At 31.5% G+C, this 57,671-nt stretch carries 54 protein-coding genes (1 of these 54 running past the window's edge); 9 read left to right on the top strand and 45 right to left on the bottom strand.

The features are described 5' to 3' along the window. Positions 1-130 precede the first annotated feature (130 nt). Genes HNR33_RS08485 through ftsE form a run of 3 tightly spaced genes read right to left on the bottom strand, consistent with a single transcriptional unit; the run spans position 131 to position 2,852 of the window. Positions 131-1,261, bottom strand: a complete 1,131-nt coding sequence (locus tag HNR33_RS08485) for a murein hydrolase activator EnvC family protein (RefSeq protein ID WP_429082309.1) — start codon at positions 1,259-1,261, stop codon at positions 131-133. An 18-nt stretch (positions 1,262-1,279) separates the two neighbouring features. Continuing rightward, positions 1,280-2,176, bottom strand: coding sequence for a permease-like cell division protein FtsX (ftsX, locus tag HNR33_RS08490; protein ID WP_429082311.1), 897 nt, complete (start codon positions 2,174-2,176; stop codon positions 1,280-1,282). After that, positions 2,166-2,852 carry a cell division ATP-binding protein FtsE gene (gene ftsE, locus HNR33_RS08495; RefSeq protein ID WP_429082314.1) on the bottom strand — a complete coding sequence of 229 codons (687 nt, stop codon included), beginning with the start codon at positions 2,850-2,852 and terminating at the stop codon, positions 2,166-2,168. Before ftsE ends, ftsX begins: the two co-directional genes overlap by 11 nt. Before the next feature lie 404 nt (positions 2,853-3,256). Here ftsE and HNR33_RS08500 point away from each other — a divergent pair, with 404 nt between their 5' ends. Then, entirely contained in the window at positions 3,257-3,832 is a 576-nt protein-coding gene (locus tag HNR33_RS08500) for a 5-formyltetrahydrofolate cyclo-ligase (RefSeq protein WP_429082317.1), read from the top strand. 103 nt (positions 3,833-3,935) lie between these two features. On the opposite strand, the gene HNR33_RS08505 is transcribed toward HNR33_RS08500, so the two are convergent. The 20 genes from HNR33_RS08505 to HNR33_RS08600 all read right to left on the bottom strand — a co-directional run bounded on the left by HNR33_RS08505 (position 3,936) and on the right by HNR33_RS08600 (position 22,860). Next, positions 3,936-6,320: a Lon protease family protein gene (locus tag HNR33_RS08505; protein WP_429082319.1), complete on the bottom strand. Its 2,385-nt coding sequence runs from the start codon at positions 6,318-6,320 to the stop codon at positions 3,936-3,938. A gap of 203 nt (positions 6,321-6,523) precedes the next feature. Then, a complete protein-coding gene (locus HNR33_RS08510) occupies positions 6,524-7,588 on the bottom strand; it encodes a LysM peptidoglycan-binding domain-containing protein (protein WP_429082321.1) in 1,065 nt (354 codons plus the stop codon). A gap of 138 nt (positions 7,589-7,726) precedes the next feature. Further along, a complete protein-coding gene (locus tag HNR33_RS08515) occupies positions 7,727-8,164 on the bottom strand; it encodes a protease complex subunit PrcB family protein (protein ID WP_429082323.1) in 438 nt (145 codons plus the stop codon). Between the two features lie 206 nt (positions 8,165-8,370). Beyond that, the gene (locus tag HNR33_RS08520; RefSeq protein WP_429082326.1) at positions 8,371-9,312 is read right to left on the bottom strand and encodes a transketolase family protein; all 942 of its coding nucleotides are present in this window, start codon (positions 9,310-9,312) and stop codon (positions 8,371-8,373) included. Beyond that, positions 9,312-10,133, bottom strand: a complete 822-nt coding sequence (locus HNR33_RS08525) for a transketolase (RefSeq protein WP_429082328.1) — start codon at positions 10,131-10,133, stop codon at positions 9,312-9,314. The genes HNR33_RS08520 and HNR33_RS08525 overlap by 1 nt, the downstream gene beginning before the upstream one ends. A gap of 15 nt (positions 10,134-10,148) precedes the next feature. Then, on the bottom strand, positions 10,149-11,018 hold the full coding sequence (locus HNR33_RS08530) for a YitT family protein (RefSeq protein ID WP_429082330.1): 870 nt from the start codon (positions 11,016-11,018) through the stop codon (positions 10,149-10,151). Between the two features lie 40 nt (positions 11,019-11,058). After that, positions 11,059-11,820, bottom strand: coding sequence for a WecB/TagA/CpsF family glycosyltransferase (locus tag HNR33_RS08535; RefSeq protein WP_429082333.1), 762 nt, complete (start codon positions 11,818-11,820; stop codon positions 11,059-11,061). Between the two features lie 4 nt (positions 11,821-11,824). Next, positions 11,825-12,928: a polysaccharide pyruvyl transferase CsaB gene (gene csaB, locus HNR33_RS08540; protein ID WP_429082335.1), complete on the bottom strand. Its 1,104-nt coding sequence runs from the start codon at positions 12,926-12,928 to the stop codon at positions 11,825-11,827. A gap of 13 nt (positions 12,929-12,941) precedes the next feature. Next, the gene (locus tag HNR33_RS08545) at positions 12,942-14,294 is read right to left on the bottom strand and encodes an O-antigen ligase family protein (protein ID WP_429082338.1); all 1,353 of its coding nucleotides are present in this window, start codon (positions 14,292-14,294) and stop codon (positions 12,942-12,944) included. Next, positions 14,285-14,839: a hypothetical protein gene (locus HNR33_RS08550; protein ID WP_429082339.1), complete on the bottom strand. Its 555-nt coding sequence runs from the start codon at positions 14,837-14,839 to the stop codon at positions 14,285-14,287. The genes HNR33_RS08545 and HNR33_RS08550 overlap by 10 nt, the downstream gene beginning before the upstream one ends. An 18-nt stretch (positions 14,840-14,857) precedes the next feature. Next, positions 14,858-15,349 (bottom strand): DUF4330 domain-containing protein, encoded by a 492-nt coding sequence (locus HNR33_RS08555; RefSeq protein WP_429082341.1) that lies wholly within the window; start codon positions 15,347-15,349, stop codon positions 14,858-14,860. Between the two features lie 5 nt (positions 15,350-15,354). Then, positions 15,355-16,476, bottom strand: a complete 1,122-nt coding sequence (locus HNR33_RS08560; RefSeq protein ID WP_429082342.1) for a glycosyltransferase family 4 protein — start codon at positions 16,474-16,476, stop codon at positions 15,355-15,357. Positions 16,477-16,867: 391 nt separating this feature from the next. Next, a complete protein-coding gene (locus HNR33_RS08565; RefSeq protein ID WP_429082345.1) occupies positions 16,868-17,440 on the bottom strand; it encodes a cell division protein ZapB in 573 nt (190 codons plus the stop codon). Between the two features lie 151 nt (positions 17,441-17,591). After that, a complete protein-coding gene (locus tag HNR33_RS08570; protein WP_429082348.1) occupies positions 17,592-17,942 on the bottom strand; it encodes a type II toxin-antitoxin system PemK/MazF family toxin in 351 nt (116 codons plus the stop codon). Beyond that, on the bottom strand, positions 17,939-18,220 hold the full coding sequence (locus tag HNR33_RS08575) for a CopG family ribbon-helix-helix protein (protein ID WP_429082350.1): 282 nt from the start codon (positions 18,218-18,220) through the stop codon (positions 17,939-17,941). The genes HNR33_RS08570 and HNR33_RS08575 overlap by 4 nt, the downstream gene beginning before the upstream one ends. Positions 18,221-18,466: 246 nt before the next feature. Next, positions 18,467-19,642 (bottom strand): alanine racemase, encoded by a 1,176-nt coding sequence (gene alr / locus HNR33_RS08580; protein WP_429082351.1) that lies wholly within the window; start codon positions 19,640-19,642, stop codon positions 18,467-18,469. Positions 19,643-19,781: 139 nt separating this feature from the next. After that, positions 19,782-20,432, bottom strand: coding sequence for a LolA family protein (locus HNR33_RS08585; protein WP_429082354.1), 651 nt, complete (start codon positions 20,430-20,432; stop codon positions 19,782-19,784). 75 nt (positions 20,433-20,507) lie between these two features. Next, positions 20,508-21,806: an NAD(P)H-hydrate dehydratase gene (locus HNR33_RS08590; protein ID WP_429082356.1), complete on the bottom strand. Its 1,299-nt coding sequence runs from the start codon at positions 21,804-21,806 to the stop codon at positions 20,508-20,510. Between the two features lie 51 nt (positions 21,807-21,857). Next, positions 21,858-22,124, bottom strand: a complete 267-nt coding sequence (locus HNR33_RS08595) for a hypothetical protein (protein WP_429082359.1) — start codon at positions 22,122-22,124, stop codon at positions 21,858-21,860. A 121-nt stretch (positions 22,125-22,245) separates the two neighbouring features. Further along, positions 22,246-22,860 carry a hypothetical protein gene (locus HNR33_RS08600; protein ID WP_429082361.1) on the bottom strand — a complete coding sequence of 205 codons (615 nt, stop codon included), beginning with the start codon at positions 22,858-22,860 and terminating at the stop codon, positions 22,246-22,248. 338 nt (positions 22,861-23,198) lie between these two features. On the opposite strand from HNR33_RS08600, the gene HNR33_RS08605 reads away from it, so the two are divergent. After that, complete coding sequence (locus HNR33_RS08605; RefSeq protein WP_429082364.1) at positions 23,199-26,639, top strand: 5'-nucleotidase C-terminal domain-containing protein; 3,441 nt, start codon at positions 23,199-23,201, stop codon at positions 26,637-26,639. Positions 26,640-26,787: 148 nt separating this feature from the next. Further along, positions 26,788-28,065 carry an MFS transporter gene (locus HNR33_RS08610; RefSeq protein ID WP_429082366.1) on the top strand — a complete coding sequence of 426 codons (1,278 nt, stop codon included), beginning with the start codon at positions 26,788-26,790 and terminating at the stop codon, positions 28,063-28,065. 17 nt (positions 28,066-28,082) lie between these two features. On the opposite strand, the gene glnA is transcribed toward HNR33_RS08610, so the two are convergent. Next, complete coding sequence (gene glnA / locus HNR33_RS08615) at positions 28,083-29,423, bottom strand: type I glutamate--ammonia ligase (RefSeq protein WP_429082369.1); 1,341 nt, start codon at positions 29,421-29,423, stop codon at positions 28,083-28,085. A gap of 296 nt (positions 29,424-29,719) precedes the next feature. On the opposite strand from glnA, the gene HNR33_RS08620 reads away from it, so the two are divergent. Then, on the top strand, positions 29,720-30,049 hold the full coding sequence (locus tag HNR33_RS08620; RefSeq protein ID WP_429082372.1) for a hypothetical protein: 330 nt from the start codon (positions 29,720-29,722) through the stop codon (positions 30,047-30,049). Positions 30,050-30,127: 78 nt separating this feature from the next. Then, positions 30,128-30,349 (top strand): YuzB family protein, encoded by a 222-nt coding sequence (locus HNR33_RS08625; RefSeq protein WP_429082374.1) that lies wholly within the window; start codon positions 30,128-30,130, stop codon positions 30,347-30,349. Positions 30,350-30,372: 23 nt separating this feature from the next. Here the strand turns inward: HNR33_RS08625 and rsgA are convergent, their stop codons facing one another. From rsgA to HNR33_RS08680, 11 genes are all read right to left on the bottom strand, one after another. Next, entirely contained in the window at positions 30,373-31,452 is a 1,080-nt protein-coding gene (gene rsgA, locus HNR33_RS08630; protein WP_429082375.1) for a ribosome small subunit-dependent GTPase A, read from the bottom strand. A gap of 351 nt (positions 31,453-31,803) precedes the next feature. Then, positions 31,804-33,762 (bottom strand): M28 family metallopeptidase, encoded by a 1,959-nt coding sequence (locus tag HNR33_RS08635; RefSeq protein ID WP_429082377.1) that lies wholly within the window; start codon positions 33,760-33,762, stop codon positions 31,804-31,806. A 96-nt stretch (positions 33,763-33,858) separates the two neighbouring features. Further along, positions 33,859-34,188: a hypothetical protein gene (locus tag HNR33_RS08640; RefSeq protein ID WP_429082379.1), complete on the bottom strand. Its 330-nt coding sequence runs from the start codon at positions 34,186-34,188 to the stop codon at positions 33,859-33,861. Between the two features lie 238 nt (positions 34,189-34,426). Beyond that, positions 34,427-34,672, bottom strand: a complete 246-nt coding sequence (locus HNR33_RS08645) for a FeoA family protein (protein ID WP_429082381.1) — start codon at positions 34,670-34,672, stop codon at positions 34,427-34,429. Beyond that, positions 34,665-34,844 (bottom strand): hypothetical protein, encoded by a 180-nt coding sequence (locus HNR33_RS08650; RefSeq protein WP_429082383.1) that lies wholly within the window; start codon positions 34,842-34,844, stop codon positions 34,665-34,667. The genes HNR33_RS08645 and HNR33_RS08650 overlap by 8 nt, the downstream gene beginning before the upstream one ends. Continuing rightward, positions 34,841-36,292, bottom strand: a complete 1,452-nt coding sequence (locus HNR33_RS08655) for a nucleoside recognition domain-containing protein (RefSeq protein ID WP_429082385.1) — start codon at positions 36,290-36,292, stop codon at positions 34,841-34,843. Before HNR33_RS08655 ends, HNR33_RS08650 begins: the two co-directional genes overlap by 4 nt. Beyond that, positions 36,276-36,872, bottom strand: a complete 597-nt coding sequence (locus tag HNR33_RS08660; protein WP_429082386.1) for a FeoB small GTPase domain-containing protein — start codon at positions 36,870-36,872, stop codon at positions 36,276-36,278. Before HNR33_RS08660 ends, HNR33_RS08655 begins: the two co-directional genes overlap by 17 nt. Before the next feature lie 244 nt (positions 36,873-37,116). Further along, a complete protein-coding gene (locus tag HNR33_RS08665; RefSeq protein ID WP_429082388.1) occupies positions 37,117-38,211 on the bottom strand; it encodes a GerAB/ArcD/ProY family transporter in 1,095 nt (364 codons plus the stop codon). Between the two features lie 160 nt (positions 38,212-38,371). Then, complete coding sequence (locus HNR33_RS08670; protein ID WP_429082390.1) at positions 38,372-38,596, bottom strand: hypothetical protein; 225 nt, start codon at positions 38,594-38,596, stop codon at positions 38,372-38,374. A 2-nt stretch (positions 38,597-38,598) separates the two neighbouring features. Next, positions 38,599-39,756: a Ger(x)C family spore germination protein gene (locus HNR33_RS08675; protein ID WP_429082392.1), complete on the bottom strand. Its 1,158-nt coding sequence runs from the start codon at positions 39,754-39,756 to the stop codon at positions 38,599-38,601. A gap of 15 nt (positions 39,757-39,771) precedes the next feature. After that, positions 39,772-41,319, bottom strand: a complete 1,548-nt coding sequence (locus HNR33_RS08680) for a spore germination protein (RefSeq protein ID WP_429082394.1) — start codon at positions 41,317-41,319, stop codon at positions 39,772-39,774. Between the two features lie 420 nt (positions 41,320-41,739). Between HNR33_RS08680 and HNR33_RS08685 the strand changes: the two genes are divergently transcribed. Beyond that, positions 41,740-42,414: a class I SAM-dependent methyltransferase gene (locus HNR33_RS08685; protein WP_429082397.1), complete on the top strand. Its 675-nt coding sequence runs from the start codon at positions 41,740-41,742 to the stop codon at positions 42,412-42,414. A gap of 111 nt (positions 42,415-42,525) precedes the next feature. Here HNR33_RS08685 and HNR33_RS08690 read toward each other — a convergent pair whose 3' ends face one another. Both HNR33_RS08690 and HNR33_RS08695 read right to left on the bottom strand, forming a co-directional pair. Beyond that, a complete protein-coding gene (locus HNR33_RS08690) occupies positions 42,526-45,609 on the bottom strand; it encodes a M20/M25/M40 family metallo-hydrolase (protein WP_429082400.1) in 3,084 nt (1,027 codons plus the stop codon). Position 45,610: 1 nt separating this feature from the next. Further along, positions 45,611-46,906 carry a hypothetical protein gene (locus HNR33_RS08695; RefSeq protein WP_429082403.1) on the bottom strand — a complete coding sequence of 432 codons (1,296 nt, stop codon included), beginning with the start codon at positions 46,904-46,906 and terminating at the stop codon, positions 45,611-45,613. Positions 46,907-47,231: 325 nt separating this feature from the next. Here HNR33_RS08695 and HNR33_RS08700 point away from each other — a divergent pair, with 325 nt between their 5' ends. Further along, on the top strand, positions 47,232-47,546 hold the full coding sequence (locus tag HNR33_RS08700; protein ID WP_429082405.1) for a hypothetical protein: 315 nt from the start codon (positions 47,232-47,234) through the stop codon (positions 47,544-47,546). Between the two features lie 49 nt (positions 47,547-47,595). Here the strand turns inward: HNR33_RS08700 and HNR33_RS08705 are convergent, their stop codons facing one another. After that, entirely contained in the window at positions 47,596-48,036 is a 441-nt protein-coding gene (locus tag HNR33_RS08705) for a ferritin-like domain-containing protein (protein WP_429082407.1), read from the bottom strand. A 152-nt stretch (positions 48,037-48,188) separates the two neighbouring features. Here HNR33_RS08705 and HNR33_RS08710 point away from each other — a divergent pair, with 152 nt between their 5' ends. Both HNR33_RS08710 and HNR33_RS08715 read left to right on the top strand, forming a co-directional pair. Further along, positions 48,189-49,484 carry an alkaline phosphatase family protein gene (locus tag HNR33_RS08710; protein WP_429082409.1) on the top strand — a complete coding sequence of 432 codons (1,296 nt, stop codon included), beginning with the start codon at positions 48,189-48,191 and terminating at the stop codon, positions 49,482-49,484. A gap of 17 nt (positions 49,485-49,501) precedes the next feature. Then, entirely contained in the window at positions 49,502-50,740 is a 1,239-nt protein-coding gene (locus HNR33_RS08715; RefSeq protein ID WP_429082411.1) for an MFS transporter, read from the top strand. A gap of 47 nt (positions 50,741-50,787) precedes the next feature. Here HNR33_RS08715 and HNR33_RS08720 read toward each other — a convergent pair whose 3' ends face one another. The 7 genes from HNR33_RS08720 to mtnA form a co-directional block, all read right to left on the bottom strand. Further along, positions 50,788-51,978, bottom strand: a complete 1,191-nt coding sequence (locus tag HNR33_RS08720; protein WP_429082414.1) for a trans-sulfuration enzyme family protein — start codon at positions 51,976-51,978, stop codon at positions 50,788-50,790. Between the two features lie 19 nt (positions 51,979-51,997). Next, positions 51,998-52,651 carry a class II aldolase/adducin family protein gene (locus HNR33_RS08725; RefSeq protein ID WP_429082416.1) on the bottom strand — a complete coding sequence of 218 codons (654 nt, stop codon included), beginning with the start codon at positions 52,649-52,651 and terminating at the stop codon, positions 51,998-52,000. A 167-nt stretch (positions 52,652-52,818) separates the two neighbouring features. Then, positions 52,819-53,619, bottom strand: coding sequence for a QueT transporter family protein (locus tag HNR33_RS08730; RefSeq protein ID WP_429082419.1), 801 nt, complete (start codon positions 53,617-53,619; stop codon positions 52,819-52,821). A gap of 27 nt (positions 53,620-53,646) precedes the next feature. Beyond that, positions 53,647-54,417, bottom strand: coding sequence for an MTAP family purine nucleoside phosphorylase (locus HNR33_RS08735; RefSeq protein WP_429082421.1), 771 nt, complete (start codon positions 54,415-54,417; stop codon positions 53,647-53,649). Positions 54,418-54,429: 12 nt separating this feature from the next. Beyond that, the gene (locus tag HNR33_RS08740) at positions 54,430-55,188 is read right to left on the bottom strand and encodes an energy-coupling factor transporter transmembrane component T family protein (RefSeq protein ID WP_429082422.1); all 759 of its coding nucleotides are present in this window, start codon (positions 55,186-55,188) and stop codon (positions 54,430-54,432) included. Positions 55,189-55,190: 2 nt separating this feature from the next. Then, positions 55,191-56,924 (bottom strand): ABC transporter ATP-binding protein, encoded by a 1,734-nt coding sequence (locus tag HNR33_RS08745; protein WP_429082425.1) that lies wholly within the window; start codon positions 56,922-56,924, stop codon positions 55,191-55,193. Positions 56,925-56,938: 14 nt separating this feature from the next. Then, positions 56,939-57,671: the 3' portion of an S-methyl-5-thioribose-1-phosphate isomerase gene (gene mtnA / locus HNR33_RS08750; protein ID WP_429082427.1), read on the bottom strand. 305 nt of this gene lie beyond the right edge of the window; the window shows 733 of its 1,038 coding nt (coding positions 306-1,038); its start codon lies off the right edge, out of view — the gene reads right to left on this strand; it ends in the stop codon at positions 56,939-56,941.

Consider the following 57,671-nt stretch of genomic DNA (forward strand, 5'->3'; position numbering starts at 1 on the left):
AGGTGATTTTTTTGTATAACTTCTGTCGCGCACCCGCATAGCGGGTGGTTTATTGTTTCGCACGCTTCGCGAGCTCAACAGGCTAAAGCCCATAATAAAAAAATAAGGGCTATTAACCCTTATTTAAAATTTATTTTCCTTTCACCCAAGGTATTGGATCTACATACGAACCATTCTTTCTAACTTCAAAATGCAAGTGTGGTCCCGTAGAGTTCCCAGTACTCCCAGCTTTAGCTATAGTTTGTCCTTTTTCTACTTTTTGACCCTCTTTAACTAATAATACAGAATTGTGTCCATACAGAGTAGTGATTCCACCACCATGATCTATCCATATTGCATTTCCATATCCTCCAAGTCTGCCTGCAAAGTGTACAACACCGTCATTTGCAGCAACAATTGGTGTTCCTGTAGGAGCAGGTATGTCTATACCAGTATGCATTTTCTTAGTATGGAATATTGGATGTATCCTCATACCAAAAGGAGAGCTTATCCTAGTACGTCCAGGTACTGGCCATGCCATCTTCCCATTAACATATTCGCCAGTACTTTGACTTTTTCTAATCTTATCTATAAGACTATCAGCCAAAGCATTTAATTCATCTTCACGTTTTTCCAATTCTTTTGTATTTTTTTCTAATTCTTTCATTCTAGTTTCTTTAGCTCTTGAAGCTATTTCAAGTTCATTCTTTTTTGTCTCAATTTTCTTCTTTGTTGCAGTAACTGAGCTTTGTTGCACTTCTAATGATTTCTTTTTACTTTCTATTTCATCTCTTTGATTTCTCATATATTTTAATAGCTCGACATCATGATTAACAATAATTTTAACCATGTCCAGCCTTGTGAAAAAATCCCTAATATCTTCAGCGCCTAAAAGAACTTCCAAATAACCAACTGTACCATTCATGTACATTACTCTAAGTCTTGAGTTAAAGGTGTCATTTTTCTCACTGATGTTTTCTTCTGCTTCTATTAATTCATTTTTTGTTACTGATATCTGATTGTTTAAGCTAACAAGCTGATTTTGAACCTCCTCTAATTCAGTACCCGTCTTTGTTATTTGAGCATCAAGACTTTCAATCTCCTTAGCTATGCCCTTTGCTTGTTTCTTGTTTTGATTGATTTTATTACTTATCTGTTTCTTTTCTTGATTAGCCCTGTTATACTCTTGCTTCAGCTTATCTACATCTCCATCTGCATAAGCCACAACTGCATTAACTACTAAAATCAAAGCTAAAATCAAATAAAAGCTTTTTTTCTTCAAACATAACCTCCCCCTTTTCTAAACTCTAAGAAACTTTCGTAATGATACTATACTTCCAAGCATACCTATACCAACTCCAATAGCTATAAACATTATAGCTATGTCACCAAAAAGTAAGTGTGGAGGGACCATGTAAACTGTAAGAAATACGTACAGTCTTTCATTTACAGCCGTAAACAGGTATCGGTATCCATAATATACAATAACTATTGCTAAAAACGTCCCTACAAGACCTAATACAATCCCCTCTACAATAAAAGGCCCTCTTATAAATCCATTAGTCGCACCTACATATTTCATAATACTTATTTCTCGTTTTCTGGCAGTGACTGTTATTTTTACAGTATTTGAGATAATAAATATCGAAATAAATACAAGAATAGCAATTACTAATAGTCCACCTATTCTAACAAAATGTGTTACTGCTATGAGCTTGTCCACAATGTCCTTATAATATTTTATTCGTTCAATACCATCTAAATCTTTTAGCTGATTTACAACATTATCAGTACTTTCTATGGAGCTAAGCTGAATAATATATGAATTAGGAAGAGGATTTTCCTCTAAACCCTCTAGCAGATATCCCTGTTCTCCTAGGTTATCCTTCATAAGATTCATAGCTTGCTCTTTTGTCTGGAATGTTACAGAGGCTACTCCATCATACCCACTTATTTTTTCACCAAGTTTTTCAATTTCATCTTGCTTCAAGCCCTTTTCTATATAAATCTGAATCTCATCAAACTGTTCTTTAGTTGTATTTGCAATGCTATTTATGTTTAAAATAAGTATGAGTATTATACCTAAAATCGTTAATGTAGCTCCGACAGATCCAACTGAAGCAAAACTCATGGTTCTATTTCTCCATACCCCAACGAAGCCTTGTTTCATCATGGTCTTGAATATTCTAAAATTCATAGCCATACACACCTTTCTCTTCATCTCTTACTACTTTTCCACCTTCAAGTGCTATAACTCTTCTTTTCATAGCATTTACTATTTCTTTGGCGTGTGTAGCCATAACTACAGTTGTTCCTCTTCTATTAATTTCTTTTATTAGTTTCATTATTTCCCATGCCGTATCAGGATCTAGATTTCCAGTAGGCTCGTCTGCTATAAGTACTGATGGATTGTTAACAATTGCCCTGGCAATTGCCACCCTTTGATGCTCTCCACCTGAAAGTTGATTTGGATAGTTGTCTGCTTTATTACTTAACCCAACCATGCTCAAAATCATAGGAATCTGTCTTCTTATCTCTCTAGAAGATGAACCTATAATCTCCATTGCAAATGCAACATTCTCGTACACTGTCTTATTGGGAAGTAATCTAAAATCTTGAAATACAACCCCCATATTTCTTCTTATATATGGAACCTTTCTATTTTTAACTTTAGTTATATCTGTGTTATTCAACATTATTTTTCCTGATGTAGGTTCAATTTCTTTTAGCAGTAACTTCATTAATGTAGATTTACCAGCACCACTTGAGCCTACAATAAACACAAAATCACCTTTATCAATGTTTATATTTATATTTGATAAAGCTTTAGAGCCATTATCGTAAATTTTACTCACATTAACATATTTAATCATTTGCACCACTCCTGTCTAATGAGCCCTAATACAAAATCATTCGACATATTTAATAAAAATCCTTTAATTTTTATAGTATTTTGCATAGGTATTTTTTACTATTTTTCATTTTTTCTTCATAAAATGATTCGTTATAACATATATTTTATCGTTAAACTACCTTCAAACTCCACTGGTAAAATTAACCTATAGTGAAATTGTTAACATAAACTATCATTCTTTTATATTATAATACTTTTCATAACAAAAAAAAGCAGAAAATACTATTTTTATATTGTTTCTTCTACTTTTTTCTGCTAAATCCTTTTGTTTTTTTGATTTTATGTGAAATCTTTGTTTATACTTATTTTATAATGAATTTTTTAGTATAATAAGTAAATAAACTACGAAAAGGAGAGATTGGAATGGATAAAAACTCTACAAGAAAAGAAATATTGCATAATAGAAAATCGATGCAAAGTGACGAAGTAATTGCAAAAAGCGAACAGATTACTCAATACCTTTTTGAATCTGATTTTTATAAAAACTCAAATTGCATAATGGCTTACATAGATTTTAGAAATGAAGTAAAAACAGAAGAAATAATAAAAAGATCACTTAGCAATAATAAAGACATAATTATACCTATTAGTGTTGTTGAAACTAAAGAGTTGATTCTATCAAAGCTACTTGATTATGATAATGAACTCGAATCTGGAACCTATGGAATTCTAGAACCGAAAAAACAATTTGTCAGAAAATCCTCTCCACATTCTATTGATTTAGTTTTAATACCTGGTGTTGCTTTCGATCCAAGAGGGTACCGAATTGGATATGGTGCTGGATATTATGATAGATTTTTAAATAAGATTGATGATTCAGTACCTAAAATTGCTCTAGCTTTTAATCTTCAAATCGTACCCCATGTGGATGAAGGTATATATGATGTGCCTGTTGATTACATTATTACTGAAGATGGAGTTATCAATTGTAAGAGATAACATTTATGAAAAATGAATGACTATAAGGACTTAATATAGAAAATTAATATGAAAAAATTAGAAAACCCGTAGTCTTGACGCGATGTCAAGCCTACAGGCTTTTTTAGTCATGCTGTTTATTTATTCTAGCATAGCTATCTAGCTTTTTCTGGACTAGATAACTTACTGTTCCTACTTCATACTTTCTCCTTTCATCTTTATTACCAAATGGAACTCCAGTTAGAATCTCAATACCTTCTTCAATTGTCTTTATAGCATATATCTTAAAAATACCTTCTTTAACTGCATCGATAACCTCATCACACAACATTAGGTTTTCTATATTCTGATAAGGAATAATTACTGCTTCATCTCCGTTAAATCCTTTCATCTTACATACCTTAAAGTAACCTTCAATCTTCTCATTAACGCCGCCTATAGGCTGAATCTTTCCCTTTTGGTTTACTGATCCTGTAGTTGCAATTGCTTGATTAATAGATAGCTCTGATAAACTTGATAGCAAAGCATATAATTCTGTACTTGATGCACTATCTCCGTCAATGATACTATAAGATTGCTCAAAAGTAATACTTGCAGATAATGACATAGGGTTTTGATTTGCATATTTTTCACCAAGATACCCACCTAGAATTAATACCCCTTTGTCATGACTGCTTCCACTACGGTTCACTTCTCTCTCAATATTAATGATTCCATCCTTTCCAGCAAATGTTGAAACTGTTATTTTATTTGGTCTACCGAAAGAATACTGTCCTGAATCCACAACTGCAAGACCATTTATCTCCCCAATCTTCCAACCTACGGTATCTATTATAATGGTTCCATTATTAATTAATTCCTGTAGCTTTTCTTCATACTTATTATTCCTGTAGTTTTTTTCATATATTGCTTTTTTAACATGTCGTTTTGTAACAATGTTTGAATTATCCTGTTCTGCCCAAGAATCTGCTTCATACATTATTTCAACAATTTCATTAAACCTTGTTGTAAGTTTGTTCTGATCCTCTGCCAATCTTGAACTGTATTCTATTATCTTGGCAACTGCATCTTTACAAAATGACTTTAGTTTCTCTTTTTTGCATTGGTTTGCTATAAATGAAATTAGTTTCTCTACATTATCAATACTTCGAGTCATTTCTATATCAAAATCTGCCATAATTCTAAATAGTTTTTTAAAATCATCATCATAGACATATAAAAGTTGATAAGTGTAGTAATCTCCTATAACTATTATTTTTATATCTATAGGTATAGGTTGTGGCTTTATAGTTTCTGCGATTATACTTTCTTTACTAATGTTTTCTATTGTAGCTTCTTCTGCTATTAGTGCTCTCTTCAGTCCTTCCCAAGAATAGTAACTCGATAAAATATCTTTTGCCTGTAAAATTAGATATCCTCCATTTGCTTCGTGCAATGCTCCTGGTCTTATTCTAGTATGATCAGTTTTAAGTGTCCCCATTTCATTTACATGTTCTATTTTTCCTAATAAATTATAGTATATTGGGTTTGTTTCTCTTATTACAGGAGCACCCTTTTTAGCGCTATTATCAATAAAAAGATTTATTTCATACCTTTTAAAGAAATCCTCACTCTTTCTACCTTTATTTAACAGGGCGCTTATATTATCACTGTCTTCTTCTCCTATAAAATCATCAATATTCTTTATAATGTCGTTTTCAAGCTCATCTAAATACATCTTAATATCATTATTATCTTTAAATTTCTCAACTATAGGACTAAGGTAGAAATCTACTAACTCAAATGCTACTTCCTCATTCAACTGTTCCATTCTATTTCTCAGCTGTTCTTCAATATGCCTAATTTTTTTCACTATATCAAATGTCTTTGAACTTAATTCACTAGAGTTCTGTTTAAGTTTTATTACTTCTTCTTCAGACAATTCTTCTATTTCACTTTCTTTCATTGGTCTATCATCTATAATAGGTATACTAACCAAACCCTTGTCTGTTTGTTTAAATATAAAATTATATTCACTAGCCATAGTATTAAGTTCATCAATAACTTCCTCAATCTTTTTTTGAAAATAATGATATATAACATTCTTTTTATCTTCATATTCTTTTGAATTAAATGTTTTTGGAATTTCAATTTTTAATTTAGAAATTATATTCTCAATATTTTTTTTAAATACTTTTCCCGTTCCAGACTTAAGCCGAATAGCTATAGGATTTTCAGTCTTCTTGAAATTAAATACATAGCACCAATCATCAGGAGTATCCTTCTTATCCGATAATTCCTTTGCTAAAGAATATGCGTAGCTATTTCTTCCAGTGCCTGTTAGTCCAGAAACAAAGACATTATAACCTTTTTTCTTTATTGACAGACCAAATTTTAATGCCTTCATTCCTCGTTCTTGACCTATTATTTCTTTGCACGGCGATATCTCATCTGTAGTATTAAAGCTAAGCATAGATAAATCACATTCTTTTTTCAATTCATTAGGAGATACAATATAATTTGTTTTCACTTCTTCACCTCCAGATAGCTGCATAATAAATAATGATTGTCATTAATTTTATACCCTAATTAGCTTTTGATTACTAACTCATTTTTAATGGTTATAATTATTGTATATTCTTTAGCACAAAAAAAATTTCCTAAGTATTAATAAAAAACTGACTACATTACAATATTAATTTCCAAATTGTAATGTAGTCAGTTTTTTAAAATCTATTTTATCAATCCAGCTGCTATCTTTACACATTTTTGATGCTGTTCATCAACTTCACCATCTTTGTGCCTTGTACTATTCAGAAAGTGTATATCAAAGTGACCATCCATACCATTCCCTTTAATATAATCAAAATTGGTTCCAGCTCCATAACTACCACTTCTCCAAGTAGTATAGCTCCCACCAGCTGCTTTTTCATTTCCAGCATGTGGCATAGCAGTAGCACTTGCTGCTATTCTTCTTCCATTATACTCTATAATTACGGGTCTTCTTACCCAGCTAAAATCTCCTCCCCATATGCTTTTCATAATATTTGTATCATTTGCTGTTAATGTCTCAACATCTGCATGATTTGTTCCAACTGTTCTTTTTGCGTTGAAGGATTTTCCGGTATAAAAGTCTATTACTTTAAACTGAGCCTCACGTGGCAATACATACTGAGCTTCACTCCACCAATCTAGGTATTCACCATACTTTGCACCTGGTGTTTCTTTAACAGGCACATTATGAACTGGAATGAGCAGTTTATCACCAACATACAGCATTTTATTCTCACTAATATTATTTGATTTAGCTATCTCGCTTACTTGAACACCAAATTTTAAACTTATTTTCCACAAGTCATCACCTGATTGAACAATGTACGTCTTATATGAGATACCTGGCTGACTTTGATTATTATTTATTCCTTGTACTGCACTTGGGATTTTTATGGTCTGTCCCACATAAATAACCGAGTACTGATTCATTCCGTTTGTCTGCAATAGCTTGTCTAAGGATACTCCAAACTTTTGACTAATTATCCAAGGTGTATCTCCTGATTTAACAGTATAATAGAAAATATTGTCTGGAATAGTTATCTTATCTCCGATATTTAAACCGCTATTGTAATTAGCATTATTAGCTTTTAACACACTATCTAAGCTAACCCCATACTTTTGACTTAGCTTCCAGTATGTATCACCTGCTTGCACTTGATAAGTCCATGCAAATGCACTTGATGTACTCCCTATTAGTGTTATCGAAAGTGCTCCTATTAGTATTCTTTTCTTAATCTTTTGCATATTAAACCTCCCAAAATAATATATTCAATAATAGTTACAAAACAGTTACAATAATATTAAATTCTTCAATTATTTTTGTAATCCTTTAAGTAAATATTGGGCAAAAAACCAAAATCACCAGATATTGAACTGGTGATTTTATTCTTTATACTCTACTTCTAGTTTAATTTTATCTGGCAAATTATCTAAATCTGCTTTAGCAATTACCATTGGATAAGTAATAACTTGAGCTACCATCTGGTCAGGTTTCGGGTCAGAATATTCTGCATGAGCTATAAGGTCAAAACTATCATCTTTTTTTACTTTTACTAGTTTATCTAATGTAACTGAATATCCAGCAGTTTTTTTCTCTCCTCTTGTAACTATAATATACACCTCATTATCAAGCTTGCAAGCTAAAGCTCTTTCTTCAGCCAAGTATCTAGGAATAAGATCTTGTACTTTTTGTGGTACTTCATTTGCTTCAAGAATTCTAAACTTCACTTCTTTATCACCTTCGCTTTTGAATATTCTAGGAATGAAAATTATTGCTAAGATCACTACCACGACTATCCCAAGTATCCATATCTTTTTCACCTAATACCTCCTTTATACTAAAATATCTTACTGATATACTTCTTTTAATACATAATATTCTAGTATTAACACAATTATGAATAATACCTAAAACTCTAGTATCTCTAATTATTCATATTCAAGTTCTGTATTTCATTTTCAAAAAAATAAAAAGGTGACTATTTAAGCCACCTTTCTAGAAATCTCTATCAATTTTTTTATACTAACTATTTTCTACTAAAAGCTTTCTTAGCTGCTTCAGCTATTTTTTCCGAAGTCAATCCATATTTTCTTAGAAGTTCATCTCCATCCCCTGATTCTCCGAATGTATCTCTAACTCCTACCCTCTCCATAACAGCAGGATAGTTTTCTACTAGCACTTCTGCTACTGCACTTCCTAATCCTCCAATAATGTTATGTTCTTCAGCAGTTATGATTGCACCAGTTTCTTTAGCTGCTTTTATAATAAGCTCTTTATCTATAGGCTTGATTGTATGAATATTGATGACCCTTGCATCTACACCGTCTTTTTGAAGCATTTCAGCTGCTTCAAGTGCCAATGATACCATTATACCTGTTGCTACTATTGTTACATCTTTTCCATCCTTTAATAGTACGCCTTTGCCAATCTCGAATTTATAATTTGCTTCTTCAAATATTGTTGGAACTTTACTTCTTCCTAATCTTATATATACTGGTCCTTTATATTCTGCGGCTTTCATTACAGCCGCTTTTGCTTCAACTCCATCTGCAGGATTTAATACAACCATGTTTGGAATAGTCCTCATAACACTAATATCTTCTAATGCTTGGTGTGAAGCACCGTCTTCACCAACAGTTAATCCTGCGTGTGTTGCTGCTATTTTCACATTAAGTTTTGGATAAGCAACTGAGTTTCTAATTATCTCAAATGCTCTTCCTGTTGCAAACATAGCAAATGAGCTTGCAAAAGGTATTTTACCAGTAGTAGCTAGTCCTGCGGCTGTACCTATTAGGTTTTGCTCTGCTATACCAACATTTATAAATCTCTCAGGATATTCTTTTCCAAACACAGCTGTTTTAGTTGATTTTGATAAGTCCGCGTCAAGAACAACTATATCCTTATTCGTCTTACCTAATTCCTTTAATGCCTCTCCGTATGCATCTCTAGTAGCCATCATTTTAGCCATTATTTGTCACCTCCAAGCTCTGCAAGTGCTTTTTGAGTTTGTTCATCGTTAGGAGCATTACCATGCCAACCTGCCTCATTTTCCATAAAAGAAACTCCCTTGCCTTTTACAGTATTAGCAACAATAAGTGTTGGTTTTTGTTTAATATTTTTACTTTTTTCAAGTGCATCAAATATCTGAGCAAAATCATGTCCATCTATAGTAAGTACATTCCATCCAAATGACTCAAACTTTTTGTCAATTGGTTCAATATTCATAACTTCTCTGTTTTTCCCATCTATTTGAAGTCCATTATGGTCTAAGAAAACTGTTATATTGTCAAGCTCATAGTGAGCAGCAAACATTGCAGCCTCCCATATAATACCCTCCTGAACTTCACCATCTCCAATCAATGCATATACTCTATAGTCCTTGTTATCTAGCTTTGCTGATAAAGCCATACCATTAGCTGCAGCAAGACCTTGACCCAATGAGCCAGTGGACATATCTACGCCTGGAGTGCCCTTCATATCTGGATGACCTTGAAGCATAGCCCCAGTCTTTCTTAATTTAAATAGCTCTTCTTTAGAAAAATATCCTTTTTCAGCTAATGCAGCGTATAATACTGGTGCTCCATGACCTTTTGATAATACAAATCTATCTCTATCATCCCAATTAGGTTGGTCTGCCTTAATTCTCATTTCCTTAAAATACAGCGCAGTTAATATCTCACAAGCTGATAGTGATCCTCCTGGGTGACCTGACTTTGACTCATGTAGCATTTCAATAATATCTTTTCTTAATGTCAATGCTATTTGCTTTAAATCATTATAATTTTCCATTATAACTTTAACCTCCTATTCTTTTCTTATTTCTTTAAAGCCTTCACCTAGCACCTCGTGCATCTCAGTTACCATAACAAAGGCATTATTATCAATAACATGAACTATTTCTTTTAGTTTAGTTATTTGAGATCTATTCACTACGCATAACAAAACATCCTTATCCTTACCAGTATAAAAACCTTTACCTTTTAAAACTGTAACTCCTCTGCTAAGTTCTTCTACTATAGCTCTCCCAATTTCATTTGGCTTGTCAGATATTATAAATAATGCTTTTGCATACCCTAATCCATCTAAGATTAAATCAATCACTTTAACAATAATATATAATGTTATTATAGAGTATAATGGGTTTTCAATTGTACCATTTACTGCTCCTGATGTTGCAACAACAAATAAGTCAATTATCATCATAAAGGTAGCAGTACTTAGTCCTGGAAAAAATCTATTCAATATAGCACCTGCTAGATCTGTTCCACCTGTAGTTCCACCAAATTTGAACACTATACCTAATCCTATACCCATTAAAACTCCACCAAAAACAGCAGATAAAAGTAAATCATGTGTTGCATATGTATGAGGTACTAGCCAAATAAATAATGAAAGTGCCATTGTAGCATATAATGTCTTAGCTCCAAAAGATTTACCTAATATAATAACTCCTGCGATAAACAAAGGGATATTAACAACTAAATTGGTAGCCCAAACTTTTATAAACCCGTTTGTTATTTTTTGAATGACAATTCCTAAACCAGTAACTCCTCCAGGTGCTATTGTGTTTGGCTCTAAAAAAAAGTTGATCGAAACCGCCATAACTAAAGTACCTATTGAAATGCCGATATATTCAATCAGATATCTGTACCAATATTTCTTTATTTTTTCCAAACGCTTTCACCTCTTTTTTTCCTATGTTTAACACAAGCTTTTATTTAACAATATCTTCTTTTGAAAATAAAACTATTAGTGCAAATAGTGGCAATACCATCTGTCTCTTGATTCTTTTTGGGTTCTTAACCAATCTATACAGCCACTCCAGTCCATGCTTTCGATAGAATTCAGGTGCATTTTTGACTCTTCCAGAAAGAATGTCAACAGTTCCACCATTCCCAATTATTACTTTACAATTTAGAAGATCTTTGTTTTGATTTATCCATATCTCTTGTTTAGGAGCACCTAGTCCAACAAAAATCATATCAGAATTAGTTTTATTGATCATCTCAATAACTGCTTTTTCTTCATCGTGTCCTTTATGACCAATATGTGTACCTTTAAAGAAACCGTGATGATAACCTGCTATTTTTATATTAGGATATTTTTCGCTTATATTTTCAGTAGCTTCTTTAGCTACTCCATCTTTACCTCCTAAAATAAATAGGCTGTAGCCATGTTCATCAGCAAGCTCAAGCATTTTGATAGACAAATCAACACCAGTTACTCTTTCAGGAAGTGTTTTTTTCTTGATCTTTGAAGCATATATAAGTCCAATACCATCAGGAATTATTAAATCTGCACGATTTAATAATTCCTTAAAGTCAGAATTTTTTCTTGCTTCCATCACTATCTCTGTATTGGGAGTATATATTACTCGTGTTTTATCATCAGTTAAGAAGCCCCTGACCCTTTCGACTGCTCCATTTAATGTTATTTTATCTATTTTTACCCCTAATATGCTGATAATATCCCTCATATTTTCACCTACTCTTAAGAATATGCAATGCCATTTCAATATTATTAAGTGCTTTTTTCTTTAATTGTTCTCTTACCTTATATAATTCTTCTTTTATATTCTCTTTGTTATTCCAAGTTTTTTCTATAGTAGTACATAACTCAACTAGTTCAAGCTTATCTACATCACACTTAGAATCTACTCCTATCAGTTCTAGAAGACCATTTACCTTTGGATCATATACCAGTCCAATCATAGGAATCGCCTGAGTTGCAGCATATATTAGAGAGTGAAGTCTCATTGCAATAATTAACTCTAGTTTATTTATTATACCCATTATATCCTCAACACTGTAATTATCTTGGAGAACATGACAATCTGCTTGAGAACCTCTACTAGCTATTTCATTGCTTATTTCCAAATCTTCAGGATAGTGCATAGGTATTAATACAACTCTAGCATCATAGTTATTTATAATATAGTCTATTGCCTCTGAAACTACTTTTTTTAGTTTATCAGAGTTTTTCCAGTTTCTCACTGATATGCCTACCAGTGGCTTATCAGTAGGAATACCTTCTTTTACTAAGATATCGCTAACTCTTTCTTTATTAGAAGGTTCAAGAGTAAATACAGGGTCTGCAGTTACATATATATTGTTTTTTACGTCTATTTCATCAAGTGTTTTTTCTGAATTAAAGTCTCTAAGTGTTATTAAGTCCACTTTATTTAATATTTTTCTTGTAAGAACTCGATTCAGCTTCTTATTTATAGGACCTATTCCGTTAGCATATACCATAACGGGCTTTTTAAAAAGCTTAGCGATTTTCATTACAGCTAGATAATAAATTATAGATCTTGTACTCGTAATATCCTGAAGCAAGCTTCCACCGCCACTAATAAGCATATCTGATTTATATATGCCTTTTATTACACTTATAATATTTAGTCGATTGACAGCCTTTATACCATAAATCTCCTCAGTGCTCTGCGGATTGTTTGAAAAAACCGTTATATCAATATCTTTACATCCATTTTTTAAATCTTTAACAATAGCCTTTAGTATTGCATCATCTCCGCTATTATTAAAACCATAATATCCGGATATAATTACTCTTTTTCTCTGTTTCATAAGAATTACTCCTTCAACTCAAGTCTATAGTGGGTTTATCTTTTTTTTCTTCTAATTTTGCCAGCTTCATAGTTACTAATATAAACCCAATCATAGTCCAAAAAGTTATAATTATTCGTGGCAGGTATAATACATGCTCAACTAATCCATGGAATAAAAGAGAAGCTACTCCTGCTAACAATCCAGCAGTAATTATTTTAATATATTTGTCTTTACTTTTTATAGAGTTTATTATTGCGTATTTGTAAATGACAAAAATAAGAATAATAAACAGTAGAATACCTACTATGCCTAGTTCAGCAGCTATTTCAAGATAAGTGTTGTGAGCATGAAAAATCGGCATAGTTCTTATATAAGTTTCGTATGTTTTCTTGAATGGTATATATCCAAATCCTACACCTGCAATCCAGTGATCTCTTATTATATCTGTCGTTATTTGCCAAATCTTAATACGATATGCATTTGATGAGTCTGTTAAGCTTCCTATAGTCAATATTCTATTAATAATTGACTGAGGAAGAACAAATAATGATAATACTCCCACAGGAATACAGAGAAGAAATAATCTTTTCTCAACAAGAAGTATAAAAACAAATATACCAAATGCAAATCCCAGCCATCCTCCTCTTGATAGAGTGAGAACTAATGTGCCTGCTAAAATCATAGAAGTTAAAAGAAATATCAGTTTCTTTATCAATCTTCTTGAACCCCAGAATAAAGCAACAGATACCGGTATAGCCATTATCAAATACTCTGCTAGTATGTTGGGGTTACCGAATACAGAAAATACTCTTGTTGTAATGTCTGGATTGTTAGCTTCATCAACCCATGCAGGGTCAAGCTCTACACCAACAAAGTATTGGTACACTCCATAAAGAGCTACTAAAGTAGCTGTAAAAACAAAAGCTGATAATATCACATTCAATTCATTTTTATTATCAATGCTGTTCACAGTTATAAATAATAATCCTAAAGCAGAAAGATGTATAGCCAAGTCTCTGAAGCTACCCATAGGATCAAGTGAAGTCACAGTAGCTACGACTATAGCTAATATAAATACTACTATAGGCACATCTACAAAGCTATGTCTTATCTTATAGCCTTCTCGAAAAATATGATTGAACAGAAAAATTAAAACTAAAAAAATCATAAACAATAGTGAAAGCATGTCAGGTAAAAAAGGTAAACTAACTATAGCAGCTATTATACCTATTTTAATATCATAGATTGAAAGTAATGTTATAGCTACTCCACCTATTAATCCAACAAACATCACCATAGGCATTTTATTATATAGTAGTGAAAATACTACTCCAAGCAATAAGGGGATAATTATTTGCTTCTTTTCTAATACTCTTACCACCACTGATCCCCTCCATCATCTATAGTAAATATACTCTTCAATAATTTAATAAATAATGAATTTTCTACAGTGTCTTTAGCATTTTCCCTATTTCTAAAGATCAAAACACATATCACGATAATTATAAGCAGTAATGCATTACCATAAGTCTTTATATTGCCATTTATTGCATCTATTACAATGTTAGCTACACTGAAAGTAATAATAAATATGCTAATTGTTCCTATAGCTGCAATATGTGATTCAAAAAGACTTGAGCTTGTTTTGCTTAAAAGACTTCCTTGCTTATATTGTTCTATTAAACTTCTTAATTTATTAGACAAACTTTCTATAAGACATATCAGTTTTTGATATAAAGTATAAAATATACTACTCTCTATTAAGCTTTTGTCATTAGTAATAAACTTAGCAATATATGAACCACTAAGTATGCCCTTAAAAGCTTTTATTATAGTCTCATTTATTTTTTTTATAATGCTATGTTTATAGAAACTATTTATTGTACGCCAAAGCCTGCTCAATCCACTGACTGTATAGCTATTGTACATATATATCCTCCTAACGTACTACTCAGTAAGTTCTATGTCTAGTATTGTCCCAAATACAGCAACCTTCTTGTTTTTTAATCTGTATTGAGTTCCAATTCTTGTTTGCTCTCCGCCTATTATTATAGTGTCTGTAGTATTAGTAGCATTTGCCTCAACATATAAAATTACGTTATATTTCTCTGGAACATCTGACATAACCACTTTCCCATCACTAGTTTCAACAGCTGTTCTGAAGTTTTCAACTTGCTTGTCTATTACCTTACCAAAATACTGTCCTCTATCATAGTGATAAAGTGCATCTCCTACCTCTAGCCCATCTACAGATGGCTTTCTTACTTCACTTACCTCAACTCTAACAATAGCTTTCTGACTTTCTGCTACTACCTGTGGCCTTGATGTTTTCAATCTATAAGCTCCACCGACAACTAATAACCCAAGTATTAGTATTACAGCAAGATCAATAATATTTATTATCCCAAATATCTTTCCTTTTTTATCAATTAATTTCACAACAACTACCTCCTGTCACTAGTTACTTTTTTATATATTTCATAATGATCTAATCCCATTTTTTCTAGCGAAAATTTCTTATTAACTGTTTTGTAGAGATTCTCGCCCATATCTTTAATTTTCTGCTTATCATCTAGCAGAGTATTTAAATAAGCAGCTAACTGTTTAAAATCGCCAACATCAAAAAGGTATCCATTAAAATCATTAGAAACTAAATCACTTAATCCACCAACATTTGTGCTTACAATTACTTTTTTCATTCTCGCACCTTCTAAAATTACATAAGGAAAACTTTCACTTACTGATGTAAGTACATTTATGTCCAGTACATTAAAAAACGAATAAGGTTGTTTAACAAATCCTAAAAAAAACACTTTGTCATTTATATTAAATTCTTTTGTCATGGAATAAAGTCTTTTTTCCTCAGCTCCTGATCCTGCTATCAAAAAGATAACATCATCTCTTTTAGAAAGCACTTCATTTGCAGCTTTAATAAAGACTTCATGATTCTTAACAAGGTCAAGCCTTCCAGCTATCCCTACTATAAGCTTATCATCATGGTCAATTTTATAACCTTCTAAAAATACACTCTTAGGTGTTACATCAATTTCTTGATTTAAATCAATACCATTGTATACAGTAAATATCTTGTTGCTCTTAAATCCTCTGCTTACCAGCATCTCTCTAAAATTGCTGGATACTGCTATATAGTAATCAAAACATTTAAGTGCTATTTCATTAATAGTAGTGTACACAAATCTCTTGTAAACATTATCTTTAAAGTCTAATTTGTAATCACTGTGTATTGTTGTAATAAAAGGCTTTTTCACTCTCATTTTTAAAAGCATAGATATAAAATTAGCTCTTGCACCATGACTATGAATTATATCAAAATCCTCAGAAATTATTATATCTCTCAATCTTTTTATAATAGATAAATCGGCTCTTTTTCTCTGTTTTAAGACCTCAATGTCTATGCCCATTTTCTTTCCATCGTAATAAAATTCGTCTTCTATAAAACAGATTATTTTAGCATCTGCATGCTTTCCAAGCTCTTTTATTAATGAAAGCACATGAGTTTTTGCTCCTCCAGTGTCTCCTCCGCTAATCAAGTGTAATATCTTCATCTATTCCTATAGCTCTCTAAGAGCATACCCTCCCTTCGAAAAAATATTATCTTCAATTAATCCATATAATTATACCATAATAAACAGCTATATGAAATAACAAAGACTTTAATTAAAACAATTAGCTAAGGTTGCCTTTGTTGAAACGCACTTTACGGAAAATATTCATTATGGTACTCTAGATTTTCCTATGCGTTATAACAAAGACTTTAATATAGAACAATTAAACAAAGGTTGTCTTTGTTGAAACACATTTACGGAAAATGTTTATTATGGTAATCTATTTTTTCCTATGCGTTATAACAAAGAAAAGTCCAGTAGAAGTTTATTCAAACTCTATTGGACTTTCATTCATTAAAATTATTTATGTATATGAAATTAGCTAGTAATGCTAATAAATTTCATAATATCCTTTGACAATAAAAATTGCAAAATTCTTGTCAACATATGCACCTCTGCCGTCATTTCTTGGTATAAGTATAAGATGATTTAGTGCTATGCTTTCATCTGCTTGCAAATCCTTTGCTCCAGTTAAATCAGATAAGCCTCCTAGGTCTGAGTCTATGGCTTTAGCACTTCCACTTCTAAGAATAATCTCCGTTCCAGCACCACATATAATTCTTTGACCACTTTTCAACTCAACAATTTCTAAGCCAATACCTGTTGAGCCTGTTGAGTTTGATAACTGCTTAATTTGTTCTTTAAGTTTATTGTTTTCTTCAGATAGCCTCTGTAGTTCTGCTTTATCTAAAGAATTATTATCAGACAACTCTTTGATTTTTTCCTCTATGTAAAACTTTACTTGTTCGATTCTCTTTTCTACATAACTAAAGGTAACTAATGGGTCATCTTCATTTCCTGGCTCACCGAAGCTCACTGTAGAAGACCATGTAAGAAATAGTGTTATTGCTAAAATAGATACCATGAATAGATTAGTTTTCTTACCTTTCAATTTTTGCCACATCAAATATCCCTCCATTATATTTTGCATTTTAATAGTAATTCGACTTATATATCAAATATCCTGTAATAAAATTAAATTTTTTATTATTTCCAGGGAAATGATGTCTAAAAATGAATAAAAATATAGAGCCCGGAACCATCCACGCTCTATGTTAGAAATCTATTAATCCTATGCTGATTTTTAAGCAGTCATCAACCTTCTCCATCATATCTTCGTCAAAGTGCCCTATTTTCTCCCTCAGTCTCTTTTTGTCTATTGTACGTATTTGTTCGAGTAGCACTACTGAGTCCTTCGGCAATCCAAAATCAGGTGCAGTTATTTCTATATGTGTGGGAAGCTTAGCCTTGTTGATTTGAGAAGTAATAGCAGATACAATAATTGTTGGACTATATTTATTTCCAATATCATTTTGAATCACTAGCACCGGCCTTACGCCTCCTTGTTCAGAGCCAATAACAGGGCTTAAATCTGCATAAAATATATCTCCTCTTTTAACAATCACAATTTTTCACACCCTGTCAACTTAACTTCATACGTAAAAAGCTCCCTTACATCTTCATCCAAACCCATCTCTGCCAAAGAAAGGTTGATTTGGCTCATTTCCCTATAACCACTCTTCATCTTTTCTTTTATCTGGATTTTTTTCCGTTCTCTTAAGTACAGTTTCATGGCCTCTCTTATAAATTCACTTCTGTTCTTTTTTTCAATTGAAACAATTCCATCGACTTCCTCTAACAAACTATTTGGTAAACTAATCATTATCCTTTTTGTTTCGGCCATTGTTGCACCTCCAGATTTTTTGCCAATAAAATAGTAATGCTTAAATTTAATCAATTTCACGCTTGTTAGTAAATAGTAAAAGCAAAATAAAAAATCTAAGTTATGCGCAAATTCATCTATTTAATATAGTATATTCTTATATACGTCAGTATATACTTGATTATATATTATCAGTTATAATTGTGTCAATATCAAGGGTTTAATATACTTGTTTTACTTAATTTTCCCATAGATTTAGCAAAAAATTTATTTTAGTAAATAATCGTTAATTTTTACTATTTCTCCACTCTTTATATAAACCCTCGGTACTCTTCTACTAACCATACACACTATTTCATAATTAATAGTTCCAAGTTTTTGTGCAACTTCATCTATATGAGGACTATTATTTCTTCCGTCACCAAAAATTATTACTTCATCATCAATTTTAACATCAGTAATATCAGTAACATCTATCATACATTGATCCATACATATTCTCCCTACAACTTTAGCTCTACTATCTTTTATTCCTACGTCAGCTTTATTAATTAGCATTCTAGTAAATCCATCTGCATATCCGATTGGAATTGTGCCTATTATCGAGTCTTGTTGTGTTATATGTATGTGTCCATAGCTAATACCTGTACCTTTAGGAACTGATTTAACATTAGATATTTTAGTTTTCAATATCATACTAGGCTTAAGATTTACTCTATCTTTCAACACTTCATTAGATGGATAAAGTCCATATAACATAATACCTGCCCGAACCATATCAAGATTGTACTCAGGTAAATCTATGATAGCTGCGCTATTTGAAGCATGTTTAATTGGAATTTTTATTCCTCTTGACTCAATTGCATTTATAATCATATTGAACTGATTAAACTGTTTATTTGTAAATTCTTTATTAATTTCATCAGCCTTTGCAAAATGAGTAAAAATACCCTCTATAAACACATTAGATAATTCACTTATCTTTTGAATATCCTCTAACGATCTATCTTCAGCTCTAAGCCCTATTCGTCCCATACCAGAATCTATTTTAATATGTATTTTAGCAGTTTTATTTATATTTTTTGCAGCTTTTGAGATGGAATATGCATTTTCATAGTTATATACAGTAAGTGTTATATTATTTTCTATAGCTGTTATAGCTTGAAAATCAGGAGTATATCCTAATATTAATATTTCAGCCATAATACCTGCATTTCTAAGTTCAATAGCTTCTGAAAGTGTAGCTACAGCTAATCTATCTGCACCATTTTCAAGAAATATTTTGGCAGCCATAACTGAACCATGTCCGTATGCATCCGCTTTAATTACAGCGGTTATTAATGACTCCTTGTTTACAACTCTTCTAACTTCTTTGATATTATGCGCTAAGTTATCTAAGTTTATCTCAGCCCACACTGGCCTGACGTTCTCCAAACTATCCATCATAATCCCCCTTTTGCAACTCTCAATATGTCACTTTGTGAAATTATTTAACAAACTACTTCAATACCTTATCCATTTTCATAATATTCCTAATTTTCTCCACTGTCAATTACTAATCAATTAATATTTTTCTATAATTTTATAACCCTTTAATTATATCTATTCCCGTTCTAATATTGAACTGATCATCGGGTAGATCTACATCATATTTAAATTCACTATATATTACTTCAACTGAAACATTGTTGTTATTATCAAACACGACAAGTTTGTAAGGAATAAAACCTAACTTATTAATCCACAGTTTTTCATATTTTCTATATTTATGATTACCAGGTATTTCAGTAGTTAATACAATAAATTCTTTGTCTTCTATTTTGTCAAAAGATACTTGCGCTTTTTCAGTTGTTATAAAATTTCTCAAAAAATAACCAATAAAAAGATACTCCTCTTTAGCCTGTTGATAATCCTTTAATAAAAATGATTCTCCTACATGTGAGCTATACATCCAAGCCTGATTTCCATCATACAATGTTATATTCCCCTTGTTTTCTTCAGGTTCCAAAATCTCTATTACATATTTATTTGGATTTGTAAAAATATGTTTTGCCTTATATGAGCTTGGAGCTTTGTTCCCAATAACTTTAACATCTGCGATACATCTATAAGATTCAATATTGCTTATGGTCTTTTGCATTTCATAATATATCTCTTCGTCAGTTGGTTTGCTACATCCCTGTATAAGGAAAACTATGATTATAAAAAATAAACCAACCAAACTTTTTTTCATATAACCCTCCCTCTATAATTTAAGATATTGTCAAAAAACTCTCTTGTTCTAAGAATTTCTATAATTTTTAATATATTAGCTTGTTTGAATATATTTAATTGCATAAGGTATATTGGCAACTATATCAGTAGCTATTAATCCGTACTCTCCCTTGTCTTCTACTGCAATATCTCCAGATAACCCATGTAAATAAGTTCCGCACACTGCAGCATGTAATGGAGAAATCCCTTGACCAATAAAACTGCTAATCATTCCAGTTAAAACATCTCCACTTCCAGCTGTTGCCATGCCTGGATTTCCTGTTTCATTTATAAATACATCACCATTTTCGCTGCAAATAACTGAATCTGCTCCTTTTAGTACTGTTATTACTCCTAGTTTTTCAGAAGCCATTTTACAGTATTTTACTCTATTTGCCTGTATATACTTAATATCAACATTTAACAATCTTGAAAGTTCTCCTGGATGAGGTGTTACTACTGTGCTAGCCTTTCTTTTTTTAATTATATTTATATCTGAGGATATGCAATTTAATCCATCAGCATCTAGCACGATTGGCTTATCTACATATAAGAGTAAACTTCTAACTACTTCTATTCTTTCATCATCAACTCCAATACCAGGCCCTATAGCTATACAGTCACAATTATTTGATTCATTAAGTATCTTTTCAATAGAATCTTCTATAAAATATCCTCGTCCCTTATCTTCTATAGGAACTATTATCGCTTCTGTAAGTTTTATCTCTAATATGTCACTAATAGATGAAGGTACTATTGAATAAACTAACCCGCTACCGCTCTTTAAACATGCTATTGACGATAGATACACTGCTCCTGTCATTCCTTTACTTCCGGCTATAATTCCTATTCGTCCATATGTTCCCTTATGAGTATCTTTTTTTCTTTTAGGTAATTTGTCATGCACAAATTCTTTTTCAACTACAGTAATAGATTTAGGAAAACTACGTACAGGCTTCGTACTTAACTTTTCAAACAACACGTTTCCCTCCGCTATAGCTATTGCAGCTGCTTTATCTTTATCATGAGTTATGGATAGGTAAATAGCATCTATTCCTTTATTCTTAGCTGTTCTTTCTGCATTTCTATTAAGCTTCACAAGTGGTTTCCCTAAGCTGTCATGGTATATTTCAATATCAGTCCATTTAAAATCTCTTATTCCACTGCCGATTGCTTTGCTTATAGCTTCTTTAGCTGCAAATATTCCAGCAATTGTATTTATATTATTCTTTCTAGAATTTATGTATGCTATTTCTGACTCACAAAAAACCCTAGTCATAAACTTACTATTAATTTCAATGACTTCTTTAATTCTTTCTATTTCTATAATATCTATTCCACAACCTTTAATCATTATTACACCCCATTCATATAAAAATAAGCCCTCGGTTTATAGGACTTATTACTACCTAAAAATATCTAATATACTTTTATCAAGTGATATACCTAACCATAATGCTATAGCTTTTACTGATAAAACAATAAAATAAATCACACTTGTCATAAATACAGCTACAAATACTAGCTTTATAGCTGCACTAACCTTTTCATTAAACTTAAACCCTTTAATAAATATACCTATACCTTTCTCAATTGGTAATGTGAAAAAATTAAAAAATATTTCTGTACTGCTTATTATTAACAATATGAGCATAATTATTTTCGTAGACAATATTAATACATCCTTTCAATAAATAATATCTCTTTCTATCTCATTTATTACTAATAATTTTCATTATTATCATCTCTATTATATCATAATCTGCAATAAAAAAAGAATGCATAAGCATCCTTTAATATAGCATATCATTATCAAGCTTTTCCATTTCTTTCCCGCCTAAAGTACTATGGAGAAAACTATATATAGCATTTATTCTCTCTTCAAAATCATTTTTCTTTTCTATAGAATCTCTTAATTTTTCTCTGTAAATTTCTATTTCCTCATTTAATGACTCCAAGTTCTTTTGATCCTCTTTTAATCCTTTGTAGGCATATTTTATTGTTGCTTTAAGCAAATTAAAATTTGCTTGTTTTACTTCCTTAGGAATCATTTCTGATTCGAAGGTTAGTTTCTCAATTTCTTCATTGATATCATATATTTCTTTTTGACATTGCTCAAGAAGCTGTACTGCATCAGGAATCTTATCCATAACACTATCATTGTTAATTACATCAGATAGCTTTAATATCTTTGCCATTACTTTTTTCTTCTCAACCTTTTTTAATGTCAAATCTTTATCAGCTTTTTTTTGCTTTTCAACCAGTGTTTCTAAATCTTTTTTACAACTTACTATTGACTTTACGTCTATATCTCCAAACAGCTTTTTCCACACTTCATCATTTATTAAAAGTGGTATTTTATTTTTTAATAAAATATTATATTCGATATCTATATCCTTAGAGAACATTGCATCTCCCCCTAGTAAAATTGTACTAAATACATTTTATAAAAGAAATAGGATATTACTACTATATTATAAATAACTTGCCAAAAATCAAAATAGTATTTATATTATAGCATTTTTTTAACATAAAATTAGTATATTTTACACAAGCATTAGATATTATTGATAATATATAGTTTGTTTTATTTATTAGATATAATTTCTAACACATTGTATTTATTGTTAATATACAAAATACTAAATAAATTGATTATACCCCCTTAAAAATAAGGGTTTTCTTGAAACATATGAAATAGTATTAAAGAGACATTTTTCAAATAAAACTCAAAGGAGGTAATTAAATGAAACTACAAAGCAAAAAAATACTCAGTTTTGTAGTGGCGCTTTCATTAGTGTTTGGGCTACTATTAGCTCCGATTACTAGTACAGTTTCAGCTGCTAGTGATACAGTTACTATCACTGTATTAGGTACAAGTGATATACACGGAGCACTCAATAGCTGGTCATATGAGAGCAATAAGGATTATGGCAATGTAGGATTAGAAAGAATACGCTCACTAGTTAAACAAGTGAAGTCAGAAAATCCCAACACATTGCTAATTGACAATGGCGATACCATTCAAGGAAGCATATTGACAGATGACCTATACAATACTAACCTTGAAAAGCCTAATCCAATGATGGATGTAATGAATACAGTTGGATACGATGCAATGACTTTGGGAAATCATGAATTTAACTTCGGTCTAGAACTAATTGATAAAGTGATAAAAGAAGCTAATTTCCCTATTCTTTCTGCAAACATATATAATAAAACAGATGGATTAAACTTCGTAAAACCTTATGTAGTAAAAGAAATAGCAGGAATAAAAGTTGGTATTATCGGTTTTACGGTTCCTAGTATTCCTAGGTGGGATGGCCCTAGAGTAACCGACTTAGAATTTAAGCATATGGCTGAGGAAGCTAAAAAATATGTAGAGATTGTTAAGCAAGAAGGTGCTGATATAATAATTGCTTCAGCACACTCTGGATTAGACAGCAGACACGAAGAAGATGGCAGTGATTCAGCAAGAAAAATAGCTGAATACGCACCTGAAATAACTGCTCTTTTAGTAGGTCATGATCACAGCACTGTTAACGAAACTATAAATGGAGTTCTTGTTGGTGCGCCGGCAGCTAAATCTGGGCAAGCAAACGAGGTAGTAAGATTTGATATTACTCTTCAAAAAAACGGAGATAGCTGGAAAGTTGTTGATAAGAAGACAACAATATTACAAATAGAAGATTATGAACCATCAGAAGAAGCAATAGCCGTTACGCAAAAATATCATAATGCAACTTTAGATTTCTTAAAAGATACAATTGGGACTGCTACAGATGACTTCCACCCTGCAAGTGAGGTTCCTGGTATTCCTGAAGCACAAATAAGAGATACAGCTGTAATAGACATAATAAATGAAGTTCAACTAAAGTATACAGGTGCTGATGTAGCTGCAGCTGCATTGTTCAAAAATGATTCAAATCTACCTAAAGGAAATATCAACTATGCTAATATTTTTGACATATATAAATATGCTAATAAACTAGTTGGCGTTGAAGTAACTGGAAAAGAGCTTAAGAACTATATGGAGTGGTCTGCAGCTTATTACAACACATATAGACCTGGTGATGTTACTATAAGCTTCAATCCAGATATAAGAGGCTACAACTATGATATGTTTGCAGGTATAAATTATAAGGTAGATATATCTAAGCCTGTAGGACAAAGAATTGTAGATTTAACTTTTAAGGGCGAGTCTATAAGAGATGATCAAATATTCAAATTAGCTATAAATGATTACAGATATAGTGGACTTACAAATATGGGTATTATAAGCAACGAACCATATTTCAATTCTGATCCTATATCATTAAGAAGCTATATTAAAACACATATTGAAGAAAAAGGTTCTATTTCTCCGCAGGTAGATAATAACTGGGAAATAATAGGAGCAGATGTGAACAACCCGTTAAGAGATGAAGTCATACAAATGGTTAAAGATGGAACTATACAAGTTCCAACTTCACCTGATGGAAGAACTCCAAATGTAAAATCATTAAATCTATATGAACTTGTTTCAGAAGGTAAGCTTTCAAATGAATTATTAAAAGAAAATAATATACCTATTCCTATCACAATACTTCACACAAATGATATGCATGCAAGAGTAAAAGAAGGTAGTTACGATGGTATGGGCTTTGCAAAAATTGCTACAAAAATTAAAGAAATAAAAGCTAAAAACCCTAACACTTTAGTACTTGATGCAGGTGATGTACTTCACGGTCAGACGATCGCAACTATATCCAAAGGTGAAAGTATTGTTAAGCTTATGAATACGATAGGCTACGATGTAATGACTCCTGGTAACCATGACTTTAACTATGGGCAAGATAGATTAGTAGAACTATCTACTATGGCTAACTTCCCAATAGTAGCTTCAAACGTAGTTAAAGAAGATGGAACCACACTTCTTAATCCTTATGTCATTAAAGATATAAGTGGTGTCAAGATTGCAATATTTGGTCTATCTACACCTGACACAACATATATGACTCATCCAAAAAATGTTGAAGGATTAAAGTTCGAAAACCCTATTGAAACAGCTAAAAAAATGGTTACAGAGCTTAAGGATAAAGCTGATATAATAATAGCTTTAACACATATCGGATTAGATGATAGCAGCGAATTTACAACTAAGAAAATAGCAGAACAGGTTGAAGGAATAGATTTAATAGTTGATGGTCATAGCCATACTACATTAAAAGAAGGACTAAAAGTTAAAGACACTTTAATAGTTCAAACTGGCGATTATAACAAAAACTTAGGTATTGTAAAAATAGCATTTGCTGATGGTAAAATTAGTGCAATGAATTCAAGCTTGTTTGCAAAGGAAGATGCTGTTGAATTAGCTGAAGATCCTGAGGTTCTTGAAGTAGTAAAAGCTATAGAAGAAGAAAATAATAAGATTACTTCAGTTGAAATAGGTGAAACAAATACCGAGCTTGTTGGTGCAAGAGAAAAAGTTAGAGCTGGTGAAACAAACCTTGGAAACCTTATAACTGAATCTATGCTAAGTATTACAGGCGCAGATATAGCCTTGACAAATGGTGGAGGCATCAGATCTTCTATAAATTCAGGCAAGATAACAAAAGGTGATGTTATAACAGTACTTCCATTTGGTAACTACGTAGTAGTAAAAGAAGTTAAGGGCGAAAACATAATTAAAGCTTTAGAGCATGGTATTTCTTCTTATCCTGAGTTAGCAGGAGCATTTCCGCATGTTGCTGGAATGGCATTTAAATTTGACCCAGATAAAGAAGCTGGAAACAAATTAGTTGAAGTCAAAGTAGCAGGTAAGCCAATTGATCCAAATAAAATGTATAAGCTTGCAACCAATGACTTCTTAGCAGCTGGTGGAGATAATTATGTAATGCTTGCTGATGGTAAATTATTAGGAGAATATCCTGCATTAGATGAAGTAGTTATAGAATATATCCAGAAATACGGTCTACAAAATATCAAAGTAGATAACAGAGTACAAGTTGAAAATACAAATACTGTTATTGAAATGCCTGAACAAACCGAAACAACTAGTAATACTTATACAGTTATTGCTGGTGATGTATTATGGAAAATAGCAAAGAAGTTTGGCTTAACTTGGGAAACCCTTGCTAAGTTTAATAGCTTAGAAAATCCAAATCTTATCTTCCCAGGCCAAAAGCTATTAGTTCCAGCTCAATAATAGATAGCCTTCTAAAGACAGCCTATGGCTGTCTTTTTTCTTTATCAAAAAATTATTTATTTTCTTTAATTTGACCCTATAGAAAAAAATGATAGATTAAGTTATAATATTTAGTGTCACGAAATTGTTGCTCTAAGGGGGATTTGAGATGGGAAATGATAGTGCTTTAAAAAGCAAAGTTGTTAATTATAACCTAAGAATAAATATAGCAAATGGTATAGCATCAATAATTGCTTTAAACTTAGTTACTCCGTATTTTGCAAAGTTTGCTGGAAGACTTGGAGCAAGCGACTATCATATTGCCCTGCTATCATCATTACCCGCTACCGTCAGCATTTTCGTTCTCATTCCAGGTGCAATCATTATTGATAGCTTTAAGAATAAAAAAACTATAACAGGTTCAATAATGTTTTCTCACAAAGTCTTTTTTCTATTATTAGCTTTAGTACCATTTGTTGAAAAACATCATCAGCCTTGGGTTTTTGTCATACTTGTAGGACTAATGAATCTGCCAGGTTCCATAAGTACTATGGGATATCAATCCTGTATAGGTGATATATTTGATGAGAGAACTCGTGGACAAGCAATGGGTCTGAGAAATAGATATTCAGCAATATTTGGTATGGGAATTACTTTTCTATCCGGTCAACTTTTAACAAGAATTCCACAAAACAATGAACAAGCTATAGTACTATATCAATTTTTCTTTGTTATAGCTTTTATCATTGCTCAAGGAGAAGTTTTTTCATTCTTTAAGCTGAGAGGGATTAAGCATACAAAAAATAATACTAATAAAAGTTATGTGGTATCATTGAAAGAAACTATCAAAAGTCTACCATCTCAAAACAATTTCTTAATATTTGCCATATGCTCTTTAATATTTCATTTTGGCTGGCAAATGGGATGGCCTTTATTTAATATCTACTCTATAAAATACTTAAATGCAAATGAACTTTGGCTAAGTGCCATATCTATTGCATCTAGCCTATCATCTATAATTGCATATACTATTTGGGCTAAATTTGCTGATAAAAAAGGTAATAGCTTTGCACTAAGTGTCGCAACTTTAGGAATGGCAATAACTCCTCTTTTTTATGTTATTTCAAAAAACTTAATTTCATTAGTATTTTTTAATATTATTGTCGGAATCTCAACTGCAGGCACAACACTAATTTTATTCAATATACTGTTAGATGTTACCCCTGATAAAAATAGAACAGTCTACATAGCAATATACAATACACTGATAAATATTTCAGCTTCTATTTCACCAATTATAGGGGTTGCTATCAAAGATAAACACGGCATAGTTATAGCTTTAGTTATAGTTAGTATATTAAGATTTATAGGAAGTTTTACATTCTTTATTCGAAATCGATTTTTATGTCATATATCTTTATTAGAAAGCAGTAAAGGCGACCTTTAAAGGTCGCCTTATTATCTTTAGTATGCTCTTAAATATTCATCAACTTCCCATTGATGAACCTTAACTCTATATTTATCCCATTCTTTACGCTTTGCTGATATGAACTTTCCTGTAACATGCTTCCCTAGTGCAGTTTTAACTACTTCATTTTTTGAAAGTTCCTTAACAGCTTCATACAAGCTCTTTGGAAGTGAATCAATGTCATTTTCATGTCTTTCTTCTGAATCCATTGCATAAATATTTTTATTTATAGGTTCTGGTGGTTCTATTTTGTTATCCATACCATCAAGACCTGCTACGAGAGCTGTTGCCAATGCTAAATATGGATTACAGGATGGATCTGGATTTCTAAGCTCTACTCTTGTAGATAACCCTCTCTTAGCTGGTATTCTAACTAGAGGACTTCTGTTTTTCTCTGACCAAGCTATATAAACTGGTGCTTCAAACCCAGGTACTAAGCGCTTATATGAATTGATAAGTGGATTTGTAATAGCTGTAAACCCTTTTATGTGAGTCAACAATCCACCTATAAAGTACATAGCATCTTCACTTAATTGGTTTTTAGTACTAGCATCGAAAAATATATTTTCCTCGCCTCTAAAGAGAGACATATTTAAATGCATTCCTGAACCTGCAATACCTTCAACTGGCTTTGGCATAAAGCTTGCGAATAATCCCATCTCGTCAGCAATTCTTCTAACCACATATCTGAATGTCATTATGTTATCTGCTGTCCTCAAAGCATCTGCGTATTTAAAATCAATTTCATGCTGTCCTGGACCACATTCATGATGGGATGCTTCAACTTCAAATCCTAATCCTTCAAGTGCTGTTGTAATTGCCTCTCTAACATCTTCTCCTTTATCTAATGGAGCCATGTCGAAATATCCTGCCTTATCATTGTTATCTAATATTGGATTCCCTTTTTCATCTACACTAAAAACATAGAACTCTGGCTCTGGTCCGACATAAAATGTTAAATCCTTCTCTTTAGCTCTTTCTAATGCTCTTTTTAATACGTATCTTGGGCATCCTTCAAAAGGCTTTCCATCAGGCATATACACATCACATATTATCCTTGCAATTGTTGATCCGTTATGTGTTTCCCATGGGAGTATAATAAATGTTGATAAATCAGGATATAAATACATATCAGATTCTTCTATACGTGTAAATCCATCAATAGAAGAACCATCAAACATTATTTCATTTCTAAATATTTTATCTAACTGGCTTACCGGCAAAGTTATACTCTTTACTGTTCCAAGTATATCTGCAATCTGAAGTACAATAAATCTCACATTTTTTTCTTTAACAAGCTCTGTAATATACTTTACTTGCTCTCCTCTGTTCATCATATACAGGTTCATTATTTCACTCTCCCTTGTTAGATTATAAAAAATATACATAATACATTATACACTAATAATTAATAAATATAAATTTCTATTTTTAATTATCAATCGTACTTTCATTAAATATATTTGTATATTGTATTACTATTCCTTACATTATTCAACTGTTATAATTTATTGTATAAAGCAATGAGAGTTAATTTCTTTTCCTTATCTCCAATCAGTAACTATAATCTAATGATAGAATAAAATATACTAACTACTATAAAAATTATGATAATTTGATTAGGAGGAAAAAAATGAAGAACTATTCAAGAAGCACTCCTATCAAGAATTTACTTGTCAATTTGGAGAATAAAATAATGACCATAAAAAAATCGGATATTGAGCTTAATATAAAGGAGCAGTATATGCTTCAAAAGCTACATACTCTAGTAAATTTATTAGACGCACTTGACGATGGCATTAGTAATTACCTGTCTTCGTCGCAATATGATATAGATGAAAGATCATTTAAAAAAATCACACTGTACGCTGATCATCTGTTCACAGACTTTGAACTATCTTACGATGAAATCTTAAAATATTATAAGACTATTATATCTATTTATAATATCATTAAAGAATAGATTTCACATCATAAGTAATACTATAGATAAATATCTAATCAGTAAATACTCTACTAACAATAAGGAGGTATTTTTCCAATGCATACAATTAGATTTTGTGAAAATAATTTTGGTTATGGAACAGATCAAATACTAGAAATACTCGAGGAAGAATGTGAAGATATTAAAATTGAGGTCTATTCATGCATGGGATTTTGTGATGACTGTGCAGTGTCGCCTTATGCACTAGTCGATGGAGACATTGTTCAAGCCGATACTCCAGATGATCTATTTGAAATAATCAAATCTTACATAGAGTAAATAATAGCGCCCCAAATAGGGCGCTATATTTTCTTTGCATTTTTAACACTATTAAAGAATTTCTTCATCTCCTTCTTATGAGATGCTTGTGCCTTTTTATTTCCTTTACGAGCAATAAATTCAGCTTCTTTTTTCAGCTTTATATAACTATTGAATCTTTTTTCTGTAAGTGCTCCTTCTTTTATAGCTCTTTGTACTGCACATCCCGGTTCATTCATATGACTGCAATCATTAAATTTGCATGCTAAGGCAAGCTCTTCTATGTCATCAAAAGTACTTTCCAGCCCCACTGAAGAATCTAATATGTGAAATTCTCTCATGCCAGGAGTATCTATAACTAGCCCTCCATCTGGTAAAAGAATTAGTTCTCTATGAGTAGTAGTATGCTTTCCTTTATCATCATCTTCTCGTATTTCTTGTGTAAGCAATCTTTCTTCACCAATGATCAAATTTATCAAAGTTGATTTTCCTACTCCTGAAGAGCCTAGAAAGGCCACTGTCTTTCCCTTGCTGATATACTGAGCTAACTCATCTACTCCTGTTTTATTTTTTGAGCTAATCACATGAACAGTAACACCGAATGCAACTGATTCTATTTCTTTTATTTTCCTATCAATTTCGTCACATAAATCAGCCTTTGTTAATAATACTACTGGAGCTGATTCACTATCCCATGCCATAATCAAATATCTTTCGAGTCTTCTAATATTGAAGTCATTATTTAAAGACATACAAATGAAAAGTGTATCAACATTTACTGCAATAATCTGTTCTTCAGTTTCATTTCCTGCTACCTTTCGTGAAAATTTACTTTTTCTCGAAAGAATTCCATGTATAACAGCATTTCCTTCCTCTTGCCTTGTTTTATCAATAATTACCCAATCACCAACTGCTGGATAATCTTCTCTTCCAATAGCATTGTGCTTCATTTTTCCAGATATTGATGCTAATATTTCTCCATCACATGTATATAATCGATACATGTTTTTATGCTCTATTGCTACTCTACCGATTTTATATCCATTGTTTATGCTATCAAATTCCTGCTGAAGTGTTTCATTCCACCCTAATTCTTGTAGTGTTATTCTATCTGTTTGTATCACTTTATCTGCCTCCCAAATATTGTTTGTAATAGTTTTGGGCATAAAAATACCCTTAGAATAATTGACGCACTACTCCAAGGGTTGCGTTTACAAACAGACAGAACTAGTCAATAATTATAAACAATATTCGACCTTAGGAGTAGTAATTATAAAAACACTTAATGACATAACAATTGACTTTTTCATAAAACACCACTCCTTTCTCAAAATATACTTATATATTACCATTTAAATCATTATTTTTCAACATGTTTTTGTATTTATATAACTTATGAATATAAAAATATAGTATAATTATAAGATTTATATAATAAAAACAATTATAAAATAATCCAATATTTCCGTTCTCTTCTAAGCATTAGTCGAGATTAATTCAAATACATTCAAAACATCTTTAGCATTATGTACAAAAAAATTCGTTAAGTCATCTGATGTCATAGATAATAAGTCACCACTATATATAATAAAATTATATACATAAAAATATTTATCATCTTTTAAAATTGATTTAATAATTTTACCGTTATGTTCGTAGCCCATATAAATATCCATTTCATTTTTTTTCACTATTAATAGATCTTTCATTCCTTGTGGAAAGTCTTGTTGCAAATGTTCAATTATAACACTTTGCTCTATGGGATATTTTTGTACAGAAAAAACATGTCTAACCTCGTATGAATCAGCTTCAAAGTTTATTAATGTAAAGGTACTTATAGGATATTGGTCAATTAATGATTGTAAATCTGGTACTTTATCAAAATAATGTCCAATTTCTCCCAGTTGCTGATTTTCATATTGGATTTCTGGCAGGTCAAAATTAACAGAAATATCATATATACTATTTTTGTTAGTTAGTCCTTTACAAAAATTTTCTGAAATACTTGTCAAGTCTCTTATTTTCTGTTGATATGTATCCTTTACAAAAAAATGCACCTTGTTAGGTTCAATATCACAATCATAAAATACATATTGTCCAAAACTTAAATCATTATAATAGGTTTCTGCTTTTATACTACAGCTAAGTCTTTCTACTTTTTCCTGTTTTATATCTTCTATTTCCGATTTAGACATATTAAGCAAAAACTTCCAAAGCATTTCACTTATAGTTTGAAGTTTATCAATATCTATACTATTTTTATTGTCCTTTTCAGTATGAATAATAACTTTATCGTTATTATAATTAAAATTATAAAAAAATATAGAGTTTTCAAAATTAATATTATCTGAAGTGTAGTTATTTACCTTTTTAATAGAAAAATCATTGCCTAAAGAATTTTGAACATATTTTCCAACTAAATCATTATTGATATTACCTGATGTTCCATAATAAACCGTTTCTACATCCTTTTCGCCAAGGGAATCTAGATTTATATTTAATATATAATCATAATTTCCATTTAAGTACTGCTTAAAGAATCTACTTCCTGACAAACCAGAATACATTTGCTCCTCTGAGTTCACAAAAGAAAAAATTATGTCCATGTTTGTATTATGATTGTTTTTTATATTTTTACGTAAAATATCTAAAATAAGAGCTACACCACTACCATTATCTATGATTCCTTTAGAGAATACTCCATTTGTACTTCCTATTGCATCGTAATGGGCAGTCAGTACAATTGCATTTTTACTATTATTTCCCTTATAAGTCATATATATGTTTTCTAGAAGAATATTTTCAAAAGATAGCTCTACTTCAACAGACAGTTTATGATTTATAAAGTCTGAAAGCCTTTCCGAAAGAATGCTGTCTATAATAATAAATGTAGGAGAATTATTATCTACTTTTATTATACTCTTACTATTGTCAGAATCTTCTACCAAAAGTATAACTGAAATATTGGGAGAAAGCTTTGCTCTATTTACATCATCCCAATTGTAAGCAATAAACATATATTTCTCATCATTTTTAATTTCTTCTAATGAGTTTATTAAGACTGCTTTTTTAGTAGCTATTTCTTTTTCATTTACTGAAATAATCATTGAATTTGTAGTATTTAATGAAATTGAGTCATTTTTATATGTAAGCATTAATTCATATTTTTTAGGTATGTTAATATTATATTCATGAGTATGAACCTTAGCTTTTTCATTTTCAAGAGTTTTTAAATATGTTTTCAGCTCATTAGCAAGCTGATAATTGGCACTGCTATTTGTAACTCTATAGTCTAAATCTTCAAGACCATTTATCGTATGTTCAATAGTTTCAAAATTTCCTGTATAACTGCCTCCAACACATCCTACCATCAATATACATATAACTAGTATATATGACAGTTTACGAAGCAATTTAAGATTCCGCTTATTCACATAACCCTCCCCCTATTATTTTTAAAATCGTATTACACATATTGGATAGTTTTATTTAATAGATTCCATTTAACTATTGTATGTAAAAAGTAATATCTAATGATTTAATGTGTGTTTACTTTTTACAAATTCCTCAGTTTTTACATCTTCCCTTGTACCACAATAGTTACACTTATAAAATTCTCTATATTCATCATAATATTCTATGATCATACAACCATTATAGTAACAATCAGATGATTTAGTTTTTTGCCCAAGATATACTCTGTCAGTCATAAGCATTGATCCTCTTCCACATTCACCGCAGGAAATAGCTCTTGGAAAACTCTTTTCATGATGATCATTCATACCTTCATCTGCAAAAACAGTTGCAAAAGTTGAAAAAGCCAATAAAAAGACTAATAGAAAAATTAGATGTTTTTTCATAATACCCTCCTTAATTTCCAATATGTGTAATACACCAGTATGATAACACAAGCTTATTTTTATGTCAAATATTTGCAAAAATTGCATATAAAAATTCCAGTAATAATAAAATTACTACTGGAATTTTGATGCTAAATCTCTGCAACTTAAATAAATATTCTATGTCACAAAACTAGAAAGCACATGATATATAGTTTTATCATTAGCGACTTTTATAGATTTATTGCAGGTTACATCTCTATTTTTCAACCAAAATAACTGATGCTATTTCTTTATCAACAGCTACCTGTGTGTATCCTACTTGAAAAACAAATGAAGGAAACGTCTGTATCATCTTTAAATTCATGCCTGGAAGTATTCCCATAGCCATGAGCTTTCTTAGAATACTCTTATCATTAGTGTTTAGCTCAGCTATTATACCTTCTTCTCCCTTTTTTATACTAGTTATAGGTGTTAGAATAAATTCTTTATTAGTATTAGACATTTTTCTTCCTCCACTTCTTTAAAATGCTTATCAACTTAGGTTCTTTAGGAATTTCATATCCGCAATTTGGACACTTATATTTGTTACAATTTTTGTGCATAGGGCAGCTTGCACATCCGGCTATGCTTTGATGCTCTTCAAATTCATGACCACAAAAGCTACATTTTATCATGCTAATACTCCTAATGCAGATAAGATTAAGTTAAGCACATACCCTGCTGCAAATGAAAACACAAATACAAATGCACCCATAGCAAAAGCCACCTTAGTTCCACGTTCTTTAATCATCATAGCAAACTGAGCAACACATGGTACAAAAAGCGTCAGTGTAGAAGCTGCTACAACCAACTGTCTAGGATTCAATAAGCCTGTTTTTTGTAAATCAAATAATCCTGCTGCTCCGTAGTCTCTTCTAAAGAATCCAAATAAAAATACTTCTGAAATTTGATCAGGTAGTCCAATTAAATTCACCACTGGTGTAAGCCAGTTTATAAGAACATCAAATAAACCTGTAAGATTTCCAAACCATATTAAAACACTAGCAAATATAAATAAAGGTATAATTTCAACTAGGTACCACTGCATTCTTGTATAAGTTTTTGAAAGAACATTTGACAATTTGGGAAGTCTCAACGGTGGGACCTCCATATAAAAGTTCGGTCTATCACCAGGCATAATTTTAGATGTAAGATATCCGATAAATAAAAATACAAAAGTTATAAATATCATCCAAACAAATAGTGCACCTCCAGCATTAGATAATAATGCCATAATTACGCCTAACTGTGCTGAACATGGTATTGCTAAAGCTAAAAGTAAAGTAGCTATAACTCTTTCCCTCTTAGTCTCCAATGTTCTGCTTACCATCGTCGCCATAGTGTCACATCCAAAGCCAAGCACCATAGGAATAACGGCACGTCCATTTAATCCAATTTTCTTAAATATTCTATCTACTAACATTGCAAGTCTTGGAAGATACCCACTATCTTCAATAATTGAAAACACTAAGAAAAAGGCACCTACTATTGGTAAAACTATAGCTACTGCATATCTAATTCCAAGAGTAATAATACCATAATCATTTGCAATTAGATCCTGCAGCCAGCTCCAAGGAATAACAGAATTAACTACATTATTAATCCAAGGGTTTATAAAGCTCTCGAAAATATTAGCTTCTAAAAAATCAACTACTGTACCTGCACCAAATTCACCAACAAATTTGTACAGTCCATAATATACAACTAAAAGTAATATTGGTATACCTGTTATAGGGTTCATAGTGAGCCTACTCAATACTTCAGATATGCTGCTTTCTTTTTTTGGTTTCTCTGCAACGACCTTTTTTGTTATGTTTTCTACTACATTTTGTCTTGATAAGGATATAATGTAGCTAAGTGGTTTATCATATTTTTGTTTAGTATTATCTATAGTATCTTTAATTTTAATGAACCCACTACCTTCACGTATCTTAACACTTTCCAAAATGTCTTCATCTTCTTGTAGCAATAATAATGCTATGGATTCTTTTGAAAGCATATAGTCTGACTTAAGATTTTCAGATATTTTAGTTATAGCACTCTCAATTGTGTCATCATAATTAATACTAAGCTGCCTTGACATATTTATCTACCCTTTCCTTAAGTTTATCGATTCCTTTATTCAGTGCAGCTATAGTAGATATAACAGGTATATCTAACTCTCTTTCAAGTGCATCAATATCTATGTTTAAACCCATTCTTTCTGCTTCATCCATAATGTTAAGAACTAGAATTACTGGTAATCCTCCTTCTATTAACTGTATAGTAAGAGGAAGCATTCTATTTATATTTTTAGCATCAATAACGTGAATTACTGCTTTAGGTGTTTCTCTAAAAAGTAAATCCCTTGTAACCTTTTCTTCTTCTGTTATGCACATAAGAGAATACATGCCCGGAGTATCGATTATCTCGTACTGCTTATCTCCAATTGTTCCTTTTCCCCTAGAAACTTCAACAGTTGTACCAGGATAGTTTGAAACAGTTACATATGCGCCAGTTAATCTATTAAATAAAACACTTTTCCCAACATTGGGGCTACCTACTAATGCTACTTTTTCTAGCCCCTGTGTGTTTTGATTTACTTCACCATGACAGTTTCCTGTCCCTAATAGTGTAGATGAAAGCTTTTTTATCCATGATTTTTTATTATTGCAACAGTCCATAAAATGTCCTCCTTTATTTGTATTGATAATCATTATCACTTAAAGGCTGAAAATTAACTCTCTATGTACATATTTGTAATAAAGAGCTCGACAACTAGATATTTATTTGATAGATTACAATACCAATAAGTACCTCTTTATTCACAAAAAAATGAGAATAAGTATCATTTCAATATTATTGTATATGATATTTATTCTCATTTCAAGCTTTTTGTTAAATTTTTATTTTCAAATTCTATTACAGTTACATGGTCATTTTCTTACCTGTTCTAATTTTTATTTTTAAAATGATAAAAATCAATATAGGAATAATAACCTGAAACGGAAAAGCATAAAATCTCCATACTTCTCTAGTCCACTCATAAAAATCTATAGCCCCATCATACAGTGAATAAGACAAATTAAATACTAATAATCCAACTGGAACCACAATAAACCTATACTCACTACAATTAAATATCTTACTTATTCCTCGATTAGCAGCTAGTATACATATATTAAGCTTGACAAATCCACCTATGACATATAAAAACGCTATTATAATCTGTAAACGTTCTAGAAAACTTTTAAAGCTAATCTTGGTAGCTGTAAGAAAAGTGGGATAATAATATCCAGAAGCTATCTCAGTTCCTATTACCATTAAGTCTACAAGACCTATAACTAATAATATCACTCCAGGTATAACTACACCTGAAGCATATACTTTATAGGTAGTTTTTTTCCATTTTAGATTTGAAAAAATCATTGTAAATATAACAACTTCAGCAAATGGAAATGAAAAAGAGCTAAATGCACCATTTAGTACTGGTTTAATACCATTTGCTAATATTGGAAAAATGTGATTTACGTGCATATCTGGTGTTAGCATCAATAGAGTAATAAATGAAAAAGCTACCAAAATTATAACAAAAAATTCACTAAACCGTGCCAAGGTCTCTATTCCTTGTTTCAGTGCAACTATAGATAGAATTACCACGGCTATCATAACAATTGATATTGGCGTTTCACTCCCTACGGTAATAAAAAAAAGCTCACTTAAATCTCTTAATACTAATGCTGCTAGGTGTATCCCAAACCATATGTATAGAGCTATAAAAACCTTACCTACTACTTTTCCAAAACAATATTCAAATATGTCAAACAAATCTCTTCCGGGAAAAACATGATTAAATTGTGCATATATATATGCCATACCAACAGCAGCTAGTATTGCAATTATAGTGGCTATCCATAAGTCATTTTTTGCTTCAAGACCAGTGACTATAATGGCTGCAGTTCCAAATACAAATAATACCATTAAAGAAATAGCCTGCTTTTCAGATATATTTTCTTTATTCATAACCATATCCCCTAATATCCTTCCAATAATTAAAAGAGAAAGTCTTTGATGTAAAATTTTAAAACTAACTTCTTTAAATGAATAAAAGAAGTTTAGTTTTTTATCTACAATTCTTCAATAAAATACTTTTATAAATATTACTGAAAATTATCCAAAATTATTATTTAGATGTAAAAACATCTAGCACGGCTTTAACTGCACTCTCTATAGGCTTTGCAGGACTAGGTATTTTAACTCCTAATCCTAATAAAATACTTATCACAAATGCAAACGTGAATGTAGCTAAATATATAATTAGCTCTTTCTTTTGTTTTTGCTTCACAAGTGGTACTATTTCAAAAAAACCTATAATCCCATATGCTATAATTATTAAAATAACTACCATATTTAGTCACCTATCTTAATTGGTTTTGAAGTTAGTCCGCTGCCTTTAATTGTAACCTCTACACTAATATCTACTGGCAGCTCACTAAAAATATTTTCCCAGTCTGACTTAACAGTTCTCCATAACTGTGGATCATCTCTGTATATTGCATTTCCAAATCCAAAGATATCATTTTTGTATTGTTTTTGAACTTTGGTTATAACCTCTATTATTTCTTTTTTTATTGCTGCTTGAGCTTGATTCTTAAGCTTTGTTCTTCCATCTTTACTAACAACATCATCATATCCAGCTATTCCACCAATGCCAGCCTCCATTTTTACATCTATTTTCATTGATAGATTGCCACCATTTGTAATTGGTTTCAATTTAGTTTTACAATTAAAAATTTCAAGTGTTACATCGGTTTTTGTACCAGCAACATTAGTTATAACAATTACACCATCTTTTATCTTGTCTTTTACAATAAGCATAGACCTAGTTTCTAGTCCATCAATCCAGCCTATCATTTTATCCTCTTTAAATATTGCTGTTCCATAAACCTCTGGTACTATTTCTTCCCACTTTTTAATCATTTTTGTAGTTGGTATAGTCGCAGAAATTCCTTGCTCTGATAAGTCATCAAGAAAACTCAAGAAATCAACAGCATAGAATTTAGGTATATTATCTTGACTTTTTAATAAATCATCTAAATGGAATGACATTGTGTCATGCATCTTATCTTTTCCTTGTAATATATCTCCAGCTGTTTTATCTAATGAAATCAGAATCCAAATATCTGCCCTAACTTCAGCGTCTCTAGATACAAAGTCTAATGCAGGTACTATACCTTCTTTAGCTATTTCCTCACTTATGATTATAACTTTTGCATGGCTCCAATAAAGCTTTTTTCCAGATTTCAAAATTATATTTCTTACCCCGTCAAAAACTGTCTTGCCTTGAGCAGAGATAACATCTGGTTCCATAGTCATCTCTTGCCCTCCTCTAGCAGATATTGTTTCAACTGTAACTATATAATTTTCACTTTCTTTATCTTTATCTATAGCTAAACCAGTAGCTATGGCTATTTCATTTACCTCTCTATAATTCCAGCATCCAGTAATAATGAAGATAGTTGATACTATTGTAAATATTAATAAAAGAAGTTTTTTTCTATTCTTCATTTATCTTTTCCCCTTCTACTGATTTTGGTCAGTTAAAGAATTATTTTCAGCATCAGCTTTTCTTACAGGATTTCTATCTGCCATTAGCTTTGGTCTATAGTACATATACCACCAAGGCGCTCTTATTGCAGTATCTTTTAAATCCTGTTTATTAATGGAGCCTAGATTAATCATATATGGAATTCCAAAGGATCTTATGGACATCAAATGAATAAAAAGTCCAATAACTCCAAATATATATCCATACAATCCTAAAAAACCAGACAATAGCAACAATACCAGTCTTGTTATTATTACTGCACCCTTTAAAGGATAAACTAAAAATGCAGAAATTCCCGTCAACGCTACAATAATTACAATAGGTGCACTTACAAACCTTGCTTGGACTGCCGCTTGACCTAATATCAATGCTCCAACAATACTTACTGTAGCTCCAATTGGTTCAGGTAGCCTGACTCCAGCTTCTCTAAGGATATCAAAAACTATGACCATCATAAATGCTTCCACAATGGTTGGAAATGGTACACCTTCTCTAGCAGAGGTTATACTCAGAATCAATGGTGTAGGCAGCATTTCTTGGTGAAATGTAACTAGTGCAACGTAAATAGCAAGAATACTAGTAGTAAAAAAGAATGACATGTACCTTAACAATCTGTTAAACGATGAAAAAAAATAGTTATTATAATAATCTTCATTTGACTGAAAATATTCCATAAATATAAATGGCAAAGTTGATACAGAAGGAGTTCCGTCTACTAGAATAGCAAATCTTCCCTCAAGTAATTTAGCTGCAACAATATCTGGACGTTCAGTATATCCTACTGTATCAAACGGTGAATATGGAGCATCTCTTATCATTTCATCTATGTAATTTGATGCTAAAATTCCATCTATATCTATCTTGTCAAGGCGTCTTTCCAGTTCCTTAAGAATTTTCTCATTTGCAATTCCTTCTATGTAGCAATAACACACATCGGTTTTAGTCTGCTTTCCTAGCTGTCTCATTTTGAATTTTAAGTTTGGATTTCGTATTTTCCTTCTTATTAAGGATATGTTTATTACTATTGACTCTACGAATCCCTCTCTTGGTCCTTTAACAATTCTTTCGGATGAAGGTTCATTTATTGTTCTTGTTTGCCACCCCTTAGTGTCTATTAACAATGCTTCTACGATACCGTCAATCAAAACAATCGTATCACCATACAACACTGACCCAATCAATTCATCAATGTTGGATGTTTTTTTTATTTCATTTGATATAATTTCTTTTTTTAAAAGAGTATCTAAGAGTTTATCAAATGATACAACATAGTCTATGTCAGCGTTAATAATTGGCTTTATAATATCTTCATTTACTAACTCTTGATTTACCATTCCATCAGCATAGATTAAGCAACACTTTAGCTTGTTTTGATTTTTATTTTCTATATTTCTATATCTTATTGTGTCGTCATTAACAAAAATATTTTTGAACATTTGAATGTTTTGTTCAAGACTTTTTGAAAGCTTTAATTCACTTATGTTTGAATTTGAAATATCATTTATAGTATTTTTTCTTTTCATGATAACACCCTTTGCTTTTTCTTAATATGTATTATTAGTTAAAATTAATGTATTTAGTCATTTTCTTTTATTTAGTTTGTTTACAGAAGTCCTTTTTTATGCTAAAATTTAGAATAAATAATAAAAGGAGGCTTAAATACATGCTTAAACTTATTCTTAAGTAATTAATTTAGAAATATATTTCTAATTATTTTAACCTTAGAAAGATGATTTGACCTAGATATATAGGCTTTTTTGTCGTGTTTCTTTCGAGGTAATTACTTAATGGATAAGTTCTGTACAGCCTCAGGCTATTATATTGCTTTCTTGAGACCGTAGGATAACATCCCTGTGGTTTTTATTTTTTTATGTTATAATAGCAAGAACATGACACATCTTTAAGGTTATATTATTTTAATAAAGTATAAGGAGATGTGTATTATGAGTGAACAAGAAAATGTTAAGGTTGAAGAGATGGCAGATTTTTTTAATAATAGAGCAGGTACTTATGACTCACATATGAAAGAAACTATAAATTCTTTTAATGAGTATTATCTCACTATATCTGACGGAATAGTAGAAACAAATGATATAGTGGAAATATTAGATTTAGGTTGTGGTACTGGATTAGAAATAGAAGGAATACTGAAGAAAGTACCAAATGCAAGAATAACATGTATTGATTTGTCTGAAGGAATGTTAAAGCTTCTTGATGATAAATATAAAGATTATAAAAACCAATTAACAATAATAAATAACTCTTATTTAACTCATCCATTTGAGATGAATAAGTATGACTACGTTGTTTCAGTTATGACAATGCACCATTTTAAATATGAAGATAAGTGTGCCCTATATAAAAAAATAAAAGGTTCTTTAAAAGAAGATGGAAAGTATATCGAAGGAGACTATGTGGTGTCTAGCGAAAATGAGCTGCTTTGGTTAGAGAAATATGATAAAATACTCAGCGAGATAGGTGATAAAAAAATTAAGCTTTATCATATTGATATACCATTTTCATTAGAAACTCAAAAAAAGCTGCTTAAAGAAGCTGGATTTAATAATTTTGAAATCATGTTTGAAGAAGGCGAGCATTTTATATATTGTGTATGTTAATGTGGATACAAATATAGTCAGTGCTAAAATAGTTTAGTCATACAAAAAGGCTATAAAAGTATACTATAATATGCTTTTTATAGCCTCTTTCCTTTTAAAATTTACTTTTAACTACTCTCTCTCATTTCCCTTAAACATTTCAGTTTGTTTCAGCTTATCCATTCCACCTTCTATAGTGTATGGAGCATATAGAGTAGAAATAAAAATCATACTCATCACAGTAAATATTACATAAAGTCTAAAATATGAAACTTCTCTTTTTTCGTGTTTATAGATTAGTACTAATATAACACTAATTAAAGAAATAATCACAGTTATGATTAATCCTTCATATCTAAAGCCAAGAAACTCTGGCAATCTGTAAAATAATATTTGAAATATCGTGTTACACAAAATAGCTGCTGTAATGATCACTCTATTGTCCTGCCAACTATCTTTTTTAACTATCTTAGATATTATCAATATAATACATCCAGGCAAAATCCAATAAAGCTTTCTAATCATTGTCAACACCATTAGAAAAATGTTTTGAACCATGTTTCCAAGTCTTATATACAGAATCATTCTTCCTGAATTTGCACCAAATTTTGAATCAGAGCTTTTTATTTTTAGAACATAGTCATTATTTTTACCTTCTAACCATGCTGCATATTTGTCATAATTACTCTCGATCAATATGGGATTAATCGTATTCTCTTTTTTTATATTTGTCAGTATTTCTTCTTCAATTATCTTTCCATTTAAAAATCCTATTATACATATGTAGTTTGTATCAAGTGCGTTTTTTCCACTTGCCACAAGTGTTACTTCAGCATTATTGCTTTTATTGCTACTACTGATATATGGTGCTTCAGATATTTTAATAAGTGCTCCAGCGCTATCATGTAACTCTAGTTTTTGTTTTTTTATATAGTTATCCTTTCTATCTCCTAAGTAAAAAGTCAAATAGTAGCAGTCTGTGCTTTCTTTAAAGAACACATATCCTCTAGATTTATCTACTCCAAAGCTTATGCTGGCATTATTTTTCAATGAATATATTTCTTTTGGTGCTACTATATTTCCATCTGGCTCAAGCAAAGCATATTTTATTACACTTTCTTCACCACTATTTCTCTCTTTAAATAATATATGGACTCTGCCTTTATTATCAGCACTTGAATATATATCAATTATGTTTTCAGCATTAATATTTTTTATATCACTATTATTTTTTATAATAATTCCTTGCTCATTGTACCCAACAATATATAGTTCATTTTCTACTTCTGCTATATTAAAGCCTTCTATATTATCTATAATTTTTTGCTTGTTTTTATGGATTCTATCAAGATTATATAATGAACGGTTTTCTAGGTATAATATATTGTCATTATATAACCTTATCTTATCAACATCAGTGCTTATATCATTTATATAGCTTTCTTGTTCTACTAAACCATCTACATTTACAACTATTTGCTTTAAACCTTTGTCTCCTTTTAACAGCAGTACTAATTTGCCATCAACATTACCATCATAAATCCTTTTAATATCATTTCCTTTTATCGTAACTGTATTTTCCCAAGGTTTAGAATTATATGCTATCACGCTTGAAGCATTAAATCCGTAGCTACTGTTGTATATTAAAATTCCAAGAAGTAGTAATATAAAAATAACACTTGAGAATATTGGTTTCCCACCAAATAGTTTCTTTAGTTTACTATTCTTATTTATCACTTTAATCATAAATACTGCTATTATACAAACTAGTGCTATAATAACTAAATAAAGGAGTAGTAATTTTAATGTGTGAATTTGTTCTTCTGTTATTTTCGAGAATGTTTTATCCTTGGCTGCATAGGCATAATAATCTATACAGCTTAAAACAAGCTCTCCTACTTCATCTAATCTATGCACATTAATGTTTTCAATTGTATCATCTGGAGTATGTATTAATCCTTCTGAAGGATGTGAAAATGTAACAGCAGGAACCCCTCTATAATTAAAGCTCCAGTGATCACTGCTATCTGAATAATTATCAGTATTGTATTCTACTTTATTTTCATCAAGTACCTTTCTTATCTGTTGTAAAAATTCATTCATCTTTTTATTTGAAGAAAGTGAAGGAAAAGAGCTAAGCATAAGCTTTACTTCTTCTTTTGACCCTACCATATCTAAGTTTATATTTACAGTTTTATTTAGTGAAAATAACGGTACATCTGTATAATGTAGAGATCCTTGACATCCGCTCTCCTCTGCATTAAATGCAGCAAATATTATTGTTCTTCTTGGCTTTATTTCGCTTTCCTTTATAGCTCTTGCTAGCTCAATAAGCATGCCTGTTCCGGATGCATTATCAAGTGCGCCTCCATATACTTTTCCATTTGGATCAGTCCCTACATGGTCAAAATGAGCACTTATTATTAATGCTTCTTCTTTTAGCTCTCTATCATTTCCCGGGATATATCCTATTACGTTTGATATTTCTAGCTTGGGAAATGTAAGATTCAGGTTAATATCTAAGGTATAATCTTTTTTACTGTAGCTTAATAGCTCGTTAAATACCTTTTCTGTGACTAATATCTCAATAAATCCTTCTTTTACCTGCCAGCTTTCTTTTTCTCCTACGTATGTACTTTTGATGAACAAATCCTTATTTAAGCCATTTTGATTAGTATTAGACGGCTTTATAACTGCTTTAACACCTTTTTCAATAAGCTTATCAGTATTCTCTTTATCATGAGTATTCATGCTTGTTAATATAATTTCATCTTTACCTGGTTTAATTTCATCTAAGAAATTAGTCGCCTTCACTTTTCCTCTTGCACTTCCACCAAATGCATAATCGGAGGTTATCTCTCTAAAATCCTCTCTAAGCTCATATTGCTTTACTATATTTCCGTTTTTATCTAGAACCTCAAGCTTTGTAGGCTGCTGTAAAATTGGAGAAATAACTTTAAAGGTTTGCAAATAGCTGCTATCTTCACTATATGGTTCAAGACCAATTTTTTTGAACTCTTCTGCTATATATTTTACTGCTTTCTCATTTCCTTCTGTTCCCGGCAACCTACCTCCGTATTCTACTGAAGAAAGCTGTTCAATATGCTTATGTGCATTTTCTTCATTAAACTCAACCGTGCTTATAGATGAACAGCCTGAAAGAACTATACATATAACCAATAACAAAACTATATATTTATTTTTATTATTGAGCATGTTATAACCCCCTAACATACTCTAACCATTCTTCTTCTAATTCTAATAAATCTTTACCATATACTTCATAAAGAGCTTCATCTACTTCTTTCAATTGGTTTGCATTGAAAAGCTCCATGTATTTATCGATACTATATTGTTCGATCATGTATTTTGCAAATGAGTATAACTCAGTATGTATTATCTCTTTATCAGAATCAACTCTTAAATAATATGCATCTAAATTTTCTAATGGTATGTAGTTATCAGATATTATAACTTCTTTCACATTTATACTTGGATTTTTCTCTTCGAAAAACAACCAGTTATATAATCCAATTTCAGTACTGTCATTTAAAGGCTTTCCAATTTGACTTATTAATACTTTGAAGATCGCATAATTATATGAGATATCATCTTCTTTATATAGATCATTGCAATCTCCAAGCCAGTAACAATGATCATTGTCCTTATTTTTCATAAACCAATCCTTATTTAAGAAAAAGTAATAATCTATTTTATCTTTATATTTCATATTCAGTTTAATTGAAATTGTGTCATAAGCTTTCTCTCTTGTTTCTATTATCTTTCGGATATCCTTTTCAACATTTTGGTCATAGCTACCATAGTGAAATACAAAATTTTCACTATCAACTTTTTTATAATCATCAAGCTTGAAAATATTATCTCCTAATGAATCTAATGTCCACTCAGTATCACCTTTATTAAACTTACCAGAATATTTTTCATTTTTATTTATTAAAATAGCATAGTCAGTATTATAAGAATGCATTATAGAATATGTGTACGGTAAATCTTGATTATCTACTGTCCCATTTACATAAAGATATTTTCTCTTATTCAATGGATTAGGTACAACAAATCTATACATTGCTCTATCACTGTTTTCCAATGCCTTATCTTCAATAAATAACTGCTCATTATCAACTCTTATAGGAAGCTTTTCATTTATTCTTCCAAAAAAAGCATTTGTAGAAGGATTTCCTATCACTTCAATATGATTCTGTTTTATGTCATCTTCAGTTACTTCTTTATCAGTTTTTATAATTGCATTTTTATAATACATAATATCAGTTTCTGCTAACTTTTTGCTTATTTTATTATCTCTTTCATTTCCAATTGTTCCATAAACTATAATCGTAGTTTCTCCATTCTTTTCTTTATTAATAAAATCCATCATTCCAGTCATATCTTTAAATATCTCACTATCAGTACTAACTATGCTACTACATCCTGAAAATAAAAAAGAAAAAGCAGTAAACAATAATAACAATACAAAACTTAATTTATTTTTCATTTGAACCCCCCTGGTTTGGTATTATTAGTTAGCTATAAGAAACCTCAATTCTTAAAAAACCATATTTATTATCTATACATTAATTATATAATTATTTTAAAATACTAAAATGCATATCGTCTATACTATACACATGTCAGCCTAAAATGTCAGTTTATTAAACTTTATTAAAAAAAGTCATTATTGGATATGTATGTAAATACATTATAATCATACCATATATGTTTATTTGTATAATATAGACATTATGGAAGGATAGCAGATAAAAAGATAGAATAGTAATATATATTGTAATGTATTTATTTTTTTAAGTGAGGTGACCAATATGAACAATGAAAAAGAAATAATAGAGCAGACTAAAAAAGTATTTAAAAATAGGCAATTATCTCTAGCCTGCTTATATATAGGACTTATCGTCCTATGCTTTGGGGCTATTAACATTATTCCATTAATAATTGGAATCACTTTGATCGTAGCATTTTTTGTGTTATCATTAATTTTTTGGAAGTGTCCTTGCTGTGGTGAGCATTTTGAAGTAAGACATGGTAGAATGGATAGAATAACACATTGTCCATTTTGCGGAGTCAGATTAAGGTATAGCGATTATGGACCTGATGACTATGATCGATATTTAAAATGAAACAGCTATATAACTAACGAAGAAGAGGAAAAGGAGCTTTCGCTCCTTATTAATCCTCTTCAGCCTCTTCTTCAAATAATATAGGTATTCTCATTGCATGCTTAGCCTCAACTGTCCTTGTCATAAAAAACAAATCTTTTAGATATTTATTTGGTGCTTTTAGATATTGTTCACCATACTTTTGATAATCTTTAGTTTCAGCTATTACTCTTTGTTTAAGTGCTGTATCATAGTCAGTTATAGTAACTGGCTTAAGAGGACTTGGTTTAAAATATCTACCAGTTAGCATATAGTACGCACTCTGCATATTTTCTGCATGCTTCTTTTCATCTGCGCTAAATTCAAGTATTATTTTCTTAGCAAGTGGAGTTGGAGCAAGCTTTGCTAGTTCTTTATAATACAAACTGTCTTGCATTTCATCTTGAATGTATTCTTCAATATCCTCAATTAGCTGAGCATAATATTCATAATAATAAGTGTCTGGATACATAATCTCACCTCCACTATTATTCTATTCATAGCATGTTTTATTGTGATATCTCTTGATTCTGTACGCGCTGAAAACTTAACACAATTTTAATAGAAAATATAGTATCATTAAAATAGGACAAGTAAAATATACATATATCATGAGGTGATAATATGCGTAACAGGCATTTAATAGTTATATCCTTTGACGCTTTAAGTGCAATTGACTATAAGCATCTACATACCCTACCTAATTTCAGTCAATTAATAAATAATGGAACTTATGTAAATAACGTTAAAACAGTATACCCATCGCTTACATACCCAGCACATGTCTCAATAATAACTGGAAGACTGCCAAAGGATCACGGAATAATTAATAATACTTTACTACAGCCCGGAAGAAAGTCTCCAGACTGGTACTGGAAATATAAGCATATAAAAGGTGGAACATTATTCGACTCTGCTAAAAAAGCAGGTCTTACTACTGCTGCATTGCTTTGGCCTGTAACGGCAAAAGCCAAGATAGACTACAACATGCCAGAAATTTTCCCTAATAGACCTTGGCAAAACCAAATTCTTGTTTCTCTTTTTAATGGTTCTCCTATTATGCAAATTCAATTGAACAATAAATATGGCCATATTAGAAAAGGATTAAGACAGCCTGAGCTTGATGATTTTACACTTGCAAGCACGCTTGATTTAATAAAAAACAAGAGACCTAACCTTATGATGATACATTTTACTGATTTAGACACTCAAAGACATCATTATGGGTTTGATTCTAATGAAGCGATTGAAGCTATCAAGCGTCATGATGCTAGGCTTGGTAAAATCATGAAGACCATAAAAGATGCTGGGATTAATGACAATACAACGATTGTAGCTTTAGGTGATCACAGTCAAATAGATGAAAGTAAAGTTATTAGTTTAAATACTTTATTTGTTCAAAATTCACTAATTCAGCTTGATAAAGGAGATAATGCAAAAAATTGGCAAGCATATGTTAAAAGCTGTGACGGCTCAGCATACGTGTATTTGAAAAATTCTAGCGACAAGGGCATTAAAAGTAAAGTTGGCAGCATTATTAATTCATTTATGCAGAATCCAGATTGTGGCATAGAAAAAGTATATAGCACCAACCAAGCAGCAGCCCTTGGTGCAGACCCAAACTGCTATTTAATGCTAGAAGCAAAAAAAGACTATTATTTTATAGAAAGTACTAAAGGAGAAGTCATTGAGAACATTTATGATGCTTCCATAGGTAAAAAGGTTACTAAGGCTGCTCATGGATATCATCCAGATAAGCCAAATTACGGGACATGCTTTATGGCAGCTGGAAAAAGTATAAAAAAGGGAAAAGTAATTGACAAAATCAGTCTTATTGATGAAGGTCCTACGTTTGCTGAACTCTTAGGGATTAAAATCGATAATTCATACGGCAGAGTTATCCAAGAGATACTTGAATAATATTTAGGAGGTGTTCTATGTTTAAGGTCAACAAGGAAGAAAAAAGCTGGATTTTGTATGACTGGGCAAATTCTGCATATACACTAACTATAACCTCAACTATTCTTCCACTATATTTTAAAGCTGCTGCAGAAAGTGCTGGAATTGCTGCATCAACCTCAACTGCTTATTGGGGATATGCAAATTCTATTTCTACACTCATATTATCGTTATTGGCTCCAATACTAGGTACTATTGCAGACTATAGGAATTATAAGAAAAAATTTTTTACTTTCTTTTTATTTACAGGTGTATTTTTCACAGTAATGTATTCGTTTGTACCTCAATCACAATGGATATGGCTTTTAGCTTTATACATAATAACCGCTATAGGCTTTTCTGGAGCAAATATTTTTTATGATTCATTTCTTGTAGATGTTACCACTAATGATAGGATGGATAGAATATCTACATCAGGCTTTGCATTTGGATATATAGGAAGCACTATACCATTTATCATTTGTATAGCTATTATATTGCTTTCTCAAAAAGAAATACTGCCTATATCGTACATATCAGCCTGCAAAATATCTTTCATAATCACTGCTATTTGGTGGTTTACATTTTCTTTACCATTTCTTAAGAACGTAAAGCAAAAGCACTATGTTGAGCCTGAACCTAACCCTGTACTAAATAGCTTCAAACGACTTTTTAAAACACTTAAGAATATCAAAAGCCATAAAAAGCTTTTCATTTTTCTATTAGCATATTTCTTTTATATTGATGGAGTAGGTACAATTATAAAAATGGCAACATCTTATGGCTCAGATTTAGGAGTAAGTCCGACATCACTTCTGATAATACTCCTTGTTACACAATTTGTTGCATTTCCTTGCGCTCTTTTATATGGCAAATTGTCTCAAAGATTCTCAACAAAAAAATTAATATATTTTGCAATAATAATATATATTGGTATTTGTATTTATGCCTATTTCTTAAAAACAACTTTAGATTTCTGGATATTAGCAATGCTTGTTGGCACATCTCAAGGAGGTATACAAGCACTCTCTCGTTCTTACTATGCAAAGCTTGTCCCTAAAGAAAACTCTAATGAATTCTTTGGATTCTACAATATCTTCGGTAAATTCGCTGCTATTTTTGGACCATTTTTAGTAGGAATTGTTGCTCAGATGACAGGTAAGACAAATAATGGAGTATTCAGTATAATAATACTATTTATCATCGGTGGAATATTATTAGCTAGAACACCAGAATAGAGTAAAAAAGTCGTCACACTTAGTAATGTGGCGACTTTTTGTCCTTATTATATCATTGAAAGTGCGTGTTCTAAATCATCTATAATATCTTCAGCATCTTCAAGTCCAACAGATATTCTAATCATACTTTCAGTGAGTCCAAATTTCTTAAGCTCTTCTTTTGGATAACCTCTATGCGTCATAGCAGCTGGAACCTCTACAAGAGTCTCACAATCACCTAAGCTTACTGCAAGTTGAGCTAGCTTAACGCTATCTACTACTTTTTTTGCTTCCTCTAATCCACCATCTACCTCAAAGCTTATCATTGCACCAAAGCCCTTCATTTGCTCTTTTGCAATATTATGACCTTTGAAGTTTTCAAGCCCAGGATACATTACTTCCTTTACTTTCGGGTGCTCTTCTAAGAATCTTGCAACTTCAAATGCATTTTTCTCATGCTGTCTCATTCTTACACCAAGAGTTTTTAGTCCTCTTAGCAGAAGCCATGCGTTAAATGGGCTCATTACTCCACCAAACTCACACATGTAGTCAAATTTTAGCTCTTGTATATAGTCAGCATTCTTTGAAACTGCTACTCCGCCAACAACATCTCCATGTCCGCAGATGTATTTTGTTGCACTATGAACAACTACATCTGCTCCTAAGGTAAGAGGTTTTTGAAAATATGGAGTTGCAAAAGTATTATCTATTACTACTTTAACATTTTTCTTTTTAGCTATTTCAGCAACTTTTTTGATATCAATAAGAGCAAGATTGGGATTTGAAGGAGTTTCAAAATATATAACTTTTGTATTGTTATCTATTAATTCTTCTAAACCTTCAAGCTCTGACAAATCAGCTACCTTATATCTAACGTTATACTGTGGAAGAACCTTAGTAACTACATTGTAGCTTGAACCATATATTGTTCTATTAACAATAACATTATCTCCTGGCTTTAAGAAAGAAAATAATACTGAGCTAATAGCAGCCATACCTGAAGCAAAGGCAACTGCACCATTTCCTTCTTCAAGTGCAGCCATTCTATTTTCAAACAATCTTAATGTTGGATTATTTCCTCTAGTATATACATAGTCATTGCTTTCAAAAGACATAACCTTTTCTACATGCTCAATGTTTTCAAATACGAATGTTGATGTTTGAAATATAGGCGGGTTAAGTGAATTTTTAGGATTTTTTCCTTCTCCACCTGCATGTATCGACATTGTATCAAATTTGTAGTTCTTATTTTTATCCATCTTTACACCCCCAGTTTATCTATCTTTGTCCGTATTTGTTTAAATAAAATTCTCTCATAAAATCTATGTCTTCTTGACTAAGCTCAACAACTCCACCCATAATTTGAGCAAAAATTGTAGCTTGTGCAGATTTTTCAAGTACTCCAGCTATTTTCATAGTTTCTTTCATATTCATTCCTGCCGCTAAGCATCCATGATTTGCAAGAATAACTGCATTTCTACCTTCCATAGCTTTAACTGCTGCTTTGGCTAGCTCTTTTGAACCTGGAAGAAAATATTCACTTACTCTTACATCTCCACCAACTATTTGAACTAAATCCTCAGCTGCTCCAGGTATTGGCTTTCTTGCTATTGCCATAGCTGTACAGTATGTGCTATGAGTATGTACTACTGCATTTACATCTTTTCTATTTCTATATACTTCAAGGTGAAGATTATATTCTATTGATGGCTTCATTGTTCCATCCACTACATTTCCGTCCATATCTAATATAACTATACCTTCTGGTGTTATAGTGTCATAGTCAACGCCACTTGGAGTTATAGCAATATAATCTTCTCCAGGAACTCTTGCACTTATATTTCCCCATGTGCCAACAACAAGCTTGCTTTCAAGCATCTTTACTCCTGCTTCAATTACCTGTTTCCTTGTGTCTTCAAATCTAACTGCCATTTGATAACCTCCCTATTTAGTAGTTAATAACTGATTCTCCTGATATCAGTTAAATACTTAATGATTATGATACCAGATACGAAATACAAGATAGAAGTATATCTTATATCTCGTATATAGTATCTATTTGTTAAAGTCGAGGGAAAATACCCTCGACTTAATTTAAATTATTGCATGAAGCCTGATATTATTACTGCTAATGCCCCAAGTCCTGCAACAAGTCCTACACTCATTGTACCTGCTCCACCAGCACCAAATCCAGCAGTAAATAAAGCTTGACCTGCACCTAGAGCAACTACTAATCCACCGCCAAGTCCTACAACTATTCCTAATAGCATCACTATTGCTCCAATTCTAGCTGTTCCACCTCTTCTAGGAAGGTCTTCTTCTGGAATAATATCAGTCCATAAAAGATCCCATTTCTTAATTCTAGGGTACAATACTGCAAGAAGTGGTAATCCTAATACTATTGAAGGAATTGAGTTGTTTAGAGATATTATTGTACCAAGTGCTGCAAATGGCACCATGTTTATTATATCCAATCCCCATCCTATAATTAATGCACATGCTAATGCTCCACCTAAAGCAGATACAATAAAAGCAAATACTTTTCTTCCAGATTTTAGATTTGGTTCATTGTCATCAGCTTTTACTATTCCTAAATTACTCCAAAGCTTATATGGTACATAAGCGAACATAAAGTTGCCAACAAAACCAAAAATACTTCCTACTCCTAATGACCCAAAGAAGTCTCCAATGAGGTTTCCTATTGCTGCTCCCCAAGCACCTGCAGGACCAAATAATAATCCAAGTACAACTGGTAATGCACTAGCTGGTCTAAACTCTGTTATACCAGGTATTAATACAAAGCCCTTGAAAGGAATCAATACTGCAGCATACAAACCTGCACATAGTGCAACTAAAACAACCATTTTTGTTTGTTTCCACATATTAAATACTTCTTTCATTTAATTTACCCCCTTATTAAAGTATAATTACAGTTCAATAATAGCTTTGTTACAATTACAATTTTCTTGATTTAAGTCATCTCTAAAAATGTCTATGAATGCTTCTGTAATTTTCTCTTTATTGCCAGCTAACGCACCTTGTATATCATGTAAAGCTATCTCATCGCCATTTATGCCTGTACACCAGTTAGTAATAATGCCTACTGCTGCATAGCACATACCTAGTTCCTTAGCTAGTACAACTTCAGGTACATTAGTCATTCCTATAACATCACCTCCTAGCTGTTTATACATTTTTACTTCGTATTCTGTTTCGAATCTTGGTCCTTCAGTGCATATATAAACTGCTTCTCCTTTTATGTCAATTGCTTTGTCTTTAGCTATATCATAAAATTTATTTCTTAAGTTTATGCAGTATGGGTCAGACATATCAGTATGCTTTACTCCGTCTTCGCCACCTTCGTAAAATGTTATTGGTCTTACCTTAGTGAAATCGATAAAACTATTCATTACTACCACATCACCAGGAGCATATTTTTCATTGCAGGATCCAACTGCTGCAGTAGCATATATATATTTAACTCCTAGCAATTCAAGAGCTTTCATATTTGCTCTATAGTTTATCAGATGCGGAGGAGTTGAGTGCCATTTGCCATGTCTTGCCAAAAACGCAACTTCTTCACCAGCAATTTTAACTATATTCACCTCGACATTCCCATACTTAGTTTCAACTATTTTTGAGTAGCTCTCTTCACCTACGTTATATACACCTGTGCCACCAATTATAGCCTTTTTCAATTCATCTACCTCCTATAAGTTAAATTTGACTTTAGCATATATAGAAACTGCTATAATTACTACAGTTAATATCATTAATGCATGATCTCTAGAATTAAAATTTATTTCTAGATAATTTGTTCTTTCATCATCGTATCCAAAGCCTTTTGACTCTAAAGCCATTGCAAATACATTTGTACCTCTGATTACAGAAATAAGTGTCGGTATTAGTAGAGGAACATACTTCTTAGCTTTTTGAATAAATGATCCTGAATCTAAATCAAGACCTCTAGATTTCTGTGCTTGTGTGATAGTATAACTTGTACCAACTATCATAGGAACAAGTCTAATTGCTGTAGAAAACGCAAATGCTCCTCTATATGGTACCTTAAGCTTAACTAGCCCAATAGCTATTTCTTCAATCTTGGTTGCACTTAAAAATATCATTCCTGCAATAATCATTATGTCAAACTTTAAGCCTATTGTGATACCATAAATAATACCTTCTTTAGTAATGGGCCCTAGCAGCTTTGTATCTCCACCTTTAGTTAATGACCATAATATAATAGAAACTAAAGCAATCATAAAAAGTATTACTCTAATGCGTTTAAGGTTTGACAGAACCTTTCCTGAGTATCCATATAGCAGGATAACCAATGACAAGCCGATTAGAATAGGTAGTGAATAAAACATTAGTGCCACTGTAAAGCTTCCAAACATAATCAAAAGTTTTGTTCTCGGATCTAATCTGTGTAAAAATGTATCCTTATCTAGATATAGAAACATATCCATACCTATTTCACCTCCTTAGTGCATCTAACCATCTCATCAATTGAGAGAATTGTTTTGCCAAGTTTATTACTAAGATTAACTATATGTGGCGTTTTTAAGTAAGAATCTAATAATTCTTGTTCATTTTTAAACACTTCTCTAGTATTTCCATACATAGTTATTTCTCCGTCTTTTACTACTGCTACTCTATGAGCATACTCAGAAACTACCCACATAGTATGAGTAATCATAATTATTGTATGTCCATCTTCATTAAGCTTTTCAACTAGCTCCATCATCTGTCTTTGCTCTTTAAAGTCCAACCCTGTTGTTGGCTCATCAAGAATTATTACTTTTGGTCTAGCAGATAAAACCGATGCAACTGCGATTCGCTGTCTTTCTCCTTTAGTTAATGAAAATGGGTCTTCATCTTCATATCCTTCCATGTCAACAGACTTAAGAGCCTCTTTTACTCTTTTGTCTATTTCCTCTTTGGAACATCCTCTTATCTTCGGACTAAAAGCTACTTCTTCATATACGGTATCGGCAAATATCTGATGATCTGGATTTTGGAATACGTATCCAATATCTTTTCCTATTTCAAAAATTGTTGTACTTTTTGTGTTCTTACCATTTACTAAAACACTTCCTCCTGTAGGTATAAGGAGTCCATTTAAATGTTTAACTAGTGTAGTTTTTCCGCTTCCATTATGACCAAGTACAGCGAGAAACTCTCCTTCTCTTACCTGCAAGTTCGCTCCTCTCAATGCTTTTTTACCATTGGGGTATGTATGTTCCAAATCTTTAACCTCTATTAAAACATCACCATATTTGTTTTCTCTATCTTTATCTTTTTGAAGTATTTCGTTATATTTTACCTCATCCATTCTTAATCCTAGGTTTTGAAACTTTTCATACCCTTCTTGAGGAGTCAACGGAAGTTCGTCTTTTTTCAATGTAGTTACTTCTGAAAAAAATTTAGGTACTTGTAGAGACATTATCCCTATCTTATCAGTCAGTTCAATCTCTTTCAGAACATCTTGAGGTTTACCATCTCTGATAATTTCACCATTTTCCATTATTATAAGTCTATCTGCATTAAGAGCTTCTTCAGTTTCGTGTTCAATTATTATTAATGTAAGATCCTTGTCTTCATGCAGCTCTTTAGCTATAGTAAAAATACCTAGTTTACCAACTGGATCTAAATCTGTAGTAGGCTCGTCCATACAAATAATATTTGGCTGTGAAGCTAATATAGAACCAATGGCGAGTCTTTGTTTTTGCCCGCCTGATAAAGTAGATGGTTGTCTATCCTCAAAGCCTTCTAGCTTTACAGTTTTTAGAACTTTATCAATTCTTCTCTGTATTTCTTCTCTATCTACGTGGAAATTTTCTGGGCCAAATGCTATCTCAAGTTTAGTATTAGTAGAAAATAGCTGTGATTCAAAATCCTGAAATACAAGTCCAATTTCTTTTGCCATTTTACTTACAGTAAATTCTTTTGCATTTTTCCCATTTATGTTAACTTCACCATTGTACTCTCCTTTTATAAAGTGAGGGATTAATCCATTCAAGCAATTTGCTAGGGTAGACTTTCCAGCACCACTAGGGCCCATGATTACAACAAACTGACCTTTTTGGATATCTAGATTGATATCCTTAATTGCTTTTTGATCCTTTTGATCTTTATATCTAAATGTTAAGTTTTCAATAGAAACAGCGTTAGAATCAATATTTGCTCCTATGGCAGTATCCACAATTATTCCCCCTTCTACTTTAATTTAAGTATGTTATCTTTAAATGGAGCTCTTATAATGCCTTTTTCAGTAATTATACCTGCAATGTTTTCATTTGGTGTAACATCAAATGCAGGATTATATACATCTATACCTTCTGGAGCTACTCTCATACCTCCAACATGTGTTACCTCTTCACTTCCTCTTTCTTCTATGTGTATCTCTTCTCCTGTTTCAATATCGAAGTCAATAGTTGTAGTAGGTGCTACTATATAGAAGGGTACATTATAGGCTTTAGCCACTACTGATAGCATAAATGTTCCTATTTTATTAGCAGTATCGCCATTTAAAGCTATTCTATCTGCTCCAACTAAAATTACATCAACTTTACCATCTCTTATAAGAGTAGCCGCTACGTTATCAGCTATTAGTTTAGATGGTATTCCTTCCTGAACTAATTCCCATGCGGTAAGCCTTCCTCCCTGAAGTCTAGGTCTAGTTTCATCCGCATAAACAAATATATCTTTACCTGTATAGAATGCTTCTCTTACAACACCTAGTGCAGTACCATAGCCTGCAGTTGCTAAGGCTCCTGTATTACAGTGTGTCAGTATTGTAGCTTTTTCTGGGATTATTTCATTTCCAAACTTACCCATTTTTTTATTAGTTTCTATGTCCTCGTAAAGTATCTTATCTGCTTCATCTTTAATCTTTGCATATATATCTTTTACATCTAGGTTCTTGCTATCTTCTATTACACTTCTCATT

The sequence above is a fragment of the Brassicibacter mesophilus genome, from assembly GCF_050433385.1.
GTDB classification, from domain to species: Bacteria; Bacillota; Clostridia; order Tissierellales; family Proteiniboraceae; genus Brassicibacter; species Brassicibacter mesophilus.

Coding starts and splice junctions, on each gene's coding strand:
- ftsX (WP_429082311.1), bottom strand. CDS start 2,176: ATGAATTTTAGAATATTCAAGACCATGATGAAACAAGGCTTCGTTGGG.
- ftsE (WP_429082314.1), bottom strand. CDS start 2,852: ATGATTAAATATGTTAATGTGAGTAAAATTTACGATAATGGCTCTAAA.
- HNR33_RS08500 (WP_429082317.1), top strand. CDS start 3,257: ATGGATAAAAACTCTACAAGAAAAGAAATATTGCATAATAGAAAATCG.
- HNR33_RS08510 (WP_429082321.1), bottom strand. CDS start 7,588: ATGCAAAAGATTAAGAAAAGAATACTAATAGGAGCACTTTCGATAACA.
- HNR33_RS08520 (WP_429082326.1), bottom strand. CDS start 9,312: ATGGCTAAAATGATGGCTACTAGAGATGCATACGGAGAGGCATTAAAG.
- HNR33_RS08525 (WP_429082328.1), bottom strand. CDS start 10,133: ATGGAAAATTATAATGATTTAAAGCAAATAGCATTGACATTAAGAAAA.
- HNR33_RS08535 (WP_429082333.1), bottom strand. CDS start 11,820: ATGAGGGATATTATCAGCATATTAGGGGTAAAAATAGATAAAATAACA.
- csaB (WP_429082335.1), bottom strand. CDS start 12,928: ATGAAACAGAGAAAAAGAGTAATTATATCCGGATATTATGGTTTTAAT.
- HNR33_RS08550 (WP_429082339.1), bottom strand. CDS start 14,839: ATGTACAATAGCTATACAGTCAGTGGATTGAGCAGGCTTTGGCGTACA.
- HNR33_RS08560 (WP_429082342.1), bottom strand. CDS start 16,476: ATGAAGATATTACACTTGATTAGCGGAGGAGACACTGGAGGAGCAAAA.
- HNR33_RS08565 (WP_429082345.1), bottom strand. CDS start 17,440: ATGTGGCAAAAATTGAAAGGTAAGAAAACTAATCTATTCATGGTATCT.
- HNR33_RS08575 (WP_429082350.1), bottom strand. CDS start 18,220: ATGGCCGAAACAAAAAGGATAATGATTAGTTTACCAAATAGTTTGTTA.
- alr (WP_429082351.1), bottom strand. CDS start 19,642: ATGGATAGTTTGGAGAACGTCAGGCCAGTGTGGGCTGAGATAAACTTA.
- HNR33_RS08585 (WP_429082354.1), bottom strand. CDS start 20,432: ATGAAAAAAAGTTTGGTTGGTTTATTTTTTATAATCATAGTTTTCCTT.
- HNR33_RS08590 (WP_429082356.1), bottom strand. CDS start 21,806: ATGATTAAAGGTTGTGGAATAGATATTATAGAAATAGAAAGAATTAAA.
- HNR33_RS08600 (WP_429082361.1), bottom strand. CDS start 22,860: ATGTTCTCTAAGGATATAGATATCGAATATAATATTTTATTAAAAAAT.
- HNR33_RS08605 (WP_429082364.1), top strand. CDS start 23,199: ATGAAACTACAAAGCAAAAAAATACTCAGTTTTGTAGTGGCGCTTTCA.
- HNR33_RS08610 (WP_429082366.1), top strand. CDS start 26,788: ATGGGAAATGATAGTGCTTTAAAAAGCAAAGTTGTTAATTATAACCTA.
- glnA (WP_429082369.1), bottom strand. CDS start 29,423: ATGATGAACAGAGGAGAGCAAGTAAAGTATATTACAGAGCTTGTTAAA.
- HNR33_RS08620 (WP_429082372.1), top strand. CDS start 29,720: ATGAAGAACTATTCAAGAAGCACTCCTATCAAGAATTTACTTGTCAAT.
- HNR33_RS08625 (WP_429082374.1), top strand. CDS start 30,128: ATGCATACAATTAGATTTTGTGAAAATAATTTTGGTTATGGAACAGAT.
- HNR33_RS08640 (WP_429082379.1), bottom strand. CDS start 34,188: ATGAAAAAACATCTAATTTTTCTATTAGTCTTTTTATTGGCTTTTTCA.
- HNR33_RS08645 (WP_429082381.1), bottom strand. CDS start 34,672: ATGTCTAATACTAATAAAGAATTTATTCTAACACCTATAACTAGTATA.
- HNR33_RS08650 (WP_429082383.1), bottom strand. CDS start 34,844: ATGATAAAATGTAGCTTTTGTGGTCATGAATTTGAAGAGCATCAAAGC.
- HNR33_RS08655 (WP_429082385.1), bottom strand. CDS start 36,292: ATGTCAAGGCAGCTTAGTATTAATTATGATGACACAATTGAGAGTGCT.
- HNR33_RS08660 (WP_429082386.1), bottom strand. CDS start 36,872: ATGGACTGTTGCAATAATAAAAAATCATGGATAAAAAAGCTTTCATCT.
- HNR33_RS08665 (WP_429082388.1), bottom strand. CDS start 38,211: ATGAATAAAGAAAATATATCTGAAAAGCAGGCTATTTCTTTAATGGTA.
- HNR33_RS08670 (WP_429082390.1), bottom strand. CDS start 38,596: ATGGTAGTTATTTTAATAATTATAGCATATGGGATTATAGGTTTTTTT.
- HNR33_RS08675 (WP_429082392.1), bottom strand. CDS start 39,756: ATGAAGAATAGAAAAAAACTTCTTTTATTAATATTTACAATAGTATCA.
- HNR33_RS08680 (WP_429082394.1), bottom strand. CDS start 41,319: ATGAAAAGAAAAAATACTATAAATGATATTTCAAATTCAAACATAAGT.
- HNR33_RS08685 (WP_429082397.1), top strand. CDS start 41,740: ATGAGTGAACAAGAAAATGTTAAGGTTGAAGAGATGGCAGATTTTTTT.
- HNR33_RS08690 (WP_429082400.1), bottom strand. CDS start 45,609: ATGCTCAATAATAAAAATAAATATATAGTTTTGTTATTGGTTATATGT.
- HNR33_RS08695 (WP_429082403.1), bottom strand. CDS start 46,906: ATGAAAAATAAATTAAGTTTTGTATTGTTATTATTGTTTACTGCTTTT.
- HNR33_RS08700 (WP_429082405.1), top strand. CDS start 47,232: ATGAACAATGAAAAAGAAATAATAGAGCAGACTAAAAAAGTATTTAAA.
- HNR33_RS08705 (WP_429082407.1), bottom strand. CDS start 48,036: ATGTATCCAGACACTTATTATTATGAATATTATGCTCAGCTAATTGAG.
- HNR33_RS08710 (WP_429082409.1), top strand. CDS start 48,189: ATGCGTAACAGGCATTTAATAGTTATATCCTTTGACGCTTTAAGTGCA.
- HNR33_RS08715 (WP_429082411.1), top strand. CDS start 49,502: ATGTTTAAGGTCAACAAGGAAGAAAAAAGCTGGATTTTGTATGACTGG.
- HNR33_RS08720 (WP_429082414.1), bottom strand. CDS start 51,978: ATGGATAAAAATAAGAACTACAAATTTGATACAATGTCGATACATGCA.
- HNR33_RS08725 (WP_429082416.1), bottom strand. CDS start 52,651: ATGGCAGTTAGATTTGAAGACACAAGGAAACAGGTAATTGAAGCAGGA.
- HNR33_RS08730 (WP_429082419.1), bottom strand. CDS start 53,619: ATGAAAGAAGTATTTAATATGTGGAAACAAACAAAAATGGTTGTTTTA.
- HNR33_RS08740 (WP_429082422.1), bottom strand. CDS start 55,188: ATGGATATGTTTCTATATCTAGATAAGGATACATTTTTACACAGATTA.